This window comes from Desulfitobacterium elongatum (assembly GCF_055378975.1).
Genome location: NZ_AP038772.1, coordinates 1,614,238 through 1,671,908 on the forward strand (window position 1 = coordinate 1,614,238; position 57,671 = coordinate 1,671,908).

The 57,671-nt window shown below is 38.9% G+C and carries 67 protein-coding genes and 1 pseudogene; 65 read left to right on the top strand and 3 right to left on the bottom strand.

Features of this window, described 5'->3' with window-relative positions:
• The first annotated feature begins 175 nt into the window (after positions 1-175).
• The 8 genes from ACZ42W_RS07530 (at position 176) to ACZ42W_RS07565 (ending at position 5,980) form a co-directional block, all read left to right on the top strand.
• Positions 176-892, top strand: coding sequence for a hypothetical protein (locus ACZ42W_RS07530; protein ID WP_464169664.1), 717 nt, complete (start codon positions 176-178; stop codon positions 890-892).
• A 127-nt stretch (positions 893-1,019) separates the two neighbouring features.
• Positions 1,020-1,652: an NADAR family protein gene (locus ACZ42W_RS07535; RefSeq protein ID WP_464169666.1), complete on the top strand. Its 633-nt coding sequence runs from the start codon at positions 1,020-1,022 to the stop codon at positions 1,650-1,652.
• A gap of 193 nt (positions 1,653-1,845) precedes the next feature.
• On the top strand, positions 1,846-2,364 hold the full coding sequence (locus tag ACZ42W_RS07540; protein ID WP_464169667.1) for a methyltransferase family protein: 519 nt from the start codon (positions 1,846-1,848) through the stop codon (positions 2,362-2,364).
• A 324-nt stretch (positions 2,365-2,688) separates the two neighbouring features.
• Positions 2,689-3,132, top strand: coding sequence for an NUDIX domain-containing protein (locus ACZ42W_RS07545; RefSeq protein WP_464169669.1), 444 nt, complete (start codon positions 2,689-2,691; stop codon positions 3,130-3,132).
• A 239-nt stretch (positions 3,133-3,371) separates the two neighbouring features.
• On the top strand, positions 3,372-3,917 hold the full coding sequence (locus tag ACZ42W_RS07550; protein ID WP_464169671.1) for a GNAT family N-acetyltransferase: 546 nt from the start codon (positions 3,372-3,374) through the stop codon (positions 3,915-3,917).
• Positions 3,918-4,146: 229 nt separating this feature from the next.
• On the top strand, positions 4,147-4,608 hold the full coding sequence (locus tag ACZ42W_RS07555; RefSeq protein ID WP_464169673.1) for a hypothetical protein: 462 nt from the start codon (positions 4,147-4,149) through the stop codon (positions 4,606-4,608).
• Between the two features lie 131 nt (positions 4,609-4,739).
• Positions 4,740-5,369: a LolA family protein gene (locus ACZ42W_RS07560; RefSeq protein ID WP_464169675.1), complete on the top strand. Its 630-nt coding sequence runs from the start codon at positions 4,740-4,742 to the stop codon at positions 5,367-5,369.
• A gap of 206 nt (positions 5,370-5,575) precedes the next feature.
• Positions 5,576-5,980, top strand: a complete 405-nt coding sequence (locus ACZ42W_RS07565) for a GNAT family N-acetyltransferase (RefSeq protein ID WP_464169676.1) — start codon at positions 5,576-5,578, stop codon at positions 5,978-5,980.
• Positions 5,981-6,116: 136 nt separating this feature from the next.
• On the opposite strand, the pseudogene ACZ42W_RS07570 reads toward ACZ42W_RS07565, so the two are convergent.
• A pseudogene (locus tag ACZ42W_RS07570) lies at positions 6,117-7,281 on the bottom strand (IS3 family transposase).
• Positions 7,282-7,996: 715 nt separating this feature from the next.
• Here ACZ42W_RS07570 and ACZ42W_RS07575 point away from each other — a divergent pair.
• Together ACZ42W_RS07575 and ACZ42W_RS07580 are read left to right on the top strand one after the other, a co-directional pair.
• On the top strand, positions 7,997-8,356 hold the full coding sequence (locus ACZ42W_RS07575) for a hypothetical protein (RefSeq protein WP_464169678.1): 360 nt from the start codon (positions 7,997-7,999) through the stop codon (positions 8,354-8,356).
• Positions 8,357-8,598: 242 nt separating this feature from the next.
• Positions 8,599-9,678 (top strand): hypothetical protein, encoded by a 1,080-nt coding sequence (locus ACZ42W_RS07580; protein WP_464169680.1) that lies wholly within the window; start codon positions 8,599-8,601, stop codon positions 9,676-9,678.
• Between the two features lie 163 nt (positions 9,679-9,841).
• Here the strand turns inward: ACZ42W_RS07580 and ACZ42W_RS07585 are convergent, their stop codons facing one another.
• Entirely contained in the window at positions 9,842-11,056 is a 1,215-nt protein-coding gene (locus ACZ42W_RS07585) for an IS110 family RNA-guided transposase (protein ID WP_464169682.1), read from the bottom strand.
• Between the two features lie 389 nt (positions 11,057-11,445).
• Here ACZ42W_RS07585 and ACZ42W_RS07590 point away from each other — a divergent pair, with 389 nt between their 5' ends.
• From ACZ42W_RS07590 to ACZ42W_RS07630, 9 genes are all read left to right on the top strand, one after another.
• Entirely contained in the window at positions 11,446-12,159 is a 714-nt protein-coding gene (locus ACZ42W_RS07590) for a sulfite exporter TauE/SafE family protein (RefSeq protein WP_464169684.1), read from the top strand.
• Positions 12,160-12,348: 189 nt separating this feature from the next.
• A complete protein-coding gene (locus ACZ42W_RS07595) occupies positions 12,349-12,861 on the top strand; it encodes a hypothetical protein (RefSeq protein WP_464169685.1) in 513 nt (170 codons plus the stop codon).
• Entirely contained in the window at positions 12,858-13,556 is a 699-nt protein-coding gene (locus tag ACZ42W_RS07600) for a hypothetical protein (RefSeq protein ID WP_464169686.1), read from the top strand. The genes ACZ42W_RS07595 and ACZ42W_RS07600 overlap by 4 nt, the downstream gene beginning before the upstream one ends.
• Positions 13,557-13,783: 227 nt before the next feature.
• Entirely contained in the window at positions 13,784-14,284 is a 501-nt protein-coding gene (locus ACZ42W_RS07605) for a hypothetical protein (RefSeq protein WP_464169687.1), read from the top strand.
• Positions 14,285-14,367: 83 nt separating this feature from the next.
• Positions 14,368-14,532, top strand: coding sequence for a hypothetical protein (locus ACZ42W_RS07610; protein ID WP_464169688.1), 165 nt, complete (start codon positions 14,368-14,370; stop codon positions 14,530-14,532).
• A 250-nt stretch (positions 14,533-14,782) separates the two neighbouring features.
• Positions 14,783-15,331, top strand: coding sequence for a hypothetical protein (locus ACZ42W_RS07615; protein WP_464169689.1), 549 nt, complete (start codon positions 14,783-14,785; stop codon positions 15,329-15,331).
• 170 nt (positions 15,332-15,501) lie between these two features.
• On the top strand, positions 15,502-16,434 hold the full coding sequence (locus ACZ42W_RS07620; RefSeq protein ID WP_464169690.1) for a DUF4830 domain-containing protein: 933 nt from the start codon (positions 15,502-15,504) through the stop codon (positions 16,432-16,434).
• Between the two features lie 240 nt (positions 16,435-16,674).
• Positions 16,675-17,235: a DUF2238 domain-containing protein gene (locus ACZ42W_RS07625; RefSeq protein WP_464170904.1), complete on the top strand. Its 561-nt coding sequence runs from the start codon at positions 16,675-16,677 to the stop codon at positions 17,233-17,235.
• Positions 17,236-17,345: 110 nt separating this feature from the next.
• Positions 17,346-18,077, top strand: a complete 732-nt coding sequence (locus ACZ42W_RS07630) for a DUF4241 domain-containing protein (protein WP_464169692.1) — start codon at positions 17,346-17,348, stop codon at positions 18,075-18,077.
• A 272-nt stretch (positions 18,078-18,349) separates the two neighbouring features.
• On the opposite strand, the gene ACZ42W_RS07635 is transcribed toward ACZ42W_RS07630, so the two are convergent.
• Positions 18,350-19,543: an IS256-like element ISDha1 family transposase gene (locus ACZ42W_RS07635; protein ID WP_011459365.1), complete on the bottom strand. Its 1,194-nt coding sequence runs from the start codon at positions 19,541-19,543 to the stop codon at positions 18,350-18,352.
• A 404-nt stretch (positions 19,544-19,947) separates the two neighbouring features.
• On the opposite strand from ACZ42W_RS07635, the gene ACZ42W_RS07640 reads away from it, so the two are divergent.
• From ACZ42W_RS07640 to ACZ42W_RS07865, 46 genes are all read left to right on the top strand, one after another.
• Positions 19,948-21,231 carry an IS110 family RNA-guided transposase gene (locus ACZ42W_RS07640; RefSeq protein ID WP_464165940.1) on the top strand — a complete coding sequence of 428 codons (1,284 nt, stop codon included), beginning with the start codon at positions 19,948-19,950 and terminating at the stop codon, positions 21,229-21,231.
• A 439-nt stretch (positions 21,232-21,670) separates the two neighbouring features.
• Positions 21,671-22,267 (top strand): hypothetical protein, encoded by a 597-nt coding sequence (locus ACZ42W_RS07645; RefSeq protein WP_464169694.1) that lies wholly within the window; start codon positions 21,671-21,673, stop codon positions 22,265-22,267.
• Positions 22,268-22,522: 255 nt separating this feature from the next.
• Positions 22,523-22,654 carry a hypothetical protein gene (locus ACZ42W_RS07650; protein WP_464168455.1) on the top strand — a complete coding sequence of 44 codons (132 nt, stop codon included), beginning with the start codon at positions 22,523-22,525 and terminating at the stop codon, positions 22,652-22,654.
• Positions 22,655-22,833: 179 nt separating this feature from the next.
• Complete coding sequence (gene ltrA, locus ACZ42W_RS07655) at positions 22,834-24,243, top strand: group II intron reverse transcriptase/maturase (RefSeq protein WP_464168457.1); 1,410 nt, start codon at positions 22,834-22,836, stop codon at positions 24,241-24,243.
• Positions 24,244-24,525: 282 nt separating this feature from the next.
• The gene (locus ACZ42W_RS07660) at positions 24,526-25,107 is read left to right on the top strand and encodes a hypothetical protein (protein WP_464169696.1); all 582 of its coding nucleotides are present in this window, start codon (positions 24,526-24,528) and stop codon (positions 25,105-25,107) included.
• A gap of 205 nt (positions 25,108-25,312) precedes the next feature.
• On the top strand, positions 25,313-25,708 hold the full coding sequence (locus tag ACZ42W_RS07665; protein WP_464169697.1) for a PaaI family thioesterase: 396 nt from the start codon (positions 25,313-25,315) through the stop codon (positions 25,706-25,708).
• Positions 25,709-25,912: 204 nt separating this feature from the next.
• Positions 25,913-26,527: a class I SAM-dependent methyltransferase gene (locus tag ACZ42W_RS07670; RefSeq protein WP_464169699.1), complete on the top strand. Its 615-nt coding sequence runs from the start codon at positions 25,913-25,915 to the stop codon at positions 26,525-26,527.
• Positions 26,528-26,723: 196 nt separating this feature from the next.
• Complete coding sequence (locus ACZ42W_RS07675) at positions 26,724-27,077, top strand: hypothetical protein (RefSeq protein ID WP_464169701.1); 354 nt, start codon at positions 26,724-26,726, stop codon at positions 27,075-27,077.
• A gap of 249 nt (positions 27,078-27,326) precedes the next feature.
• Complete coding sequence (locus tag ACZ42W_RS07680) at positions 27,327-27,857, top strand: DUF5680 domain-containing protein (protein WP_464169703.1); 531 nt, start codon at positions 27,327-27,329, stop codon at positions 27,855-27,857.
• Positions 27,858-27,988: 131 nt separating this feature from the next.
• On the top strand, positions 27,989-28,405 hold the full coding sequence (locus ACZ42W_RS07685) for a deoxycytidylate deaminase (RefSeq protein WP_464169704.1): 417 nt from the start codon (positions 27,989-27,991) through the stop codon (positions 28,403-28,405).
• Positions 28,406-28,724: 319 nt separating this feature from the next.
• Positions 28,725-29,342, top strand: a complete 618-nt coding sequence (locus tag ACZ42W_RS07690; protein WP_464169706.1) for a DUF2975 domain-containing protein — start codon at positions 28,725-28,727, stop codon at positions 29,340-29,342.
• 866 nt (positions 29,343-30,208) lie between these two features.
• The gene (gene istA, locus ACZ42W_RS07695; protein WP_464167118.1) at positions 30,209-31,753 is read left to right on the top strand and encodes an IS21 family transposase; all 1,545 of its coding nucleotides are present in this window, start codon (positions 30,209-30,211) and stop codon (positions 31,751-31,753) included.
• A 12-nt stretch (positions 31,754-31,765) separates the two neighbouring features.
• A complete protein-coding gene (gene istB / locus ACZ42W_RS07700; protein ID WP_464169708.1) occupies positions 31,766-32,524 on the top strand; it encodes an IS21-like element helper ATPase IstB in 759 nt (252 codons plus the stop codon).
• 296 nt (positions 32,525-32,820) lie between these two features.
• Positions 32,821-33,354, top strand: coding sequence for a cysteine hydrolase family protein (locus tag ACZ42W_RS07705; RefSeq protein ID WP_464169710.1), 534 nt, complete (start codon positions 32,821-32,823; stop codon positions 33,352-33,354).
• Between the two features lie 215 nt (positions 33,355-33,569).
• A complete protein-coding gene (locus ACZ42W_RS07710) occupies positions 33,570-34,190 on the top strand; it encodes a hypothetical protein (protein ID WP_464169712.1) in 621 nt (206 codons plus the stop codon).
• A gap of 278 nt (positions 34,191-34,468) precedes the next feature.
• Positions 34,469-34,873 carry a hypothetical protein gene (locus ACZ42W_RS07715; RefSeq protein WP_464169714.1) on the top strand — a complete coding sequence of 135 codons (405 nt, stop codon included), beginning with the start codon at positions 34,469-34,471 and terminating at the stop codon, positions 34,871-34,873.
• Positions 34,874-35,134: 261 nt separating this feature from the next.
• Positions 35,135-35,599: a hypothetical protein gene (locus tag ACZ42W_RS07720; protein WP_464169716.1), complete on the top strand. Its 465-nt coding sequence runs from the start codon at positions 35,135-35,137 to the stop codon at positions 35,597-35,599.
• 261 nt (positions 35,600-35,860) lie between these two features.
• Complete coding sequence (locus tag ACZ42W_RS07725; RefSeq protein WP_464169717.1) at positions 35,861-36,433, top strand: hypothetical protein; 573 nt, start codon at positions 35,861-35,863, stop codon at positions 36,431-36,433.
• Between the two features lie 273 nt (positions 36,434-36,706).
• Positions 36,707-37,267: a hypothetical protein gene (locus ACZ42W_RS07730; RefSeq protein ID WP_464169719.1), complete on the top strand. Its 561-nt coding sequence runs from the start codon at positions 36,707-36,709 to the stop codon at positions 37,265-37,267.
• A 582-nt stretch (positions 37,268-37,849) separates the two neighbouring features.
• The gene (locus tag ACZ42W_RS07735; protein ID WP_464169721.1) at positions 37,850-38,221 is read left to right on the top strand and encodes an MmcQ/YjbR family DNA-binding protein; all 372 of its coding nucleotides are present in this window, start codon (positions 37,850-37,852) and stop codon (positions 38,219-38,221) included.
• Positions 38,214-38,474 (top strand): DUF3795 domain-containing protein, encoded by a 261-nt coding sequence (locus ACZ42W_RS07740; protein WP_464170906.1) that lies wholly within the window; start codon positions 38,214-38,216, stop codon positions 38,472-38,474. Before ACZ42W_RS07735 ends, ACZ42W_RS07740 begins: the two co-directional genes overlap by 8 nt.
• Positions 38,475-38,771: 297 nt before the next feature.
• Entirely contained in the window at positions 38,772-39,566 is a 795-nt protein-coding gene (locus ACZ42W_RS07745) for a hypothetical protein (RefSeq protein ID WP_464169723.1), read from the top strand.
• Positions 39,567-39,805: 239 nt separating this feature from the next.
• Entirely contained in the window at positions 39,806-40,183 is a 378-nt protein-coding gene (locus ACZ42W_RS07750; protein WP_464169724.1) for a hypothetical protein, read from the top strand.
• 329 nt (positions 40,184-40,512) lie between these two features.
• Entirely contained in the window at positions 40,513-41,172 is a 660-nt protein-coding gene (locus tag ACZ42W_RS07755; protein WP_464169725.1) for an epoxyqueuosine reductase, read from the top strand.
• A gap of 230 nt (positions 41,173-41,402) precedes the next feature.
• Positions 41,403-41,909 carry an NUDIX hydrolase gene (locus tag ACZ42W_RS07760; protein WP_464169727.1) on the top strand — a complete coding sequence of 169 codons (507 nt, stop codon included), beginning with the start codon at positions 41,403-41,405 and terminating at the stop codon, positions 41,907-41,909.
• A 113-nt stretch (positions 41,910-42,022) separates the two neighbouring features.
• The gene (locus tag ACZ42W_RS07765; RefSeq protein WP_464169729.1) at positions 42,023-42,874 is read left to right on the top strand and encodes a hypothetical protein; all 852 of its coding nucleotides are present in this window, start codon (positions 42,023-42,025) and stop codon (positions 42,872-42,874) included.
• 71 nt (positions 42,875-42,945) lie between these two features.
• Positions 42,946-43,536, top strand: a complete 591-nt coding sequence (locus ACZ42W_RS07770) for a GNAT family N-acetyltransferase (protein WP_464169730.1) — start codon at positions 42,946-42,948, stop codon at positions 43,534-43,536.
• Between the two features lie 124 nt (positions 43,537-43,660).
• The gene (locus ACZ42W_RS07775; protein ID WP_464169731.1) at positions 43,661-44,518 is read left to right on the top strand and encodes an SDR family oxidoreductase; all 858 of its coding nucleotides are present in this window, start codon (positions 43,661-43,663) and stop codon (positions 44,516-44,518) included.
• A gap of 118 nt (positions 44,519-44,636) precedes the next feature.
• Complete coding sequence (lepB, locus tag ACZ42W_RS07780; RefSeq protein WP_464169732.1) at positions 44,637-45,173, top strand: signal peptidase I; 537 nt, start codon at positions 44,637-44,639, stop codon at positions 45,171-45,173.
• A 147-nt stretch (positions 45,174-45,320) separates the two neighbouring features.
• Positions 45,321-45,857: a hypothetical protein gene (locus ACZ42W_RS07785; protein WP_464169734.1), complete on the top strand. Its 537-nt coding sequence runs from the start codon at positions 45,321-45,323 to the stop codon at positions 45,855-45,857.
• A 286-nt stretch (positions 45,858-46,143) separates the two neighbouring features.
• Positions 46,144-46,692, top strand: a complete 549-nt coding sequence (locus ACZ42W_RS07790) for a hydrolase (RefSeq protein WP_464169735.1) — start codon at positions 46,144-46,146, stop codon at positions 46,690-46,692.
• 216 nt (positions 46,693-46,908) lie between these two features.
• Entirely contained in the window at positions 46,909-47,337 is a 429-nt protein-coding gene (locus ACZ42W_RS07795) for a hypothetical protein (RefSeq protein WP_464169736.1), read from the top strand.
• 118 nt (positions 47,338-47,455) lie between these two features.
• Positions 47,456-48,379, top strand: coding sequence for a TIGR01777 family oxidoreductase (locus tag ACZ42W_RS07800; protein WP_464169737.1), 924 nt, complete (start codon positions 47,456-47,458; stop codon positions 48,377-48,379).
• A 112-nt stretch (positions 48,380-48,491) separates the two neighbouring features.
• The gene (locus ACZ42W_RS07805) at positions 48,492-49,232 is read left to right on the top strand and encodes a DUF4386 family protein (protein WP_464169739.1); all 741 of its coding nucleotides are present in this window, start codon (positions 48,492-48,494) and stop codon (positions 49,230-49,232) included.
• A gap of 192 nt (positions 49,233-49,424) precedes the next feature.
• Positions 49,425-49,856, top strand: a complete 432-nt coding sequence (locus ACZ42W_RS07810) for a GNAT family N-acetyltransferase (RefSeq protein ID WP_464169740.1) — start codon at positions 49,425-49,427, stop codon at positions 49,854-49,856.
• A gap of 62 nt (positions 49,857-49,918) precedes the next feature.
• Entirely contained in the window at positions 49,919-50,395 is a 477-nt protein-coding gene (locus ACZ42W_RS07815) for an HXXEE domain-containing protein (RefSeq protein ID WP_464169742.1), read from the top strand.
• A 183-nt stretch (positions 50,396-50,578) separates the two neighbouring features.
• Positions 50,579-51,040, top strand: coding sequence for a signal peptidase I (gene lepB, locus ACZ42W_RS07820; RefSeq protein WP_464169744.1), 462 nt, complete (start codon positions 50,579-50,581; stop codon positions 51,038-51,040).
• Between the two features lie 242 nt (positions 51,041-51,282).
• Complete coding sequence (locus ACZ42W_RS07825; RefSeq protein WP_464169746.1) at positions 51,283-51,798, top strand: GNAT family N-acetyltransferase; 516 nt, start codon at positions 51,283-51,285, stop codon at positions 51,796-51,798.
• 307 nt (positions 51,799-52,105) lie between these two features.
• Entirely contained in the window at positions 52,106-52,294 is a 189-nt protein-coding gene (locus tag ACZ42W_RS07830) for a DUF4083 family protein (RefSeq protein ID WP_464169748.1), read from the top strand.
• Positions 52,295-52,306: 12 nt separating this feature from the next.
• Positions 52,307-52,726 (top strand): hypothetical protein, encoded by a 420-nt coding sequence (locus tag ACZ42W_RS07835; RefSeq protein WP_464169750.1) that lies wholly within the window; start codon positions 52,307-52,309, stop codon positions 52,724-52,726.
• Between the two features lie 270 nt (positions 52,727-52,996).
• Positions 52,997-53,437, top strand: a complete 441-nt coding sequence (locus ACZ42W_RS07840) for a GNAT family N-acetyltransferase (RefSeq protein ID WP_464170908.1) — start codon at positions 52,997-52,999, stop codon at positions 53,435-53,437.
• A gap of 173 nt (positions 53,438-53,610) precedes the next feature.
• Positions 53,611-54,201 (top strand): GNAT family N-acetyltransferase, encoded by a 591-nt coding sequence (locus ACZ42W_RS07845; RefSeq protein WP_464169751.1) that lies wholly within the window; start codon positions 53,611-53,613, stop codon positions 54,199-54,201.
• 95 nt (positions 54,202-54,296) lie between these two features.
• On the top strand, positions 54,297-54,608 hold the full coding sequence (locus ACZ42W_RS07850; protein WP_464169753.1) for a hypothetical protein: 312 nt from the start codon (positions 54,297-54,299) through the stop codon (positions 54,606-54,608).
• 154 nt (positions 54,609-54,762) lie between these two features.
• Positions 54,763-55,431 (top strand): hypothetical protein, encoded by a 669-nt coding sequence (locus ACZ42W_RS07855; RefSeq protein ID WP_464169754.1) that lies wholly within the window; start codon positions 54,763-54,765, stop codon positions 55,429-55,431.
• Between the two features lie 130 nt (positions 55,432-55,561).
• Positions 55,562-56,320, top strand: a complete 759-nt coding sequence (locus tag ACZ42W_RS07860; protein ID WP_464169756.1) for a DUF429 domain-containing protein — start codon at positions 55,562-55,564, stop codon at positions 56,318-56,320.
• A 782-nt stretch (positions 56,321-57,102) separates the two neighbouring features.
• On the top strand, positions 57,103-57,576 hold the full coding sequence (locus ACZ42W_RS07865) for a hypothetical protein (protein ID WP_464169758.1): 474 nt from the start codon (positions 57,103-57,105) through the stop codon (positions 57,574-57,576).
• Positions 57,577-57,671: the final 95 nt, after the last annotated feature.

Genomic DNA, 57,671 nt, shown 5'->3' on the forward strand with positions numbered 1-57,671 from the left:
GCAAGGGTGCCAGATGTAAAAGCTTCGGGTAGATTCAGGCACCACATCCCCCCGCCTAAGATAAGAGCTATCTAAGGCGGGGGGACGCGTCGGGAATCCCTAAACGTTATGTGAAATAACCGTCTTGTGTATTCCTTTGAGGTTCTTTATTGTTTCAAGGAAGGGGAAATAAGGAATGTATGAAAATCGTGTGGTAGTTTTTATCGATATACTTGGCTTTAAAGAGTTGATATATCAATCAAAGGATAATATAGACCGACTTGAAGGAATCATCAAAGTATTAAAGAAATTGCACGATCTATGTGGCGAAACCGGCATGGAAGATGAGCCCGAATATGGATTTGAATACGATAGGCAAGTATCCGTTTTTTCCGATAGTATTGTGATTTCATACAGAGAAGTTGGCCCTGCTGAGTATTATTTGGCACGTGAAGTAATAGTAATTCAGACGATGCTTCAATACCTAGGTGTTTTTCTGCGGGGTGGACTTACGATTGGAAAGTTATATCATAATGGAAACACTGTTATTGGACCGGCCTTAATTAAGGCGTATGAATTGGAATCCAAAACCGCAATATTTCCTAGAATAGTTATGGATGAAACTACACAAGGGGACTGGTGCATGCTGGCTAAAGACTTCGACGGAATCTGTTTCCTAGATTATTTAGGGAATGCTTCAGAATGGGCATATTATTTAGAACATGCCGAAGGAATTACAGTTGAGGAATGCCTTAAAAAGATTTATTTATCTTCTCTAACAGAGAATCACGAGCTTGACTTAAGAATCAAGGCCAAACATGATTGGGTGAGAAAATACGTTTCAGAAAGTATTAGACGGACAGATAGTCAATATGAAGTGAAAAGACTAAATCGATCCTTATATTACAGATAACTTAAGGGAAACGGTTACTTCACATAACAGCGTATTGCCGACACTTGTAAAGATGCATGTGGTTCGGGCGCGTCGGCAATACGCGAAACGTTATGTGTAATAGTCCGAAATATGAGGAGAAGAGTATATGTCAGTGATAAAATTCTATAGAGTGAATGATCCATATGGATGTTTTTCGAACTTTGCCCGTTATCCCATCACGCTTAACGACAAGGTGTGGCCGACAAATGAACACTTTTTCCAGGCTCAAAAGTTCGTAGGTACTCAATATGAAGAAGAAATAAGGCTAGCTCCCAGCCCAATGGAAGCTGCAAAGATGGGGAGAGAGCGTCGGCGACCACTAAGAGATGACTGGGATCTGGTTAAGGATGAGATCATGAGACAGGTCGTGAAAGCCAAGGTCGAACAACACAAAGAGGTTAGAGACATTTTACTTTCTACCGGTAACTGTGTTCTTATCGAACATACATCGAACGATTCTTATTGGGCTGACAACGGAGATGGTAACGGCAAGAATATGCTCGGAATTATTTTGGCGGAAGTTCGTAATAGTTTGCCGGAGTACACCGATATTTACTATTTACCTCAATGGAAAGCATTCCCGGAGGTGCATCCATATGACATGTTTTGGAGAATGGGTTCTGGAGAAGACTACGTCATGAATCTTGGACAGTGGTTTTATAGTCTTTCTGAAGAAGCCAAAAGGGAATACAATCGTTACTACAAACCACCTAAGGATTGGGAAGGAATCGAGAACTAGGTTTTTTACGGTATTCCTAATAAGCGGACTACTACACATAACAAGGCATTCACGAAACTTGCCAAGATGAATGTTGTAAGGACGCTTCGTGAATGCCAAAACGTTCTACGACATATCGTGCAAAGGCCGCGCCATCCTTGGCGCGGGTGAAAAAACTTAAGCTTTAAACCAAAGATCTAGAAAGTGGGATAAAATGAATGCGTTTTTGACGGTGATACCAATTATACTTCTTAGGTATGGGCTTTTAAATGTGATAAACAAAGAAGCACTTAAACGTGCAAGTTTCTTTGCTCCATTAATCGGAAGAGAAAAGGTAGCATTCTGGGTTTATCAAATTGCAACCGCCTTTATCTTGCTATATTTATTACTACTCAAAATCAAAACTGACTCTGAGTGGTTTTACATAGGTCTGATAATATATAGTTTAGGACTTATTTTATATGCTGTATCTATAATTAATTACGCTAAGCCTAAAATGACCGGAATAAATTTAAATGGGTTATATCGAGTATCACGTAATCCTATGTACGTCGCATACTTTATTTGTTTCTTAGGGTGTGTATTTTTAACTCGTTCATGGATATTACTTGCGTTATTAATAAGTTTTCAAATATCAGTACACTGGATTATTCTTTCAGAAGAAAGATGGTGTATTAGGGAATTCGGAGAAGAGTATTTAAAATATATGAATAAAGTGAGACGTTATATTTGATAGGTATGATATAACTTTATTATTCAAGCGATAGTTTAAATTTTTATATTTTCTTGACTAGTGGTTTATCGGTGAATATTTAGGGCAGCGCCGTCCGTGGCGCTGTCTGAGTCACGGGGCACGATACGTCGTAGAACAGAGTATTCCCGACACTTTGCCAATATGGAAGCGGTTGGGACGCATCGGGAATACTCGAGACGTTCTACGATATATCGTGCAAATGCCGCGCCATCCTTAGCACGGGAGAATGATAGTGGTTTTTCTACGAATAAGTGTATTGTTTATGTAATTGATCAATAAATGACAGGAGATGTTAAACAAAATATGAATAAACTTCCTGAACCAACTGTGAGTGCTATTATTTTTAATCCCGATGGAAAAATACTCTTATGTAAATCTCATAAATGGGAGAATAAATATGTAATTCCTGGAGGGCATATTGAATTTGGTGAAAAGATGGAAGAAGCTTTAAAAAGGGAAATATTGGAGGAAACTGGGCTTGCTATCTATGACATAGAATTGATTAGTTTGAAAGAGAGTATATGTACCGATAAGTTCCATGAGGAAAAGCACTTTATTTTCATTGACTACGTGTGTAAGACAGACTCAAGCAAAGTCACCTTAAATGATGAAGCAGAAGAATATAAGTGGGCCGATATTGAGCAAATTGATTATTATGATTTAGGTGGCTTTACAAAGGAATTATTAATAAGATTAAGAAATATGGATGAATCTCAAGACTCCGTAAAGATATTTTATAACTACTAGACCCATTTTCATCATATAGTATGGAAGTTTAGGATGGTTTTAAGGCAGCGCCGTCCGTGTCGCTGCTTAGTCTGGGGGCACGATACGTCGCAGAACAGCAAATTTGCAAAATCTGAGAGGATATGAATGTAATAACCAGACTTCGCAAATTCGCGGGACGTTAGATGAAACGACCGCGAACATGGTATATCTATATTAATATGTTTAACTTTAGAGGATTAACAAAATGGGGTAAAAACATGAGCGATTTGCCGGATTTACAAGGAAATAAAGTTTTGTTACGAAAGCCTAGGAGAGAAGATATTGACGATCGTATCTTATTTGGCTCACCCAGTGAACTTGTTAGGATGTGTGGTGCTGATACGAAAAAGTCATATGAATTTACTCGCAATGATGGTGCCTTGTGGTACCAAAGAATAATTGAACACCCATGCAAATGGGTCATAGAGTATGAAGGTAAGTGTATAGGTATAGCCGGGTTAACTCCATACAAAGGCGATAACAAAGCGAGATATTCCATTGAAATTTATGATACTACTAAATATGGTTTGGGGATAGGAACCGAAGTTACAAGGATGGTAATAGACTATGCTTTTAATACATTTAGATATCATAAGATTTATCTTAGGGTATTGGAATATAACAGAAGAGCTATAAGATGTTATGAAAAATGTGGTTTTATTAAAGAGGGTTTGGATCGAGAGGGTGCCCTAATAGAAGGAAGATATGAAACGGATATCTATATGGGTATATTGGAAAATGAATACCATAACTTGACCAAATGAGGCTTGATTCAAACCGTGACAAATATAAAAAAGATTAATTTCTGATCCAGTCTGGGGGCGGTCGCATCATCTAACACGGGATTCCCGACACTTAGAGGATGATGAATGTGGTTAGGACGCGTCGGGAATCCCTGAACGTTATGTGTAATGGCAATTTCGGAGTATTTCTTTGGGGTATTAGGTTTAGTGTTGGATAATATTTTTAAGAACATTTATTTGGAGGTCTATCATGAGAAAGAGAAAAATAACCTCAGTCCTTATAGCTTTAATTATTGGTTTGAGTACAGTGATAATTGGTTGTTCAAATATTAATAGTAACCAACTACCTGAAGAAATGGATAAGATAAAATTAGAGGTTGTTTCCAAAAGTGAACTGCCAGAGGGAATTAACTATGCTATTAAACTGAAAAATGGCAGCTCGTTTATGATTAAACAAAATACCGTGTATATTAGTTACCCGGTGAGAAATGGAAGTAGTGGGTATATATCTAATAAAGCCAAAGTCGAGGCAGAAGGGAATAAGTTAGATATTCGTCCCGGTGAAGAAATTACTTTGAGTGCATTTATTCCTAATGTTTTTGATAGTGAAAAAGTGGATCAACATCGACTTCAATATGAAATAGAGGGTTATATCAACGAAGTGAAAGATTTAAATCATTTTGGACAGTCAGGCGGCGACTTATTTCATTAGAAGCATTTGAGGGAGTTGCCACTACACATAACAGTGAATTCCCAAAACTGAGAGAATATGCAAGTAATAACCAGACTTCGGGAATTCACGGCACGTTATGTGCAATAGCGACGAATGAGGAGGAGAATGATTTGAGGGGAAAATTGTTTTGGGTAATTCTTATATGCATCTCTTTTTTTACAACAGGGTGTGCTAAGGCAACTGACTTGGATAGCCTAATTGATATGAGCAGAGATATAAAAGAGTTTTATTATGAAGAACGTAATACTGGAGAGATAATCTTTGATGGTAAGGTTTGGGTTAAGGATAATAAATATAAACACGAAGTAACTACATTCAGAGGTAAGGTAAAGCTAGACACACTTGGTACTATAAGCGATGGCCCAAGTAAGGTTACAAAATATAGGATTCAAAACAAAAATGAATCGGCTGCTGAAGTGACAGGAATGGTCGGAAAATTTCAGGGAATAAGAGAGGACTCGTTTTTAAGATATATTGATATGATAGATCCGAAAAAAGCAGAAATAATTGGGATGGAGGAAATAGAAGGAAGGCAAAGTGTAATTGTAAAGACAAACATAGCTAATGGGGTGGATCCTTCTAGAATATGGATAGATAAGAAAACAGGAGTTCCAACAAAAATTGAAATTGCAGATGATGAGAAGGTTTATATCTCATATACTTATAAGAATGTAAAAATAGGTCATGGTTCGGTTTCTGATAAAGAATTTTCTATTCCGGAGTCAGCAATCTTAGAGTAAAGAAGGAAGGCTACTGCACATAACAGCGAATTCCCGACACTTAGAGGATGATGCATGTGGGTTGGGACGCGTCGGGAATACTCGGGACGTTATATGACATTTCCTGCAGGACCGCCCGCCGTCCATGGCGGGATTAAGACGAGAGGAGCTAAAAACCTATTTCAAACAGTTGGATTTTGCGACCTGTTTTGTAAGGGGAGATTAAAGTGAAATTTGAAGAAATAACTTTATTTGATATTGGTGAGCTGGCAAAGATGTATGTTGATACATTTAATGCACCACCATGGAATGATGAATGGTCTATAGTTACAGCATCGAAAAGATTGCACCAGTTTGTTAATTGTGAAGATTTTTATGGACTTAAGGTATATCAAGAAAAAGTATTGTGCGGCATGATTTTAGGTAGCCAGGAACAATTTTATAATGGCATAATGTTCAACATTAAGGAATTTTGCGTAAAGAACGAGATGCGAAGTAGGGGAATAGGAAGCAGAATACTTGATGAATTTGAAAAAAGGTTGAAAGATAAAGGAGTTAAAGAAATCGTTTTATTTACATCTAGAGATGATGAAACAAAAGGATTTTATGAAAAGAGAGGATTAAAGCTATGAGCTGTCCCCGATAAAATAGACACACAAAACTGTGACTTTTGAGTTGGTTCTTAGGTTCCTTACTTTTTGGGGCTCTGCCCCAACCCCCGGGGGAATTTATGGAATCCAGGTCCCGAGGTAGGTTAAATAGCTGGTTTTAAGCTGCAGTACGACTCATCAACTGTTTTCTAAATTCGTATGGCGACTTGTACCCTAAGCTAGAATGTGATCTCGTTCTGTTGTAGTAAATCTCGATATACTCAAAAATTGCTATCCTGGCTTGTTCACGAGTCTTGAAATGCATCAGATGAATTAGCTCATTCTTCAATGTGCTAAAAAATGATTCCGTGCATGCATTATCGTAACAATTTCCTTTACGACTCATGCTTCCGACAAGTCCGTATCTGTTTATTAAGGCTTGATAAGCATGGCTTGCATATTGACTCCCTCGATCCGAATGATGCATGACCCCCCTAGGCGATTTCGTTCTTTTCAACGCCAAATCTAAAGCATTCATCACTAATTCTTTGCTCATCGTGCTGTCCATTGACCATCCAACCACTTCTCTGTTACATAAATCAAGAACTGCGGCTAGGTAAAGCCAGCCTTCATCCGTTGGGATATAGGTAATATCCGCAGTCCACACCTGATTGAGTTCATCTACCTTGAAGTTTTGATTCAGAAGGTTTTCGGCAACTGGGTAGTTATGCTTAGAATTCGTTGTCGCTTTAAACTTTCGTGGTCTAATGGATTTAATGTCATTTTCCTTCATCAACCTGTGAACTCGATTCTTCCCACAACAAATTTTGGCTTTGTGGAGGTCTTGGATAATTCGTCTTACACCGTATAACTCTCTAGATTTCTTATGCATCTTCTTGATTTTCTTGAGTAATTCTTCATTCCTTTTTGACGTTTACTTTTCGGTCTTTTGCGCCATGCATAATACCCGCTTCTCGAAACCTTAAGTATCTGGCACATCTTCTCTACACGGAACTTGAAGCGGTGTTCATCAATGAACTGAAATCTTATTTCCGGTGATTTATGAAGATGGCCGCTGCTTTTTTTAGGATGGCATTTTCCTCTTCAAGATCAGCAATACGGCGCTTCATCTGACGCATTTCCTCATCAGAAGGCTTAAGTTTTCCACTACCAGGGAAAGCATTCGGTGTATCCTTTCGATACTGATTAACCCATCGGTACAACGTTTGGTCTGTTATCCCCATATCTGCTGCAACACTGGGGACGCTTCGCCCCTTATCTACAATCAGTTTAGCCGTTTCAAACTTGAATTCTCGATTATACCGTTTACCCTTGTCACTCAAAAATGGACACCTCCAAGAAATATTATCTCAGTTTTATGTGTCCTTCAAACCGGGTACGGTTCACTATACGAAAGTATGGTTATGATGGGTAAACAGTTGTAATTAAATATATTGTGTTACTTGCGTTGTTCTTAAAATGTAAGTTGCTGGAATTGTCTAGGGGCGCGCCGTCCATGGCGCTCTGGCTTCATGGGGCAGGAAACGTCACATAACACAAGATTCCCGCAACTAGAGGATGATGAATGTGGTGAAGACGCTGCGGGAATCCCCGTCCGTTCTACGACATATCGTGCAAGGCCGCGCCGTCCATGGCGCGGGTGAAAACTATGGGGTATTGCTTCGCAGTTGTAAGAAAATCTTCATTATAAGGAGGGTGACAAATTAAATTATGATAATGTTTTGGAATCAAAGAGAGATTTTTGTTGGAAACTCCTTGCAAAAGTTTAATGAAGTACGTCAAACACTTGTAGCAAACAATATAAAATATAAGCATAAATTAGTTAACAACAACAATACATATCTTTTTAGTTCAAGAAGAGCTAGAACAGGTACCTTTGGCGAGAATATGGAGTATTCAATTATGTATTACATTTATGTACATATGAATGACTACGATAATGCATGTGCCGTCTTAAAAAATTAGGGGTAGTGATTATTTAATGGTTGAGTGTATCTTGCGTATTTTTCCTATTTTATGACGCAGATGTCTCAGGTTATGTTTAAGGCAGCGCCGTCCATGGCGCGGGTAAAAATTTTGGTGTATTGCTTCGCAGCAGTAGGAAAATGTGAAGTAAATAGCGGGGGAATGAGTTTGAAAAACAAAGAGAAGTTTATCAAAAGGTGGGAAAAAGATAGGCGAAAAGGTAAGCGTAAATATGTGCTATATAGTATATCTAAATTTACTATTGGATTTTGGGTAATTGCTATCATCTTTAACTTGATTGAAGGAAATCGCTTTATTCAAGTAATTGAATACTGGCCTGGGTTTAGTGGGGGATTTATTGTATTTTTTATTAGTTTGTTTTTAACATGGAATATGAATGAAGAAAAATATAATAATTCAGATTTTAGGTAATTTACATTTTTCTTATTTTATGACGCAGAAGTCTCAGGTTGTGGTCAAGGCAGCGCCGTCCATGGCGCTGTCTGAATCTGGGGGCACAATACGTCGTAGAACAGCAGGTTCCCTCCACTTAGAGGATGATGAATGCGGTTAGGGCGCAGCGGGAACCTGCGAAACGTTAAGTGAAATTGGTCTATCGAAGATGGTTTATCACGTTATTAGAAATAGTATTAGATTAACGAGGAGGATATAGATTGCTCGACCATGTAGAAATGTTCAATCTGGGTTTTTCCAAAATTGATCGTGAAATATATGAAAAAGATAAAGTCCAATATAACAAGCAAATAAGAGAGTTTCTCAAGAAGAGTAGGGAAGAATCAAGGAAGCCGAATTGCTATTATTGTGGTACCCCTTGTACCAGCTTTTGCAATTCTCATTCCGTTCCGAAATTTACTTTAAGAAATATTTCAGTAGATGGACACCTGTACTATTCAAATACACTAATAGATATGCCATTGCTCGATACTGAAAAGGGTCTTAATGAAGCTGGAACATTTAGGCTAATTTGTAGAGAATGTGATAAAACAATATTTAGCGATTATGAGAATCCAGATAATTATTCAGTAAAGCCGACCGGAAAAATGTTAGCACAAATAGCACTAAAGAATTATCTTAAGAGTATAAGCAAAAGAGAAATGGAAATAGCACTTTACAATAATATAGCAGAGATGACGGGTAATGATCTAAGCCATCAACAAACAATTAACAACCTTGACTTGAATGAATATATTGATGGCTTCAACTATGCAAAAAAGGCTTTAGAAAAGAAATGGGACGATTATTTTTACTTAGCTTATTATGAAAATCTTAATTATGTAGTTCCTCTAGCATTTCAGAATAGTGTTACCTTAATTTCGGATTTTGAAGGAAATATTATTAATAATATTTATGAATCCTCACCAAGTTATCGCATGCAAGATATTCATATTTGCGTGTTTCCCTTAGAAAATCATAGTGTTATTTTAATATTTCTAAGAAATCAAGAGAGAAGGTATAGTAGCTTTTTAAAGCAATTTAGGAGATTATCCACCGAGGAGAAATTAAAGTCCTTAAACTATATAATTTTTAGCTATTCGGAAGATGTTTTCTTTTATAAAGGCATAGATAATAAATTGCTTAATGATGAGAATCTCAAAGAAGTAACACAACAAACACCAATAGCACTATTAACTAGTCCATTAGTTAATCCATTGGAGAAAGCTGCTAATACATTTAATCTTAGTAAAAGAGATAGTATTCCAAACTTTTTAGATGAAGCGTATAAAGTAAGATAATATGGGACGGACCAACTTCACTTAAACCAGCTAATTGCTGTCAAGAAAAAGTTTCATAAGACTAACACTAAGAGAAATAGAGTATAGCAAAGCTGGCGTACGTGTTGTAAGCTTGAAAAAAGAGTATGTAAATAAAAGGTATCTCTAAGTCCGCAGAGAATTATTAGTTTGAAGTGGAAAAGGGTTGTTGTGAGGAAAGGATCCCGTAGATCATCCTTATCATTTTGTTGGCCGTGGCTATAATAGCAACTTTAACCGGCTTACCTTCGTTTATTTTCCTTAGGTAAAAGTCTCTGAGAATTGAGTTTAAGGGGCCGCCAGATCTATTACTAATCCCAGCCACTGTGGCTTGATATATTGCTTTTCTAAGATAAGGTGACCCTCTCTTAGATATCTTATTATGACTCGATTTAAATTTTCCCGATTCAAAGACAGATGGGTCAATGCCTGCGAAAGCGACCAGCTGTTTTGCGCTCGGGAATCTCTTTATATCACCAATCTCTGCAAGAATGGTGGTGGCTGTTGCATCTCCTACGCCTGGGATAGAACGGAGGAGAGGGTAATCAGAGGAGAAGTTTGCCCAGTAGACCATTTGAGCCCGTATGTCAGTCAGAATATCCTGTTGGGATAAAAGGAGTTCAATGTACATCCTTAAAACCTGTATATTTGACTGTTGGACCCGGTTAAAAGGCAAACTTTCCTTGGCAGCCGAGATGAGATCATCTGTTTTAAGTTCATTCCAGTCTCTTGATTTCTTCGCAGGCTTAAGACACTCAATAATCTGATTCCGGTTGGCCGATAGAATGGCTGCTGGTGAAGGAAAAGAAGAAAGAACCCTTAATGAAGTAGGACTACAGAGATGAGCAAATACCGACTCAAACTTCGGGAAGATCAGGTCTAACACTGAGCGAAATCGAAGTTGAGTTTCCGTATATAGCGTATTAAACCTATCATATTGCCGGCAAAGGTTCTGTAACTCCAGGATATGTTCATCAAGGGGTTTGGCCTCGACAAACTCATTTAAATAGTAAACCTGAGCAATCCGATTCGCATCAATAGGGTCAGTCTTAACCTTGCGGACGGATTTTTTCTTCTCGGCATGAGTCTGGAGAGGGTTAAGAATAGTAACCTTATAACCAGCGTCTTGAAAGTAGGCTGAAATCGGTTTGGAGTAGTTCCCCGTAGCTTCCATTACCACATGAGGACGTTTACCCGTTTCGCTCTCGATTTTGATGAGCTTATCGGTTAACTTAGACATATCACTTGGAGAATGTAAGAAGGAAAAGGGTTTGGAAAGTGACTCTTGATACCCCTTAAACAAAGCAGCCACGCTCTTAGACTTAGAAACATCAATACTTAACACAGGAACATCAATCATGAAAAACCTCCTCTTTTACCGGGTTCCATCTTTAACAACCACCCTTAGGTTCGCATTGTGATACGGGCTCAAGGCCCAACCAGCTCAATCAAAGTATTGGTGTCAAAGAGGGCGTGAACAGTTTATGCGACGGAATCCAGGTCCCAACAGCGAATACGTTCTTACCCAGTTTTCTTCAGTATAAAGGAACACAAAAGAAAAAGATCCATACCCAGATTGAACTGGTTATGAACCTATAATACGAACAGCGAATTCCCGACACTTAGAGGATGATGCATGTGGGTAGGGACGCGTCGGGAATTCACGGGACGTTATGTGAAAGATGGCAGAGATATTGAGAGATGTTGAATTAAGTAGTAAGCACGAACTTATATTTAAAAGGGGATTTTATGGATACATTCGGTTTAATTATTATAGTTTTAGTTGCATCAATTTTACAAGCCGGAACTGGATTTGGATTTTCAATTATGGCCACTCCGTTTCTATTACTACTTTTTGAATCACACGATGCAATACAGTTAAATATCATACTCTCTCTTTTGATATCTCTTATAATGACTTACAAAATACGAAAAGAAGTCAACAAAGATAGCTTGATACGATTGATAAAGGGGAGCCTAATAGGAATCTTACCTGGTCTTTTGCTTTTTATCTTTCTTGATGTGCGCCCTCTAAAAATTTTCTTGAGTATACTGATCCTTGCATCAACTGGATTATTAGTTGTTAAAGTTAATATCAGACAAAGCAATTTAAAAGAATTACTAACAGGGGCATTATCGGGCTTACTCACAACAAGTTTAGGTATGCCAGGACCTCCATTATTGATCTATTTTGCCGGGGCTAAAGATGATAAGTCGACTCTTCGTAGTACCACGTTAGCTTACTTTGTGTTCGTTTATTTAATTAGTCTTTTACTTCAGTTTTCAATGTATAGCCTTTCAAAGGGTGTATGGATGTCAACCCTTTGGGCCTTACCGTTTACTTTACTGGGAATTTATTTAGGCCAATGGGTATTTGCGCAACTTAATCAGCAACTCTTTCAAAAGATAATCTATATCTTGCTATTCTTTACAGGTATGTATTTGTTACTTACAACTTTGTAAAACCCAATTTGACACATAAGCAGTTCAAAATAGTATTGCTAAAGATAATTGTAAAAGTTAAATATGGGGTCGCCATCCTTCACATAACAGTGGGTTTGCAACATCGGAGAAGAAATTTTGGGTAGTAACCCGACGTCGCAAACCCCCGGGACGTTATACGACACTACTAGGTCTTATAGGAGTGATTGCGTGAGTAAAAGGTTTTTAGGAATAATCTCAGTGATATTAGGAATATCCACTGTTGCCTTGATAATTGCATTAACAGTAAGTATAAAATTATACACTCATACGATTGATTACAATTTTAAGAAAGCGGATGTTCAATTCGATAACGTTATTTTAACCAAGACGTTTGGTCAAGAAGTTTTGTTTTTTGTGAAGGGTCAAAATAAAATTATTGGCGTTTTAAGTTTATTAAAAGGGAATAAAGGGTGGGAGTTTACAGGGTACCATGGAAGCAACTTGTCGGTTAATACTCAGTTTAGCCATACTGAACCATTTAATCTTGGACTTTATTTTGGAATAATAAACAATCCAGAAATAACTAAAGTCGAAGTTATTAAAAACGAAAAAGAACATGATTATGCAGAAATTATTCAGGCAAATAATGGCGAAAGAATATGGCTATATCAGTTTGAGGCAAAAGGAGACGGTTACAAGTTTAAGGGGTATAACGAAAAAGGGGATCAATTTGACTTGTGAATAACTTAAGGGTTATGAATGTACAATCTGCCGTAGCGTCGTATAACACAGAGTTCCCGCAACTAGAGGATGATGCATATGGTCAGGACGCTGCGGGAACTCCTAAACGTTATACGACAGATGTGCAAACAAGATTTTGTTTAGGAGTGGTATGTCTGGGCTCTAAAAAAATCCTGAAGAATCCACACTTTATTCTAGGAATTATTATCTTATTTCTTATTGCTGGTAGTGTAGGTTTAGGAGTCTTGGATAAGACAATAAATGAGTCTATTGGGAATGGTCCACATACAGAAAAAATGTTATGGGAATCACCTGGGTATTCAATTAATCCTCAATTATTTTTCTTGGAAACAGAGGTCCATCCAAGTCCCGAAAAAATAATTATAAACTACAAAATTAAAAATAAATCCGATGAATCAATTACTATTGGAAAAAGCTCAATAGATGTAGGTGTTGTTAAAGCGGACTTAAATACCATTGGTGACCCAGGTACATTGATTTGGCGTTGGTCACAGAAGCATAACGAGAATGAAACAAAAGAGAGTATAGAATTAGCCAGAGGGGAGATATATCAACAAGATATTCTAATCGATAGGAAAGACCTCGATATAGGATTTCAATATTACATAAATATTTACTACAATGGACAACTCGTTGCTCGATATAAAATAATCGAGGGGATATACAATAAGTAACTTAGGCTTGTATCTGGGGGCACATCCATCGCATAACACAGAATTCCCGCAACTTAGAGGATGATGCATGTGGTTTGGACGCTGCGGGAATTCCTAAACGTTCTACGACATATCGTACAAGGCCGCGCCGTCCATGGCGCGGGTGAAAATTATGGGGTATTGCTTCGCAGTTGTAGGAAAATGCGTATCAAATTTATCGTGAAATACAGACTGTTAACCATGGAAAGATGGTGAAAATTATAAAAAACAATTTTCTTTTTATTTTCTTGATATCAATCTTGGCAATTCTGTTTGGCTACAAGTCCAATTTGGCAGTTTACGTAGGGGAATGGGGTACAGTTCCAGATAAGTTTGAAGGTTTGTTGGTAACAATAGTCTTTTTAGTAGCTTTGCTATTATACGGAATAGTTATGGGCTATACGAAGAAGAAGAGTTTTGTGAAATTCATCTCACTATATTGGGGAATTGGTGGCTTAATAGGGCTAAACTCTGTTTTAATGGCTCCTATCGGTGGCTTTGCAATTATAGTAATTCCTGTAGAAATATTCACCATTGTTCCGACTTTAGGACTTAGATATTTTTACACGGTTAGAACAGGTGGAAACACTCATTATCTGGTACAAATATTAGTTAGTATGATTTCATCATGGTCAGTCGGTACTATTGGATACTTGATTGGGTATCTGTTAAAGAAATTGAGAGTAACACGTTCTGGGATAAATGCTTAAGTTACATTTTTCTTATATAGTGACGCATTCGTAAGGATAATGTGTAACAAATAATATTAGACTTGAATAAAGGAGGAATTGATATGATAGAAAATATGGGAGGTTTTGTAGGAAGCCTTAGTTATTTAAGTATTAGTTTAGGATTTATTAAATCAATATTAGAAGTTCTACTTTATATGTCAGCGATTAATGTATCATTTAAAGCAGTACAAGCTTTAAATATATATATCAATAAAAATTCTAGATAATATAATGCACAATTTTCTTATTTTATGACGCAGAAGTCTCAGGTCATGCTTAAGGCAGCGCCGTCCATGGCGCTGTCTGAATCTGGGGGCACAATACGTCGTAGAACAGCACGTTCCCGCCACTTGGAGGATGATGAATGCGGTTAAAGCGCAGCGGGAACCTGCGAAACGTTATGTGAAACGCCAATATCGGGGCAGCTTTTTCTGGGGAATATTATAATGAATGTTCTTTGGTTAGGAGTTGATTAAAATGAAGGACTTAATTAGATTTAGGTATTTTTGTTTATCACTTGTATTTATTTTGGCCATTGGAGGTTGTGCTGGAAACCCTAGCAGTAGCATGAGTAATAGTAAAGTTTCTACTCATTTTGCAATTGTTTTAGTTAAAGGGGTTAAAACCAATGATGCAATAAAGTCTAAGATTGAAGAATTACCTTTAGAGTCTCAACCGATATTTACGGATAAGGATTTAATATCATATAAATGGAATCAACATGAATTAGAGCTCAGACAGGACTTTAGATTTAATGAGTCGTTTGACAAAATACCACTGGATGGATTGCCTTTTGTAATAATTGCAGATAATGAAAGAGTATATTTAGGCGCATTATGGACGCCTATTTCGTCATTAGCGGCAAGTATACCAACTATCATGATTTTTCCACCTGCCACCCAAAAGAATGTAATAAGAATTGCGGCTGGATATCCTAGTGAAGAAACAATCAATATCAAATCTGATCCAAGAAGTAATCAACTTATCTACAATGCTTTAAAAAGTGTCGGAAAGTTAAAGGATTAAAAATGTAGAAAGCAGTACTTTTGAGATTGGCGCTTCACATAACACAGAGTTCCCGCAACTAGAGGATGATGCATGTGGTTGGGACGCTGCGGGAACTCCTAAACGTTATCCGAAACCCCTAAGTTGATGAAACGATAATTAGGGGAAAGAGATTTGGAGGAGGAGAAAGTATGGTTTATAAGTTTTTTTTAAGCTGGATAATGATACTTATTCTTGGGCTAACAGGTTGTAGCCAAAGTTCCAACACTTCTCTTTCTGGCGAAATGGACTTTTTAAAACGGTATAAGTTAGATGTTAAAGAAAATCCAACTATAGTTAAAGTACAGGTGCCTTCGGACTGGCGGGTTAGGCTAGGCGAATATCCAATTGGAATGTATTGGGGCTTAGCGAATGAGTATTCAAAGGATGTAGGATTAGACCTCACTAGCTTAAAGGGGAAGAGTGTAGAAGCACATGTTTATGAATTGAAAGATGGATTGCCAGGTTCAGATACACAATCGAGTTTTAATTACCCATCTAATGCTATTTTGATTGTAGAAAGTGGGCAAGTTGTTGGAGCATGGCTAGCCTTCAATATCCAAAGTATTGGCCCATCAGTAAAAAAGCGTACATTAACTGAGATAACGGGACTTGGTTTTGAAGAATGGGTTAAACAAGAACATTATTTTGCTACTTCTGGGACTAATGCTGATTTGGCAAGTCTTGGACCAACTGAAGTAATTGATACCTTTTTTGATTCAATCAATAAAGGGGACAAAGTTAGAGCGCATGCTTGTCTTTCCCCTCAATCTTTACTAGAATCTCTAACATTGAATCTGGAACCAGGGCATCTCTATAATGATGGTTTTAGTCAAAATAATTCATTAGCTGAGAGCATAGTCAAAGGTAAGCCTATTGAATATCTACGGCCATATGATCCAGAAAACCATACTATTGAGATCAAAGATTTAAGCCAAAGGAAAATAGTTGGCATTCAGGTTAATCTTGAAATTGAGTGGAAGCATCCCGCTTTTAATACTCCTAACGGGAAGAGTACTCGATTTGCGATACTAAAAAAATATGATAATGGATGGAAAATTCAAGGGCTTGGTACAGGACCATGAATTAGAGTATAACTTGCTATCGTAAATTTGGGGCTAAATTAACCGGGGCATCGGATAACAACATGTTCCCAAAATCTGAGAATATATGAAGGTAGTAACCAGACTTCGGGAATCCTCGGGAAGTTATGCGTAACAGCAATGTCGGAGATGGATTATGGGAGGATTAGAGTGAACAATAGGCTAATTTCTAAGAAAGTTGAACCATTACATACCGGCTTATTATTAGTCTTCTTTGGCGTAATGATTTGGTCAGTTATAAATCCAAAGGATTTGTTTACGTGGTTTTTAGAAGTTTTTCCTTCTCTCATCGGGCTGGTGGTTATAACGTTAGCATATAATCGATTTAGGTTGACCAATTTAGTTTATTTCTTGATATTAGTACACGCGATTATTCTAATAGTAGGTGGACACTACACATATGCAGAAATGCCGATATTTAATTGGATAAGAGATGCATTTCATCTTGCTAGGAACTATTACGATCGGTTGGGGCATTTTGCTCAAGGTTTTATACCCGCCATTATTGTCAGGGAAATATTATTGCGGAAATCAGGGTTAAAGAGAGGTAAATTGTTATCTTTCATTATCATTAGTATTTGTCTTGCCATTAGTTCCTTGTATGAATTAATAGAATGGGGAGTGGCAGAGGCTACTGGTAGCGCAGCTGATGCATTTTTAGGTACTCAAGGCGATGTTTGGGATACACAATGGGATATGTTTATGGCACTTTTGGGAGCAACAATATCAATAGTATCGATGAGCAATCTACATGACAGGTTTTTAAGGAAAATTAATTGTTAAGTGAGAAAGAGATGTTGCTACTACGCATAACAGAGAATTCCCGACACTTTGCTAGGATGAATGTGATTGGGGCGCGTCGGGAATTCTCGGGACGTTATGCGCCATAGCCGATGAAAGAAAGGATTTTAGAGATGAGTTTTTGGGGGAAGTTGTTTAATAAGTCCAAATACATTCCAGATAATAAATTTCTCTACTCAGCAGTTGATTATTCCTTGTTTTTCACGCGTACTCAATATGATGGAATAGATCTTGAGTTATTAGAATTAGGGGAGCTATATTTGTCTACGGGCAGAGTTGTTGCTTGCGATCCATTAGTTTTTCTTGGCGATTGGAAGACATTTGCTAAAAGCGTAAAGCCGGGCAATTATCCTGTGACCGTTTGCATTGCAAAAACAGTAGATTCTGGCGATAGGTATGCAATTGTTCGGGTGAAGTTCTCTGATAATAAACCAATTAAATGGGAAATGGCACTAACAGAGGAGCAGAACCCGAGTGAGCTCAAAAATGATGGAGATTACTTTGGTTATCCAGTTGATGCAGGATTAGGGTGTTTTTGTGATGAAGGAAGTCAAACATTATATAGGGAATTTCATAAGAATTTCTACAACTCAAATCCAGACGGTAACATATACGATGATTTTTTCGCTGACGAGTTTAAGAAGAATGCAGTTAATCCAGATGATCCAAGGGACATAGGTGATTGGCTAAACTTCAATATGCCAGGCTCTGTAGATAGGAATGTTATTATGTTTCATTCGGGATATGGAGATGGCTACTATCCGTGTTATTGGGGAGTTGATAATTCAAATCAGATATGTTCCCTGATAGTCGATTTCAGATAGTGTCAAGAAATGTTCGCAAAAACCATCAGAACCCCTTAAGGCTAAATGTTTTATGTAAAAGCGTAAGTTGGGAAGAGTGTCAAGGGTGATGCGAGGGATACCGGAGGCCGTCAGGCCGAGGATATGCTCGGCATCATCCCATTGACACGTGCACCCTACCAAAACGCTTGAAGACGGCAAAGTCTCTTTCACCCCAAAGAGTAACCCTAAATCAAAGAGAGTTTGCTTGGCTAGCGCCGAGCGTCATGCTTTTCTGAATTAATGATTAAGGCTTACGCAGCTTTTGAACGTTCCTGCTCAATCGAAGTGATGATTTTTGGATTGATATAGGATCGGCCACTGCACCAGTCTTCGCTATACTCAATAAGGTAGCTGGTTACTAGCCGAATATAGGAATCCATACTTGGGAATATCCCAACCACCCGGGTTCTTCTACGTACTTCTCGGTTGAGTCTTTCCAGCAGGTTGGTTGACGCGATCTTTCTTGAATCAATCTCTGCAAAGCTGAAAAACTGTAGTGAGTCTTCCAACCCTTCTTCCAGAGTTTTAATGGCTTCAGGATATTTGGCCTCAAACTCATCCATCAGAGAATTAGCGTATTTCTTTGCACTGCTATAGTCTGGTTGAAGCCAGATTTGCTTTAGTTTATTAGCAAACGCTTGCTTATCTCGACCGGATATATGAGCGAGGATGTTCCGCATAAAATGCACTTTACAGCGTTGCCAGGAACACCCGATAAAGGACTCTTGAACAGCTTTAACTAACCCTTTATGGGCATCTGAGACAACCAGCCAGACTTTCTCTAGTCCTCGTGACTTTAACTTTTCGAAGAGACTGGTGTAGGTTGCTGTGGACTCTTCTGGCATGGGCTCTACGGCCAGAATATCTCGTTTGCCTTCTAGATCAATACCCGTTACAATCAGCACTGCCATATTTTTGACCCTTCGATCATCTCGGATTTTCTCATAGAGAGCATCCACCCAGAGTACGGGATAGACTTTATCGAGACTTCGATTACGAAAGGCTTCAACCTGTTCGTTCAGTTCTTTAGCGATGCTTGATACCTGACTTCGTGACATGGAGTCAATGCCTAAGGACTTAGTGAGTTTCTCTATTTTACGGGTGGATACGCCATTAACATAGGCTTCTTGAATCACATTCATCAAGGCCAATTCAGAACGTTTCTTACCTTCCACAAAGAAAGGGATATAGCCGCCATTTCGCAGTTTGGGTACCATTAAATACAGTGTCCCCATCCGGGTATCGAAACGGCGAACGCGATAGCCTGATCGATACCCTTGACGTTCAGTAGACCGTTCTGATTTTTCAGCACCTAGCTTTGCATCCACTTCTGCTTCCATCAGCCTTTCGCAGAGCCATTTTAACATAGCCTGCATGGGATCTTCTTCGGTTACAAATTTCATTAGCATTTTTTCAAAAGGTACGGTAGAATTTGGGTAAGCCATCGGTTAACAACTCCTTTTTGGTTTGCTTCAGCACTTACCTTTTCGGAGTTACCGATGGCTTTTCCTTTTTTACTTTTGCGAACTTAATTGTACTCTATCCGATTTCATGGTTTTCGATTTTGAGTAGGATGCATGCCGGCTACAGCGCATAACACAGAATTCCCGCAACTTAGAGGATGATGCATGTGGTTGGGACGCAGCGGGAATACAAAACGTTATCCGAAACCGAACGCAGGGCCGCGCGTCCATGCGCTGATTAAGGATTAGTGGGGGATAATGCACACTTGTAGCATTCCTGTAAGAAACAAAAATGAACTTTGAAAAAAAGATGACCTCACGTTAAACTTTGAGAGGACGGACTGTTGGCCAACAGATCCAATCAAAAAATAACGGAGGTCATCCAGGTGAATTTTACACAAAATGAGAAACTAAATCAACTATCTGAAAATAGTATCGTCATCGGCGTGGACATAGCCAGCGAACTTCATTATGCCAGAGCTTTCGACTGGCGAGGAGTAGAGTTAGGCAAAGTCTTCAAGTTTACAAACAGTGCAGAGGGATTCAAGGACTTCAATGCTTGGATTGAACGGCTAAAAAAGAAGACACGAAAGGACTTCATATTGGTAGGTGCAGAGCCAACCGGCCATTACTGGTTTGGTCTAGCATCATACCTAAAAGAACAAAGCATCAAACTAGTCCTGGTAAACCCATTCCACGTAAAGCGTAGTAAAGAACTTGATGACAATCACCCGAGTAAAACTGATGCCAAAGATCCCAAAACTATCGCAAAGCTGGTAATTGAGGGTAGATACAATGAGCCTTACATTCCGGAAGGGGTATTCGCAGAACTGCGAATAGCGACGGCTTGCAGAATGCGTATACAAAAAGACATGAACAGCATAAAAAATCGCATTCAGCGGTGGCTTAAAATATACTTTCCCGAGCATGAAACGGTGTTTGGAAAGTTTGATACCACAAGTAGCATGCTGGTACTACAAGAAGCCCCGCTACCCAGCGATATTGAAAAACTTGGAGCAGAAGGAATAAACCGAATTTGGAGAGACAACAAACTGAGGGCAGTGGGTATGAAAAGGGCTAAGAGCCTGTATGAAGCTGCTCAAGAGAGTATTGGCTGCACCGAAGGAGAGTCTTGTTCCCGAATGGAAATCAAGCTATTACTCCAAGACTATCACAATAAAGCGGCACAATATCAATCTGTCACAGAGGTCATCGATGAGTTGTGCAGGCAAATACCAGAAGTAGCAAAGCTGCTTGAAATTAAAGGTGTGGGTCTTGTTACAGTCGCTGGATTTCTCTCTGAGGTTGGAGACATTAGACGCTTTAATTCTCCAAAGCAGATCCAAAAACTTGCAGGCTTAGCCTTGCGAGAAAGTAGCTCGGGCAAGCACAAAGGACAGACCACGATCAGCAAACGGGGGCGAGCGCGACTGCGGGCAATTCTATTTCAAGCGGTGATGCCCCTAGTCGCTAACAACACAGAGTTTGCAGAGATACACAACTATTACACGACCAGGAAAAAGAATCCTCTAAAGAAGAAACAATCGCTAATCGCCTTAAGCTGTAAACTGATTCGGGTATTCTATGCAATATTAACGAAAGGCATAGACTACGACCCGCAAAAACTAATTAATGACATTCATCGTCCCGTTGAGTATTTAGCAGCATAACAGAAAACGCAAAAGTAAACAGTTCTGTTGGTAGGCGTCACCACAGAATGTACTCAGATCATAATCTAGCAAGACAAAAGAGCTGGTAGTCAGTCAACATATTATCCATTAGAGCAAAGACTCGGTCTTGTAGCATTACTGACACCCAATCATGGATAGGTGGAACGAAGGAATTTAGGGCAGATGTAATAATCTTGACCCTGTTAGACATGGGAGGTTTACCACCGTGAGTATAGTGGGTTTACAACGGCCAACATATAAAAAACAGCAGACGTTGGCTTTGCCATACTCAGTTTCTCTGAATTATGCATTCTATGCGAATTCTATCCATGGTGAGTTATTTTGGCAAGTTAGAAATTCTATGAAAACAAGAGAAAACTGAAGAAAATCACAAGATATTATAGGGAGGATATTACGAAATAAGAGTGAGAGGGAAAAAATGAGTAGAATACAGAAAGTTCTTCTAATCAGTATCTCAGTGGTACTCGTACTTATTTTAACATGGTTATTATACACCATGAATATGAGGTCTGAGTTCAAAACACATTTGGGGAATAAGTACCCTGAGCAAAAATTCACTGTTGGCATTGTAAAGTATGATCCACTCTATGGTAACTACTTTGCTGATGTAACCTGCTTAGATGACTCGATACACTTCCGTGTCGGCAAGAATTCCCATACAAAAGAGGTTTCTGACTATTATGGAGGCATGAAAAGAACGGCTCAATCGAGCTCCAAAGTCGCAGCTTTATTTAACCAAAGTGACATAAAAAGCTCTATCGAAAAAGTCTCAAGTTGGGGCATATCTCCAAGTGGAGGAGAATTTGGTGGAATTAGTCTTATTTTAACTGGGGACGCCGATATGGCATCGGTCGCGGTTCAAACTATAGTAACCTTGAGAGAAAATAATATATCATCCCAAACTGTTGATCTGTTACAGGAGAAGGATAAAAAGGTTTATGAACTCCGTCTATCTCCAGCTGACTATGCTCTGTCTAAAAGTGAACTCCAAGCTAAGATCGAAAGAAGAAAGTAAAATAGTCAACTTCAAAATGCAATCGGTGCTACTATCAAATCCGTAAATCCATGGTGACTAAGGGATGATGTAAGAAGCTATGTTAATACGCAATCTTCTTTTAATGCTAAACAAATCTGATGAAGGTCTCAAAAGGGGCCACCGTCCATGGTGGCCTCTGAATCGTGCGCCACGCATGACGATTAACTAGACGGTGAAAGTCCGTTATGGGGGTATGTAGCGACCAACCATTAGCTTAAGGCAAGGGTGTCCATCGTGAGGTGGAATCTGAAGGAAGCCGGCGGCAAAGTTCCGACCCGAGGAACACGAACAATATCAGGCGCAAAACGTGGGGCAAGACTGCGATCCAAGCCGAAGCCCAAAAGCTACACGGACACGTTAGCGTAAATGTTGCGGGTACATGGAATGAAAGTGAATCGTCTTACCGTGGGAGACCTCACAGACAGGCGGAAACAGAGTAAGAAACCTGGTTGAAACAAGATTTATCGTGAGGAGTCAGCAGAAGCCATAGTACAGAGGTGCTCTAGACACCGACGGAAGGGCCGAACCAAAGGAGGTGTGGGTCAATGAAAGTTACTGAAAGTGGTAATTTAAAACACAGACAACTTCGTTTTGAAGACTATCTGCAAAAGGTATCTGCGGAACAGAAAGAATATGTAGAAGTGTGCGCGCCACCAAAGATGACCGAAACCGACAGCACTAACACCAACGAGCAAACAGAGAAACTGGTGGAGGAAATCCTTAATGCCGAGAACTTGAATCGAGCCTACAAGCAAGTGAAGAGGAACAAAGGTGCAGGTGGAATCGACGGTATGCAGGTGGATGAACTTCTGCCCTTCCTGAGAGAACACAAGGATGAACTTCTACAATCTCTCTGGGACGGGAAATACCGTCCAAAACCCGTACGGAGAGTAGAAATACTCAAAGAGAACGGGAAAATGAGAAAACTGGGAATCCCCACCGTCGTGGACAGGCTCATCCAACAAGCCGTAACCCAAGAGCTCTCGCCAATCTTCGAGAAGCAATTCTCAGACAACAGCTATGGATTTCGACCTAACCGAAGTGCCCATGATGCACTAAGAGAGTGTCAAAGACACATTGCTGATGGTTATGTCTACGTAGTAGACATGGACCTAGAGAAATACTTTGACACGGTCAACCAAAGCAAACTCATCCAAATCCTATCGGAAACGATAAAAGATGGAAGAGTTATATCCTTAATCTATAAATTCCTCAGAGCAGGAGTCATGGTCGATGGATTATTCGAAGAAAGTCCAGAGGGCGTCCCACAAGGGGGTCCACTGAGTCCATTACTTGGAAACATCATGCTGAACGTCTGTGACCACGAGCTAGAAAGACGTGGACACCGCTTTGTGCGCTATGCAGATGATATGATGATTTTCTGCAGGAGCAAGAAAGCGGCGCAGCGGACCCTAGACCATATTCTTCCGTACATCGAAGGGAAGCTATTCCTCAGAGTAAACAGGGAGAAAACAAAAGTGGCACATGTCAAAGAGGTAAAGTTTCTAGGACATGGCTTTTATATGCACAAAGGAGAAGGACGTTTGAGAATCCACCCGAAAAGCATCCAAAAACTGAAGGATAAAATCCGAGAAATGACTGGACGAAGTAACGGAATGGGAATCGAAGAAAGGAAAATGAAACTCAATCAGATAGTGCGAGGCTGGACGAATTACTTTAAGCTAGCTGACGCAAAGAGCCTACTTAGAACACTAGATGAATGGCTGAGAAGCCGCATACGGATGGTCACATGGAAACGATGGAAGAGAATACGCACGCGCGGCGAAAACCTCAAGAAACTTGGGATTAGAGAAGAGCAAGCATGGATGTGGGCAAACACAAGAAAAGGCTATTGGCGAATAGCCCATAGCCAGATTTTACTGATAGCCCTATCCAACAAACGAATTGAGCGTGCCGGATATCTCAGTTTTAATCAAATATATTTTGCAAAGTAACGTGTAAACTTTGGAACCGCCGTATACCGAACGGTACGTACGGTGGTGTGGGAGGTCGGCTGATCAAATAATGGTCAGCCTCCTACCCGATTGTGGGCGTACGGCTCCGGATAACAGAGTATTCCCGACATAGCCTTTGGCACGGCATTTGCATCTGGGCAAAATATAAGGAGGCAAATGCCGTGCCAACCCTGAGGGGACGGCAACGTCAGGAATACTCGAGACGTTAGGCGACAGACATACTTCTGCATGGATACAAGAATTTTTTTGGGAAGTGAAAATATGAAAAGAATTGTTCTTGGGATATCTTTGGTCTTAGTAGCTTTTATAAGCGGTTTTTTACTTAAGTCATTTTCCACTCCTTCATTAGCTACAGCATCCATTGAAGATGCACTTAAAAACCAGTGGGGGATAATTGGTCAAACGATTCATGTTGAACCGATCGAAGATCAGGTGGTTCTTTTTTCGAAGAAAGGAACGGAAAACAGCTACACATTGCGATCAGATTTCGTCCGGAGAGGCCTTTTAGGGTGGAAGTGGGTCTGGGGTGGCGGATTTGGTGGTTTAACGGGACAATACATTGAACAGGTGTCAGGCATAAATTCTCCATTGATATGGGGAGAACTTCAAAATAATAAAATACAGAAAGTTAAAGTTACTAACGTAAGCAGAGGAAATTATTATGAGGCTAAAATTGTGAGTAACCTAGATACCCGAATTTGGTTTGTATTTCCAAGTCATAATGATAAAGTATTAAATATAGAGGGAAGTTCAGAAAAAGGCGAAGTTATAGATTCGCAGGAAATTGATCTTAGTAAAGACTTACATCCAGATATTATGTTCGGAGAAAAAAGTAGAAAATAATGAAGGTTTGAGATTGGGTCGTCCGTCGCCTAACACGGAGTTCCCGCAACTAGAGGATGATGAATGTGGTTGGGACGCTGCGGGAACTCCTAAACGTTAGCTGAAATCGGATGATAGGGTGCCTTCTATGGAGCGGATATATTAGCTGAAAAGTTGTATTATTGATAGGTATGAAGTTAGTTTACAAAAGATTGGTGGATGAAAGATGGATTACAAACAACAAGCAATTGAAAGATTTAGCAACGATCTATATGCAACTAAAACTACAGGAATAATCATTGAAGAAGTTCATGTGAATTACGCAAAGTGTAGTCTTTTGATTAGCGAAAACCATTTAAATGCTGCAGGGTTTGTTATGGGCGGTGCGATATTTACCTTAGCTGATTTTGTTTTTGCAATAGCAGCAAACTGTGATAATGAACTGACGGTGTCACTATCAAGTCAAATTAGCTATATCAATGCAACAAAAGGTCCTATTCTATTTGCAGAAGCTAAGTGTGTAAAAAACGCAAAGAGTATTTGCTTTTATGATATTACCGTCAACGATGACAAAGGAAATCTTGTGGCGAGTATATCCACAACGGGATATCGAAAAGCATAAGCGATATGATTTTAAGTAATTGAGATAAAAGATTTCTGTCCATGGAAGCCCCTGAATTGCGGGGGTCCGACATCAGCTAACACGGCATTACCTCAACTTTGCTAATATGCGTGTGGTTGGGACGCTGCGGTTATGCCTAAACGTTATATGACACCCCGCTTGTATGTAATTCTAATAGTTTATTTTAGTTAGAGGAGGCTTCAGATGTTAAGTAGTATAGGGTTTGATAATTGGGCTGGGGAATATGATGAGTCCATTTCAAGTTTAAGTGAAGGCTATCCGTTCGAGGGGTATTACGAAGTGCTTTCTTTCGTTAATCGTTGCGTCAATTTGTCCAAAGGCATTAGGATTTTAGATATTGGTGTTGGAACTGGCTTGCTCACTAGAGAGTTGTATAACAAGGGTGCAGAGATCTATGGAATTGACTTTTCACCCAAAATGTTGGAATTGGCAAGACGAAATATGCCTAAGGGCCAATTCTTATGTCATGACTTTACAAACGATCTCCCGATTGAATTACAGCAGATGAAATTTAACTACATAATTTCGTCATATGCGATTCATCATCTTGATGATAATAAGAAGATTGATTTTATTGCACAACTAAAAAACAGCTTGGAAGAGAATGGTAATATCATTATTGCAGACATAGCGTTTCAGACAAAGAACGAGATGAAACAATGTAGAGAGAATACCAAAGGCTGGGATGAAGATGAGATTTATATGGTAGCTGATGATATAACGGAAAAATTGAGAAAGAGAATGCTCAATTCAACTTATACCCAGGTTTCATCGTGCGCTGGGGTGTTAATTGTTTAAGCGCTATGAAAGAGAGGGGTATCATATAACACAGGATTCCCGAAACTGACGTTATATGAAACGACTGATCTTGAGCCCTGGAATCTATTTCGGCTAGGTGAACTAGTTTTGATACATTTCGTAAATGAGGATTACGTATAAATTAACGCAAATGTATTTGATTTTTCCTTTCCACGAGATTAAAGGAGGTTAGGTAATGGTTTTTATTTACGTAATTCTATTCTTCATACTCTTCATCATCATTTATTCAGCAGTAAGGTTAGCGATAAACCCATTGATATCTAAAACAATAGAACTAGAAAATGATGAAGATGATGTTGGATTGGTTAAGTTACGAGATATTGAAGTTTTAACTAATGTCGAACTTGAAGAAATAATTGAACTATACCATAGTAAAAGTGTTAAAAATAAAGATAGGCTACAATATAAGAAATATTCGAAAGTTCTTAATGAGTTGAAAGAAATTGGTTATTTTACGCATGAGGAGTATGCAGAGAGGATTGAAAAACTGAATGATCATTATCATAAACAAGTTCCACCAAAGGTATGATACGCTTTTTTCTTAAAAGAGTGTTATATTTTCAGGGTCGTCAGGTTGGGAAGGGCGCTGCGGCTGTCAGTTTGGGGTCTAATCGAGCCAAGGAAATAAACTGATACGGCGGTCGCTTCATATAACATGGCATTCCCGACACTTGGAGGATGATGGATGTGGTTAGGGCGCGTCGGGAATCCCTAAACGTTATATGTCATTCGCATATCGGAGTAGGTTTTAGCTGTCATTGTTTTTAGTTTAAATACAATGTTTAGAGTATATTGGCAGGTGGTTTTTGTGACTAGGTCTGAAATTTTTGACCTTCTCATTATCGGACGTACCGAGTGTTACATTAAGAAAAGTTCAACTTACAACCCGTACGTACCTGGTGACATTTATGATTGGGACTTTGAACTCGAACATGGTAATTATCTGTATACTGATTCATACCGCGGTTTTAATCCATATAGCGGAGTTGAGTACATCTACATTAATGATCAGAGTAAACCAATCTGGTCATGTGATTATGTAGGTTACGTCTTGGATAATGCTACTGTTTCTAAAAAGGAGATTTATGGATTCTTGAAGAAAGGTAGAGGTAAGCATTTATTCGATTGTGTAGGGAACTTGGTAGCGGATTATTCCTATAAAGATGGCAATTTTGATTATCAAAGTAGGTTTAGTGATAATCTCAATGCAATTTTGCAAATAGAGGAAATCTATTACCAAGGCACGTTAGTGGCGACCCAAGTATCAGCCGGCTATTTGAAAGAGCAAGAACGTGCAAACGACATATAACACAGAGTTCCCGCAACTAGAGGATGATGCATGTGGTTGGGATGCTGCGGGAACTCCTAAACGTTATCCGAAACCACTTGGTCCTATATAAAGAGAGTTTTTTTATTAAATTTTAAGGAGGGAAGTGTGCCATGCGAAAAGATTGGGATTTATACTTTTTAGATATTGCTTATCAAGTGGCCAGCAGAAGTACCTGCCCAAGACGTAGTGTGGGAGCCGTAATAGTTAAAGATAGAAGGATAAAAGGCACTGGTTATAACGGGAGTGCGGCAGGACTACCACATTGCACAGATGAAGGATGTTTAATCATTAATGAACACTGTGTACGGACAATTCATGCTGAAGTAAATGCGCTATTGGAATGTAGCCCTGAGGAGAGAAGTGATGCAACCATATATATTACGGATCGCCCATGTGCTGAATGCTCTAAGTTAATCATTTCATCAGGAATAAGAAGAGTGGTGTTTGCAAGGGACTATCATTTGGATTTCGACTGGTTCTCGCTCGCACCATGGGTTGAAGTCATTCATTTACCAACTGAACGATAAACAATAAAAAGTTATTTAGGTTTACAGTATAACCTTACAAGGTATAAAAGTGAGTTGATTCTTAATAATGCAAGGTGTAAGAGACGTGAGTGTAAGTATTTGCCGTGGCATCAGATAACACAGTGTTCCCGCAACTAGAGGATGATGGATGTGGTTGGGACGCTGCGGGAACACAAAAACGTTATACGCAAACGGGCTGGGTAATTATAATTTGAGTTTGAATTATTAGGTGTCTATTTCTAGCGGGAAGTTACCCAAACTCAAGCTGGTTATAATGAAAATCATTATATCTAGATTCATTTTTGGTGGAGGGGATATTATGAGTAAGGAAAATATAATTCTAATTAAGAAGAGGGCATATACGATTGAGAAGGTACTAAAACTTATTTTAAAATTAGCAATTATACTTTTCTTTACTGGACTTATAGTTCTAGTAATTATATTTTTTGCTTTACCAGAAAGATTTAATGCGGTTAGAGGAAATTTGAACTGGCATATAACTTATGACTTCATCAATGGTTCCTCTTTCTTCATTGATATTCCATTTAAGTTTATACAACCTTTAGATAGTAATGTGTTTAATGCTAAGCATGCTGTTTTAATTAGCGTAATTTCTATTCTCCTTAAAGAATCTCTTGTTTTATATGGATTAAACCAGGTTGTAAAAATTCTTTGCTCTATATCTAATGAGTTCCCCCCATTTACTATGGATAATGTGGAAAGACTTAAAAAACTTTCTTATTCAATAGTAATCTATTCTGTAGCGGCTGATATACTATCAAATGTTTTGTACTCGATTTTTGTTACTAAGATATTTGTTTTAGATTTATCAAATATTCATTTAAGTGGAGTATTAATTGGCGGTCTTATTCTTGTCATAGCTGATATATTCAAATATGGGGTTTACCTTCAAAATGAAATTGACACAAAAATGTAAGATGTGTTTACCTATCCATCGGATACGATTATGCAAGAATTTCTTTGCCGCCCGCTGCGTATAACACAGAATTCCTGCAACTTAGTGGATGATGCATGTGGTTGGGACGCTGCGGGAATTCATAAACGTTATACGCCATAGCTAGGTCTTATTTGAATGGGGGATGAAATAGATGGAATTTGTTCAGCTATACATGATTATATGGTCCATAATTTTGATCGCAACTCATGTTTGGTTAACTATTTTAGTCTATAAAGATTCACAGAATTTAAAAGATCCGTCACTGAGCATTTATCCTATTCTTTGGCTAGGAATTGCCTTTACACTTCCAGTAATAGGAATGTTTATCTACTGGATTATGAATTATTCCTCATTATCCAGACGTATAACCTGATGACTCCGCATTTCAATTGTAGAATAAAAGAATTCAGTCACAGCTCAAATAGCAATAAACGAAAGTTAACGTGAAAAACTTAGTCGGTTATGTCTGAGATAGCACGCCAAACTAATGAAATCTACGATTTGCAGTTTCGAATTTATATAGTAGAGCACTAGGAGTAGATGCTTTGGAACACTTCGATATAAAGGCTCTTTTAACAACTGACATATTCAGAACGCAAGCTATTAAGAAGCTTAACCCGCTACAGCGTATAACACGCGATTCCCACAACTGGCAAAGATGCATGTGGTTAAGACGCTGCGGGAATTGAGTATTCTTGCGCCATTCGTCCAGCAATCCTGTGACATCCGGCCAAAGTTCTTGTCACATGCGGCCACTTCTCTTGAACTATGCGGCCAATAAAATTGGTACCTCAGAAAAATGAACTCCTGTACAATATAGTCACTATGTGTACGGGAGGAAGAAGATGAGGTGCGAAGAACCAGTGAAAATCATAGAAATCTTGAGACTCACAGAGCAGGGTTATTCTCAACGAGATATTGCTCAAAGTGTAAAATGCGGCAAATCCACAGTAGGAGAAATTCAGAAACGCTGCCGGAATTGTAAACTTCAATACGATGTCGCAGCAAAAATGACCAATGATGAAATTAAGAGGTTGCTTTATCCAAACAGTTTCAGTCATCCCATAAAAGGAGATCCGGATTGGTCCAGTATCCACGAGCGTTTGCAAACCAATAAGCGACTTAACTTGCAATATCTATGGGAAGAATACAAAGCAGAAAATACCCATGGTCTAAGCTATAGCCGCTTTTGTCATCGTTATCTTGACTGGAAAAACGAGACCGGCAAAAACGTAATTATGGTTCAGAATCGTGAACCCGGTAAAGAACTATTTGTAGACTGGATGGGTGATACCCTAAGTTGTGTCGTCGACACTTCCACTGGAGAAATACTCAAAGCTCATTTCTTTGTGGCAACCCTGGGAGACAGTTCCTACCCCTATGTAGAAGCCTTTCCCGATGAAAAATTAGATAAATGGCTGCTTGCCCATGTAAATGCCCTGAGATATTTAGGCGGTGTTCCACGAGTCATTGTACCGGACAATTGCAAAACGGCCACGACAAAACCCAGTTACTATGATCCGGCCATCAATCGATCCTACTGGGAATTTGCAAAGCACTACGAAGTGGCCATATTACCGGCAAGAGTCCGTGAGCCTCAAGATAAGGCAGCTGTAGAAAGTAGTGTGGGTTGGCTGGAAACCTGGCTATTAGAATGGCTGCGCGGTAAACGGTTCTTTAGTTTTGAATCCCTTAATACCGAAATACAGTACCGTGTGAAAGAGTTGGTTAAACGACCTTTTCAAAAACGCAAGGGTAGTCGAGAAAGTGTTTTTGAAGCACTGGATAAACCTGCTCTTCGCCCCTTACCTTACACCCAGTTTGAGTATGCCGATTACATCGTGCGTAGAACACCGTCAAATTACCATGTCGAGTACGATGGTTTTCATTATTCGGTGCCCCATTGCTTAAGCAAACAAATGGTAACCCTTAGAGCCACTGCAACAACCATAGAAATCCTTAACGAGAATAGAGAGCGTGTGGCTCTCCATCAAAGGCGTCAAACGGGATCAAGATATGTAACGCATCTTAACCATATGCCACCCCATCACCGTCACCAATATGATACCAACCATTTTGATGGTGCCAAATACCGCATGTGGGCCAGGAACATCGGTGAGCAAACGTATGCCACAATTGATCATCTGTTGTCTTCACAAATTGCCGAAGAACAGGCATATCGCTCTTGTATGGGAATATTACAATGCTCAAAGAAATACGGCAACGAACGGCTGGAAGCTGCTTGCGTTAAAGCCATCGCTATGAAATCTTGCTCTTATACCACCATAACCACCATCCTTAAGAATGGTCAGGATAAAGTTTTCACCTCCTCGATGGGCAAGCCCACCCCTCTCCATGAAAATTTACGCGGTTCTAAAGCCTATGTTTAGGAGGTGGATGAGATGATTAACCAAACCCTCGATAAGCTGAACCGAATGAAACTACGAGCAATGGAGCAGGAATACCGAAGGCAGGTAGAGCTACCTGCAAATGCAGTCCTTCCCTTTGATGAGAGACTGGCTATGGTTGTCGATGCTGAATGGCTAGCTAGGACTAATAACCGATTACAGAGATTACTGCGGGAAGCCAATCTGCGAGAACCCTCTGCAAATCTTGAAAACATTAACTTTGACTCGAAAAGGAATCTGGATAAAGCAACCTTACTCCGGCTTGCTGATTGTGTCTGGATTAAAGAGGGCAGAAATCTCATCGTCACTGGAGCAACCGGAACGGGCAAAACTTACCTCATCAGTGCCTTTGGCAATGCTGCCTGCAGGAAAAGCCTAAAGGTTCGCTCTTACAGGGTAAACAGACTCTTAACTGATTTGGCAATTGGTAGAGGGGACGGTTCCTACAACCGGATACTTAATGACTTAAAAAAACCAGATTTACTCATCTTGGATGACTTTGGGATGGCCTCCCTTGATCCAGGTGCCTGCCGGGATCTCCTTGAAGTCGTTGATGATCGTCACGGTAAAAAATCCATTGCGATATCTTCTCAACTACCCGTGGCAAAGTGGCATAGCGTCTTTGAAGATGCAACCATTGCAGACGCAATATTGGATAGGTTGATTAACAATTCCCATCGAGTAGAGCTAAAAGGACCCAGTTTAAGACCTCATAATTCACAGAATGAAGGAGGTGATGGAACAACTAAATAATCTATGATACACTCCATGCAGAGGTACCGGCCTTTGGCCGGATAAAATAAGAATGATGGCCGGATACCGTAGGAACGGTGTCCGGATGTTTTGGCAATGAATGGCCGGATAACATAAGAACACCGGTCTGAATTAACGAGAATAACCAGGAATCGCAAGACGTTATACGATACCGTACGTAAAGGATCAGTTATGGGTCTATTTTCTAAAGAATAACTTTGTAGCGATTTCGCATTGGTAAGATATAGCGAAGCGTTCTATTAGTCTGCACTAAGTTTATATAAGGAGATGGGATAATGAAAAACAATGCTCTTCTGGTTGTCGATGTTCAAAATGCATTGGTATTAGCGAAACCTTTCGCAATAGAGGAAGTCATAAGTAATATAAAAAGATTAATTAAAACATCCAGAGAAAATGGCGTAGAAGTAATATATATTCAACATAATGATAAAATCGGTGGCGAATTGGAACCTTGTTCCCCCGGGTGGAAGATCTATAAAGATATAAGTCCAAATACGGGTGAAACGGTAATAACCAAAAATTATTGTTCTGCTTTCAAGGAGACTATTTTAAAAGAGTATCTGGATAGTAAAGGTATAAATCAATTAATAATTACAGGTATGCAAACAGAATATTGTATAGATACAACTTGTAGAGTTGCTTTTGAGTATGGGTTTAAGGTAATTATTCCAGAAAAGACAAACACAACATTTAATAATGGAAATATATTTGCAGAGGATTTATATGAGCATTATAACTTTAATATATTTAATAATAGATTTGCTACAGTAGAAAATATACAGAATGTCATTAAAAGATTAACCGTTTAACATATAGTTAAAAATTTAAGGGGTGCTCAAAGGGTGGCCGTCCATGTCAATCTCTGGGGGCGTACGGCATCGTATAACACGGCATTCACGAAACTAGCAAAAATGAAGGTATATGACGCTTCGTAAATGCCCTAACGTTATACGCCATTGACCGATGCATGTGTGTTTTGTAAAATCATTAAGTTCAGTAATCCAAGAAAGTGGGGAATGGATACTTGACGTACATAATTACCGGTGTAGTGTTAATTGTACTACTTATATACTTCTTACTCTATCGACCTTGGCAATTGAGGTGGGGCGCCACGGATGATGAAGTACAACGTTATATTCCAGGTGACGATGTTGTAAGCAATCCTCATTTCAATGCTACCCGTGCGGTTACCGTTGAAGCTCGACCCGAGGACATTTGGCCGTGGTTAGTACAGATTGGATGTAGGCGGGCCGGATGGTACAGTTATGATTGGGTTGACAACCTAGGGATTCCAAGTGCCGATAGAATTATTCCAGAATATCAACACTTCGAAATTGGTCAATTGATACCTTTCAGTCCAAACGGAAAAATGGGAATGTACGTAAAAGATTTCTCATCTCCTTATTGGATGTTGTGGGGAGATCTTAAAAATAATAGTACCTGGTGTTGGAGCCTTTATCCGGTCGGTACGAAACAAACTCGATTAATTACACGTGTCCGACTAAAATATAGTTGGTTTTCACCGACAATAATTTTTTCGGTGCTACTCGACATCGGTGATATTGTGATGATGCGAAAGTGTATGTTAGGAATTAAGAAACGGGCAGAGGAACTTGCTAATAGGGGACCAATAAGTCAGCCTTAGGGGCCGGTCAACAGCGTATAACAAGGCATTCACGAAACTTGTCAAGATGAATGCGGTTAGGACGCTTCGTGAATGCCTAGAACGTTATCCGAAACCGTACGCAATTGCCGCGCGTCCATGCGCGGATTACGGAATTAGTAGTGGAAAGTGCGCATTTGTAAGATGATGCGAAGTGAAGAGGTTTTAGGATTTGCATATTTACTAAATTGAAGGACTTCTAGGATGTTTAAGAATGTTATATTGATTATATAAATAAAAACGTGAAGGAGGTCAACTAGATGAGGATTAAACAGGTACGTTTAAAGAAAGTATTACTCGGGTTTGGCTTTGTAGTCGTTTTTATGGCAGGTATTTTTGCATTCGATGATATACCCGCAATAGCAAACATTCTTCACCCTTCAGTTGAACCTAAATTTCAAGTGAACCAAAACGGAGAGACATATGGAAGTTTGGTAGATGTCAACACTCCAGGTAAAGAGCCAGATTTGGTTTTAGCAAAAGGAGAAGATGTGACTGAAGGATATTTAAAATTAAAAGATATGTGGGGAGAACAACCTAATAATCCAGAAGAGGCAATAGCTTATATGAAAAAACAGGAAGAGGAAAAGGCAAGTGGTCATAAATATATATCACTGTATGCTTCTGACGGAAAGACTGTAATTGGTAAGTATAAAGTTTGGTGATTAAGTGTTTAAAGACTAATTCATCAAGGATTATCTGACGTTGGTTCGCTTTATTCATGTATTGCGTATTTAATGATACGAGGCTCAAGGGGCCGCCGTCCTGGCGGCCTCTGAATTTGGGGGCGTACGGCATCGGATAACACAGAGTTCCCGCAACTGGAGAATGATGAATGTGGTTGGGACGCTGCGGGAACTCTTGAACGTTATGTGACATTGCAACGAAAGTTCTTAGGATCAACAGGGATAGGGGTGTGTATGTTCATGAAGTCAAGTTATCGTTTTTTACTTACGGTTATTTTTTTGACCTTCATTCTTATGGGTTGTTCTAAGACGGGGAGTACATCCGACGTTCAAAGACCTGCAATCGAAATTTCTTCGATGAACTCAGGGTTAGGAGGGATAGTAGATAAAGAGGGTAATCATGACTTACAAAGATATTTTTACAACATAAACTTAGCTAATAATGATGAAGAAGAAGTACTTATCAACGAAATTCAGCTGGTTTTACCGAGTGAATTTGAAGTACGTCTTGTAAATAAGTCGTTACAAGTACCTGTTAATAAAAGCATATCTCCAAAATCATTTATTAGTGTGAGCGGTACGCTGGATTTTAATGCTGCAGGCTTATCCAAAGAAGATATTATAAAACTAAATCCTCACATAAAGTCCGTTAAAGTCATAACCGAGAAGACAATTAGTTTAGAAAAATGGTCCAGTAATCATTGAACCATTAAGGGCGACGTCACATAACAATATGTTCCCGTAACTTTGCCAATATGAATGTAGAATGGCGCTACGGGAACACAAAAACGTTATATGACATTTCATGCAGGATCGCCCGCCGTCCATGGCGGGATTTGGTCGAGAGGAGCAAGAAATCCGATTTCGCACTGTAGGAAAATGTGAAGCACTTAAAATGAGGGGGGTACATATGGTTTAGAAAGAAGGATTATAAACTTTCTTCTTAAATCTGCGGAGGAGGTAGTAATGAAGAAAAGGATTCTTCCTAAAACCGTTATAATATTACTCTTTGGGTTAGTGATTATTGCAATTGTTACACTAATTCAGTATTCAGACAAATATGTATTCGAGCAAAACAACATCAAATACTTACAACAATTAGTTGGCAAAGAATTAGCTGTACAAAAAGAGTTAAAGGTAACTTATGATAAAAAGAACTTTGTAATTATTTTGTGTACCCCAGTAATGGGTCCCAAAATTGAGACGCATGTTCAGGTTTTTGAAGAAAAAATAGGCGGATTGTTTTATAAACCAACTTACGAATCAAGTAAAAGTAAGAGCCGATCCCTTCATGGAATGATGACTAATTTTACTAGACCTAGCTCAAGTAATAACTTTATAGTTGTATACGGATACAATAAAGACTTTAAGGCCAATAGTTATGAGGTTAAAAAGGTAAATAGTGATGAAATTATAAAGGAAGATATTTCGGATCAAGAATATTTTTTACAGACATATCAAGACATCGTCTATCCTAAAGTAATTTTCAAAGATAAAGATAATAAAGACATTAGCGAATACTTTATTAATGGAGTGTAGGTTAAAGGCTTAAATGAATATATGGAATTTGAAACTATATATACCAACATTCCAGACACTTTTATATTTGCGATTGGGACGCGCCGTCCATGACGCTCTGGTTTTGTGGGGCAGGAAACGTCATATAACACAGTGTTCCCGTAACTTTGCCAATATGAATGTAGTATGGCGCTACGGGAACACCTAGAACGTTATATGACATGTCCTATTTAGGCTAAAGTTACGAAGTTAATCGCATAGATTTTAAGATTACTTAGCCGAAGGAGAAATGATATGCTTATTAAGGGGTTAGTAGTTGTAATTTTCACATTGCTTATTGTGCTATCTGTGTCGGTTGGATGCTCAACTAATAAGGCTAGCTATGATAATAGGGACTTGGCAACTAAAAGTGATGTTACGTTTGCAACCTCCGCAAGTTCGGAGAATGATAAACAACTGTCCGAATTGAAAAGGCAAATCGATATGTTGCAATTTTCATTATCACCACAGACTGCTAATGAGGCAGTAGAAAGTTGGGCACGAGGAGTAAAAACTAGGAATGGGGCGTTACAATTTGCCGTATTGTCTCCCGAATTACAAGTAAAGATGAGACAGGAATTCGCTGGAAATGGTTGGGTGACAGGGGCATCAAGCCCTTGGGTGAATGACTTTAATATTACAAACACAGGGTTTAGTGAAAATTTAGGTACATATGAAATACGTTTTAATTTGGCATCATCTACAGGTAATGCTGGGGATGATTTAGTAAAGGTATCTGTACAACAAAACAAAACAACTTGGTATATTACCAAGGTAACATCAGACACTAAAATGTTTAACCTAAATTTGAATTAATAGAACAGTCTGAGATGTCAATTAGGTCAATATTGCTTGCGTATTCCTTGTGGGCTGGACACGTCATATAACAAAGGTTTTGCGACACTTTACCAAGATGAAAGCGGTTGGGACGCGTCGCAAACCCTCGGGACGTTATACGCCATTGGGTCTGAACTTAAGAGCCTCCGTTGGGGTTGGTTTTTAGAAAGAAATCTGGAAAAGAGGTATATAAGACGTAGGCTAGAAGTCTTTTATATAGGGTCTCGAATTGAGTAACTATCATTAATTTGGGGATTTCATCTGGGGCGCAATAACTGGAGATTTCAATGAAAGAATAAGGAAGGCTAATATTGGAACGGGCGGGGCAGTCAGTTACTGGTATTCCATTGTGGTCGTCAGTATGGGGAATCTCCACGGCGTATAACACAAGATTCCCGCAACTAGAAGATGATGAATGTGGTCATGACGCTGCGGGAATCCCCGTCCGTTAGGCGACAGACCATGTGGGAGGCTGGGCATCCTTGCCCGGATTTGTAAGGGTTGTTATTGAAGTTTATTAATGAACAATTGTAGGGTAATGGAAAGCGAGGGAGGATTTCTATGAAATATGAATGGCTTGATGAATACTGCCTTACTAAAAAAGGATCAGAAAAAGACTTTAAGGTAGAATGGAACGCAACAAGATACCTCGTCGGAGGGAAAATGTTCGCCATGCAAGGTGGCGATAAAGCTAAAAAAGCGATTATTACCTTGAAATGCGATCCACTATTTACGCAATCCTTGCGAAAACAATATCAACATATAGTAGCTGGCTATTATATGAATAAAGAATACTGGAATTCTTTGTATTTAGATGGTGATGTACCTGATGCTGTTTTAAAGCAGATGATAGATATGTCATATGAATTGGTATTGGGAAAATTAAGTAAAAAGACAATTAAAGAAATTATTGGAGGAAATAATGATGATTGAGTCACGATGTGGAATTTTATGTAGTGAGTGCGAATATAGAGAGCCCATGAAATGCAACGGTTGTGTAAATATTGCAAAGCCTTTTTGGGGAGAGCAATGTCCTGTAAAATCTTGCTGTGAAAGCAAGACTTTAGAGTATTGCGGAAAGTGTGAAGTTTTTCCTTGCGATTTATTAACACAATTTTCCTATGATAAGGAGCAAGGCGATAATGGTAAAAGAATAGAACAATGCAAACAATGGGCATGTAAATAGTGTTTGCCATAAGAGCATTTTTGTGTTATATCAATTCACATTCTTCTTATTTAATGCATCAATACAGCTCGTGGGGACGTTCAAGGGACTCCCGTCCTTGGTCGTCTCTGAATCAAGGGGCATGGCCCGCCGCCTAACAGAGGGTTTGCGACATCGGAGAGAATATGAATGTAGTAACCCGACGTCGCAAACCCTCAGGACGTTATCTGAAATGCGGAGGAAAAGAACGCTCGCCCTCCATGGCTCGCCGTAAGGCCATCTGGGCTATAATTTTAAGAATTTGGGAGGGGGGTTACTGTGACTAGAAGAATTGTTCTTGTAGCAGTTTTTATATTGCTTTTGACAGGGTGTAGTCCGGCTAAGGAAACTAAATTACAGAATCAAAATCAAGAAACAGATACAGTTCGACAGGCCGAAATAGGTAATAAGGAAGAGACAGTCAAAGAAGAAAAACCAATTGTTACTTCTAACGCTTCTACAAACATTCAGAATCCTGCTAATGACAATAATCCTACACTTCCCAAGAATGGTAAGAATTTAGAAGGCTTTATTCCAGAGGGGTGGAAAATCAAAAATTCTGTTGAAGGCGATTTGAACAAGGATTTTTTGCCCGATATAGCAGCAGTAATTGAGAAAAAAGGAGATAAGGATAGTTCGTTTCCAAGAATACTCTTTGTTATTGTTCAAGACAAGGATAAATCGTATACATTATCTATTAAGACAGCTACGGCGATTATGAGAGCAAACGAAGGTGGAGTATGGGGAGATCCTTTCGAAAGCATTTCCGTTGATAGAGGATCAATTCTACTAAGTTTTTATGGTGGAAGTAATTGGAGATGGTACAAACTATATAGATTTAGATTTCAAGATGATGGTTGGTACTTAATTGGGGCTACACTTGGATCATACTTTACAGGTACAACTACAAAAGATAATGCTGATGAGGAAGACTATAACTTACTCACTGGAGATTACATAATTAAAAAAACAGATGAAACAGGCAATATGAGCAAAACAAAGGGCAATAGAGGAAAAAGAAAGCTTCTAAATCTGAATGAATTTATTGTGAATTCTGTAGAGAAGCAGTTTTAACCTGAGAAAACAGTTGTTTAAGGTGCGCCGTCCGTGGCGCTCTGGCTTCGCGGGCCCGCCGCACATCAGATAACAGCACGTTCCCGCCACTTGGAGGATGATGCATGTGGTTAGGGCGCAGCGGGAACCTGCGGGACGTTCTACGACATATCGTGCAAAGGCCGCGCTATCCTTGGCGCGGATGAAAAAATCTGGTGTATTCCTTCGCGTTTGTAGAAAAGAGTGAAGGGGAGGACTTTATGATAACAGCGTTTATAGGTAGTTTTTTATTGCTGTGGATAATGATTTTATATTTGTTATTGGTTTTTGGTTTTCCATTCGGTGAGTTAGCAATGGGTGGAAAATATCAAGTATTACCTACACAATATCGTATTGCCTGTGCAATATCCATCATACCGCTATTATTTGCCATTGTTGTGTTAATGCAGACGGGAGGTGTTTTTTCAACAGGATTACCTCAGAACATTACCAAAGGGATTGCCTACTTTTTTGCTTTTTACTTATGTGTCAATACTCTAATGAATGCATTTTCAAAAAGTAAAAAGGAACGCCTCATAATGACACCTTTTTCTGCTATTATTGCAGTATGCTTTTTTGTTACAATAATAAATTCATAAGATTATTAGCATAATTCATGGCATGAAATTAATGCTTATTTTTCTTATTTTGTGACTTAGAATCCTGCAGGTGAACGTCCAAGGCAGCGCCGTCCGTGGCGCTGTCTGAGTTAGGGGCACGATACGTCGTAGAACAGCAGGTTCCCGCCACTTAGAAGAGATGAATGCGGCTAGGACGCAGCGGGAACCTGCGAAACGTTATACGGAACCGTACGCAGGGCCGCGCGTCCATGCGCGGATTATCTTGAGAGTTGCATCGTAGAAGTTATACTGTGCATTAGTAGGATAATGCGAAGTACGGTAACATTGTATCAAAAAGGAGCAACATTATGATTGACCTATACAATGTTATTTTGGAAGTTTTTAAGAAGGATTCTCGCATTCTATTTGGAATTTCTAATTTGGATTTTAGTGAATTTAAATCAGATTATAAATGTGCATTAGTTTTTGCTGTTCCTCATAAGGAATTATTAAGTATAAACAATTACAAAGAAGAGAAGTTTGATAGTTTAATTTGTAAAGCACGAGAATATACCGATGTATTACTTGACGAGATTACCACTCTATTTAAAACATATAAAATACAGTATTATATACCACCAGTTTCACAAAAGAGTGAAGAAACACTCATTGCACCATTCTCATTTAAATTTGCAAGCGTCAATGCAGGTTTAGGGTGGATAGGTAAGAATGATGTTTTGATTACAGAAAAGTATGGGCCACGAGTAAGGTTATCTGCCATATTAATCAACAGTGATTTGCCGATAGGTAATCCTATTTCCGAGAGTAAATGTCCACCAGCCTGTAATATATGCGTTAATGCTTGTCCGCATAATGCATTATCTGGTCATCAATGGAATATAGGCACAAAACGTAGCAAATTAATTGACTTTAGGTTATGCAACCAGAAAAGAAGCCTTTATTTAAAAACACATCATAGAAAAAATTCTTGTGGATTGTGTATGGTATCATGTCCCTTTGGAATATGAAATTATATTAAATTGCTTCGCATTATTCTTATTAATGCACTAAGGTCTCGCAAGTGGTTCGAGGAGCCGCCGTCCGTGGCGGCCTCTGAATTCGGGGGCGTACGGCTTCGTATAACAGCACGTTCCCGCCACTTAGAATAGATGAATGCGGTAAGGGCGCAGCGGGAACCTGCGAGACGTTATACGACAGGCTAAGATAAACCTAGGATATTGAGATACGAGGGACGAATATGGAGATTTTCGCTAAACCTGCAGCGGCAGGAATAATAGAAAAAACAGTGGATGGACAAGAATATATTTTGATACAAAACCGTTCTAAGGAAGGTGCACCAAAAGAAGAAGGGCTAATTGAATTACCGGCTGGACGAGTGAGAGAATTCGAAAATATTTATGATTGCCTTAGGAGAGAAATCAAAGAAGAAACTGGCTTAGAAGTAGTTAGTGTGATTGGACAAAGTGAGGCAACAGTTTATGAGATGAATGGTCAAAGAATCATGAACTATACCCCATTTACTATTGTTCAATGTATTTATGGTAACTATCCAATAATCGTACATGCGTTCATTTGCAAAACTAAAGGTGTTCCATTTACCGAATCGGACGAATCAAAGAACATAAGGTGGATTTCTATTAATGAATTGGTCGAACTACTAACCAACAATCCAGAAAACTTTTTTCCATCACATGTACCAATACTAAAACGGTATTTAAAGATAGACCGTGTAAGCAATTCTTAACCGCCCATCGTATAACACGGCATTCACGAAACTGGGAAAGATGAATGTGGTTGCGACGCTTCGTGAATGCCCAGAACGTTATGCGAAACGCAGCTGAATGGATGTGAATTTTAATGAATAATCCTGAGACCAAATTTGTGAGACTTATGGATAAAATTGAAAAAGTAGCTGAGATTGAACTTGCGACTAAGCTTTCTATATACCTAGAGACTATCGATTGGATTTTGGAGTTTATCCCAAATATCGTTGAGCTATCGAAGACTAAAGAGAACACAAAAGCCTGTCTCTTACAACACATGCTACTGAAACAAGGCCTGAATTCTTTACGAGCTACATCATTACTTATACTTAAAGGATATACAAGTCAGGCAGCTACTGTTGCAAGTGGCCTATTTGAGATAAGACTTTACTCGAATTTCATACTAGATAACGAAGAGCGAGCCGAAACATTTCTCAATCATGACAATTCTCAAGAATTTGTGTGGCGACCTAAAAAGATGATTAAAGAAGAAGCAGTACTCAATCTAATTGGGAAAGAATTTAGTCAAGAGGAACTGTTGCATCATATCGAAACAATTAGTATATCCTATACTTTTTTGTGTAGTTTAAAACATAGTAATCCGATTCCCTTAAGGCATACAGTTGGAGCAAAAGATAAAATCCTAGGCTACGAATATAGTGATAGTGGTTACCCATTAATCTCTCTTCCAGATACGCGGGAGGAAGATCTTTCAACAAAAGCAACAATATTAACTATTTCTTTGAACTCTATCTTTTTCATTGCTAGAAACACTGCAATTACGATTTATTCCGATGAAGACCAGTATCAGAAATGGGCAGAGCAATTAATAAGCAAGTGGAATGATTTAAAAGATAAAGTTAGGTTGTCTGATTATGGTATTATTCCATTTCCTACGATTAAGAAAGCCGCTGCGCATCGCATAACACAGGATTCCCGCAACTAGAGGATGATGAATGTGGTTGGGACGCTGCGGGAATCCCTAAACGTTATGCGAAATTGGATTGGAGATGAGATATGATGCAGAGAGAGTGGGAATCAGTTGAGGGTATTAGGTTTTGTCCTCTTACGCCTGAACACTGGTCAGAATTTGAAAAACTATTTGGTGAACACGGTGCAGACGGCGGCTGCTGGTGTATGTGGTGGAGGTTACCGGAAGAGCAATTTGAGGAACAAACCGGTGAACTTAATAAGGCGGCAATGAAGGAACTTGTTGGGTCAGGACGGGCACCGGGTTTTTTAGCCTATATAGGCGGCGAGCCCATAGGATGGTGCTCGGTAGGTCCGAGAGAGTGTTATCAAGCCCTTCATAGGTATTGGCAACTTAATAGGGATGAAGATAAAAATACATGGTCTATTGTGTGTTTTTACGTGGAGGAAAAGTTTAGGCGTAAGGGTTTAATGAAAATACTTGTTGAGAAAGCAATGCAATATGCTCTTTCACAAGGAGCAAAAGTTATAGAGGGTTATCCCATTGAACCAGACAAAAAGTTAACTGGTTTTGCTGGCTTTACAGGGATCGTATCGGTTTACAAGTCCCTCGGCTTTACAGAAATTGATAGAAATTCGCGAAATGAGATATTGATGAGATTCGCATGTGAAGATTAAATGCAACATCGCATAACAGCGTTTTCCTGTAACTTTGCAAATATGCATGTTGTTGGGACGCTACAGGAAAACGCGGGACGTTATGTGTAATTCGCTTGCATGTTATGAATCGAGGTCCGATTAGATGAAGAAAATCATTGTCATTGGGGCTAGTGGATATTTAGGGACTGCTATTACAGATTTGGCCAGTCGAACTTACCCAGTGATTGCCACATATCGCACCACCCCATGTCCTATTAAGAATAGCAACACGAGTCATGTTCGCGTAGATTTTGACGATCAACAGAGCGTTATTGCCATACTACAGTTGATTCAAACAACGGATATAGTCATTGTTGCATCAAATGTTGAATATGGCTCACTGAACAAAATAATACTCAGCAATTACAATGGACTGCTTCACACTTTGCAGGGAAATCGAATCAAAACTATTTTTATATCATCTGATGCGGTTTTTGATGGAAAAGAGGATAAGTATCCAGAGGACAGTGTTCCTAATCCAATTACCGATTATGGAAAGCAGAAATTTAAGTCGGAGAGGATTATCCGCTCGGGACAGAATCTAATTATTCGTCCAAGTTATCTATACGGAAGTAACGGATACGTAGTAGACAAAAGGTTTAGGGAAATTATAAATGCCGCGGAAAATGACCGCACGATTTATAAGGCAACAAATCTAATTCGTAATCCAATTTACGTTGTAGATCTAGCAAAGGTTATTCTACTACTAAGAGAAAAGACTGGGATATTCCATGTTGCCGGACCAAGGATGGCAGCATATACGTTTTACCATTTTCTTGCGAAAGAGGTAGGGATTATCGTTAATATTAAGGAAGTAATGTTAAAACAAGAACAGGCAAACGAAATTCCTCTAAACACAAACTTAGTTTCCAATAAGATTCGTGATCTGGGAATCCACATACCGAGCATGGAAGAGAATAGTGGAAGAATTTATCCCGGGTCGAGGGCGAACTTCACATAACAGCTAATTCCCGACACTTAGAGTATGATGCATGTGGTTGAGACGCGTCGGGAATTCACGGGACGTTATGTGAAACTCCCGGTTGTAGGGAGATATTAAAAGCATATGGGAGGAAAGTATGTTTGATAGAAGAACAATCCTGAGGCAGATTACAGAAGCATTAAAGATTATAGTATTTGCATTCGTTATTTCATGGGGGTTAAGAGCAACAGTGGTCGATGCTAGAGTTGTACCAACACCCTCGATGCTACCAACGATTCAAGTTGGTGACAGATTGCTTATTGATAAGATATCCTACAGATTTACCGACATTAATAGAGGAGATGTTGTCGTATTTCAACCTCCTTTAAATGTAGATCAAAGAGGATTTGATTACGTTAAAAGGGTAATAGGTCTCCCAGGCGATAAAGTCGAGATAAGGGATGGAAAAGTCTTTATTAATGAGAGAGAACTTAATGAACCATATGAAAAAGAAAAGCCTGATTACACATATGGACCAATAATTGTTCCGGAAGAGACGTATTTTCTAATGGGTGATAATCGGAATCACAGTAATGATAGTCATTATTGGGGCGTTTTAGCCAAGAAGAACATTGTGGGGAAGGTATTCATTCGATATTGGCCATTAGATCGTTCTGGAAAGTTGGCAGAATGAATTTTGGGCCCGGGAGCATCACATAACACAGAGTTCCCGTAACTAGAGGATGATGAATGTGGTTGGGACGCTGCGGGAACTCCTAAACGTTATGTGACATTCCGGGAAAAAGTTGATTTGAAGAAGTTAGCTAGGGAGGAGATAGTTATGAAGTTAAGGCAGTTTGTGTTGATTTTTGTAATTCTGCTTTTTATAGCTTTACTTAGCTCTAGCGTTCTCGCATCATGGGTGGGGTTCACTCCACAACAGTTGGTTGAAAACTCAGAAGTCATTCTTATAGGGGAAATCATTGGTCCAGTTGACGAAAAAATGGGCATAAGAAATTCAGGAATTACTCTTTGGAAGGTCAATGTACGTTACTATTTGAAGGGGGATTACAAGTCAAAGGAGTTTATTGTAGCAACACCAGGGGCCCAGAGTAGTTTTGTTAAATCGTCAATTGATTATAGGTTGGATGAGTGGGGCAAGACAGTATTGCTATTTTTACGAAAAAGTGAAAATTTCTATCAACCTATAACACCAAAGGGTGTTGTGATCCTCAACGCCAAACAATATACTCGGCGACCGGACGAATGGCTAAATGGACAAGTGATCCTGAAAGAGTTTAGTATCAACGACAAGAGGAATTGCAACAAGAGCAATCGGAATTTGAAAGATTTATTTCAGAAAGTAACTTGGTTGTAGTTCCGTCAACTTCGGTGCAAGTTTCAGAAGGTAATTGGATGCAGAATTATTCCAGACAAATAATCATAATCATGACATTGATATTAATAGTAACGTTTTTCATCCTTTTCAGGAAACGCTTTGATAAGTAGAACTCTGGGGCCAGGAACATCACATAACACAGAGTTCCCGCAACTTGCCAATATGAAAGCAGAATGGCGCCGCGGGAATGCTTGAACGTTATGCGAAAGCCTTAGTCCTTTATTAAAGTTAGAATAGGTTAAGTTAAAGTCGAGGAGTGGTAATCTTGTACAAATTTACTTTAACCCAAGAAGAAGCGATTTTGATGGTGATTGATATTCAGGAGCGACTAGTACCAGCAATGCCGAATGGTCAAAAGGTTATTCGAAACACCAATACCTTGATTTCTGTTTCCACCAACTTAAAGATTCCGATAATTGTCACTGAACAATATCCAAAAGGTCTCGGGAAGACCGTTTCGGATGTAAACTACAATTTTGAAGGAGTGTCGGTTTGCGAAAAAATCACTTTCTCTGGCTGCACTGACGAAGTAATCACTACCCTAAAAGAATTAGGAAAGAAAAAGATCATTATTGCCGGAATGGAAACCCATGTTTGTGTTTTTCAAACTGTAAGGGACTTACTTGCACATGGTTACCAGGTGTTTGTGGCAGGAGACGCGGTCTGCTCTCGGACCAAAGAAAATTACCGAAACGGTCTATCTCAGATGTCAGCCATGGGAGCGGTTGTTACTAATACCGAAACAGTATTCTTCGATTTAATAAAGAAGGCAGGAACACCCTTGTTTAGGGAACTGTCGAAATTAATCAAATAGATCCATCCGACATATGTTCAATTTTAGGGTCCGTGAAGGTATTTTCGTCCGGCCTTCGCATAACACGGCATTCACGAAACTAGCCATGAAGTAGGTAGTATGGCGCTTCGTGAATTCCTAGAACGTTATGTAAAATCAGCCGAATAATTCTAACTACAGTGTTTTATAACTATGTCTGGCATATGAATTGATTAAGAGAGAAAGGTGGGGGCAAGATTGGTCAAAGGTAAACGATTTGCTCAATACTTATTCTTTATAATCGTAGTTTTACTATTTTTATATTGGGGCACTAAGTATGGTATCGGGCTAAAGCAACATTGGAAGGAAACATACAATTCTATTAATATTGATCCATATTTCATATTCTCAGCTGTATTCCCAATTCTGTTTGGGATAATATTAGGCATTCCAAATTTTATTAAGAAGTTTCACAAACAAGGAAAGTGGACGATTAAATGGATAAAGTTGTTGGTTATTGGTATACCAACACTTTTATTAAGCTTGAATCTACCTCCTTATTTACTAATTCCCCATTATTCTGTAGAAAATATTAAACTTTTCACTAATATTAATCCGTTTGGATTTATTTTTGGATATGTTCTAATTACTTCTTTGACTAAAGAGTTGCATCATGATCTGGATTAGATGGCCTTCGTAGCCGGCTGACTTTACATAACAAGGTGTTCCAGTAACTTAGTCAATATGCATGCATTATGGCGCTATGGGAACACGAAAAGTAGAAGCCATTCCGGAGGTGGGAAATATGAATGTTTTAATATTTGGTGGAACTGGTTTTGTAGGAAGAAATCTAACAAGGGAATTACTTGAGAATAGATACCAGGTATATATTGTAACGAGAAATCCTCAAAAAACTGCCAACTGCTTAGGAAATGAAATTCAGGTAATAGAATGGGACAATATTTCCCCTTTATCTTCGATTAAAAAGCTGGAGCCAATTGACGTAGTAATTAACCTAGCGGGTGAATCGATCGGTAATCGTCGATGGACCAGTTCAGTAAAAGAGGAGATTATAGCAAGTAGGATTAGAACAACTGATGCGATTGTTACTGCTATTAATAATGGCACGATTCAGCCAAAGGTTTTAATTAATGCTTCAGCAGTTGGATATTATGGCCCGCGTGAAGATGAAGAGATAACAGAGTCCGAAGAAGTAGGACAGGATTTTCTAGCACAAGTATGCCGAGATTGGGAAAATGAAGCATACAAGGTTCAAAGTAATTTTACAAGAGTAGTAACCATTCGGATTGGAGTGGTTCTGGGAAAAGAAGGCGCACTAAATAGAATGGTTTTGCCATTTAAATTCTACATAGGAGGCCCATTGGGTAAGGGGAATCAATGGCTCTCATGGATACATATCCAAGATTTATCGAGTATGATAAGGTTCATAATTGAACATGAAGAGCTAAATGGTCCTATAAATGCTGTTACACCGAATCCAGTAAGAATGAGGGATTTTAGCGAAATACTTGGCAAAGTTCTAAATAGACCATCATGGTTACCAGTTCCAGAGATATTATTAAAAATAGCCTTAGGTCAAATGGCGGAAATGTTATTTCATGGACAACGGGCTGTGCCAATGAAAATTCTGAATGCTAATTTTGAATATAGGTTTTCAAACTTAAAGGCAGCTTTAGAAAATGCTCTGGGGAACCGGAACGGCGTCTAACAGAGAATCCCGACACTTTGAAAAGATGAAAGTGGCATGGCGCTGCGGGAACCCCTGAACGTTATGTGCAATAACTTGGTCTTATAATAGAGATGTTGGGGTGGTTTATTTTATGAATGAGACTAACAAAAGCCTGTTTGATGAAGCTAATCCAGATAAATGGGGATACCTGTACAAAATCGCAGGCTATGCAACAATAATTATGCTTATAATTATTCCTACGCAGATTGCAATTTTTACAGTGTTTCCCTTCCCGGATTCTATTAAAGGCTGGTTCGAATTATTCCATAATAATGCGCTATTAGGTTTAATTCATCTTGATTTACTTTATATCATTAATAATGTAATTGTTGCAATCATGTACCTTGCTTTCTATTTTTCACTCAAGAAAAAGAATGAAAGCCTAATGATAATTGCACTTATACTTGGATTTCTGGGTATATCAGCTTATTTATCATCAAATAAAGCATTTGAAATGTTAGCCTTGAGCAATTTATATTACAACGCTGTTTCAGAAACGGCGAAAACTATATTTCTTTCTGCAGGTCAAACCATGCTTTCCACTTGGAAAGGAACTGCGTTTGACATTTACTATGTTTTAAACGATATTACTTTAATAATTATTTCATGTGTAATGTTCAAAAGTTCTATTTATAGTAAGAAGACCGCTGTAATTGGATTATCTTCAGGATTGCTTATGATGATTCCTTCGACAGCAGGAACTGTAGGACTCATTTTCTCACTTGCCTCACTTATTCCATGGATAGTTTTTTCTATATTAATATCAAGAAAATTTCTTCAGTTAGGTAATTTTGGCATATCAAATGGATCGAATCATAGCAAGAGTGAATGAATTCCTCTGCCGTTACTGCACATAACAGCAAATTCCCGACACTTAGAGGATGATGCATGCGATTGGGACGCGTCGGGAATTCTCAGAACGCTAGGCGACAGACCATGCAGGAGACCGGGCGTCATTGCCCGGATTACCATTAAGTATACTAATCCGAACATTCGTCAAGTATTGAGGGGTGGAGTAGGGAAAATGATCATACGTGAAATGATTAAAGGTGATATTCCTCAATTAGCACAATTATATAAACAATTTTGGAATGAGGAATCATGTATTGATACAATGTATATAAAGTTTGATAAGTTTAAAGAGAATGGGTCACACATATTACTCAGTGCTGTTGAAAACAATCAGATAATTGGCTCAGTAATGGGAGTAATTTGTGAGGAGCTATATGGAGATTGCAAATCGTTTATAGTTCTAGAAAATTTGATAGTTGATGAAAAATACAGGAATCAAGGAGTTGGCTCTGCACTGATTTCAGAGCTTGAAAGAAAAGCTGCAGATAAATGTACACAAATAATCCTCGTAACAGAAACTGATAGGATTGATGCCTGCAAGTTTTATGAATCTGTTGGATATAGTCCCCACACACATAAGGAATTCAAAAAGAAACTGGAATAATTAAAGGGCTCGGCGTCCTGTCTCGCGTTTGAAGTTATTCTATGTAATTGGGGAGAAAACAGATGTATGAATTATTATTTTTGATGTGCTTTACATTACATAATATTGAAGAAGGTATCTGGTTACCAAAGTGGTCAAAGTACGCAGGTAGATACCATCCGCAAGTTGCAAATAATGAATTTCACTTTGCAGTCATGGTCGTGACATTATTGGGATATGTTTTAACTTTTATTTACTTAGTATCAGGAAACTCAAATGATATAATAAAGTATTTGTATTTTGGTTTTATAATGATGATGTGTTTTAATGCAATTTTTCCTCACCTGATAGCAACAATAGCTCTTAAGAAGTATGCCCCAGGAACACTTACGGGTATATTTTTGAATTTGCCGATTGGATTATATTTGATATTTGGGAGATACGGAGCTCAGCTTGAGGCTTATAAATTGATAATTGGTTTTGTTGTAATCGCCGTAGTAACACTTACTTCACTACAACCGTTATTTAAACTTGGAAAGAGATTGATTGATGGGTATTAGTTGGGGTGTCCAAGGCGCCGCATCCGTGCGGCTCTGGCTTCGCGGGCCCGCGGTACTTCGCTTAACAGAGGGTTTAGCGACACTTTGCAAAGATGAATGTGGTTGGGACGCGTCGGCAATACTCGAGTCGTTATGTGAAACTCCCGGTTTTAGGGAGATCTTAAAAGCATATGGGAGGAAAGTATGTTTGATAGAAGAACAATCCTGAGGCAGATTACAGAAGCATTAAAGATTATAGTATTTGCATTCGTTATTTCATGGGGGTTAAGAGCAACAGTGGTCGATGCTAGAGTTGTACCAACACCCTCGATGCTACCAACGATTCAAGTTGGTGACAGATTGCTTATTGATAAGATATCCTACAGATTTACCGACATTAATAGAGGAGATGTTGTCGTATTTCAACCTCCTTTAAATGTAGATCAAAGAGGATTTGATTACGTTAAAAGGGTAATAGGTCTCCCAGGTGATAAAGTTGAGATAAGGGATGGAAAAGTCTTTATTAATGAGAGAGAACTTAATGAAACATATGAAAAAGAAAAGCCTGACTACACATATGGACCAATAATTGTTCCGGAAGAGACATATTTTGTAATGGGTGATAATCGGAATCACAGTAATGATAGTCATTATTGGGGCGTTTAGCCAAGAAGAACATTGTGGGGAAGGTATTCATTCGATATTGGCCATTAGATCGTTCTGGAAAGTTGGCAGAATGAATTTTGGGCCCGGGAGCATCACATAACAGAGTATTCCCGCCACTTCGCCAAGATGAATGTGGTTGGGACTCTGCGGGAACTCTTAAACGTTATACAACATTTTGGTCAAAATGATTTAAGCTGGGGTAGCATTTTGAGTATCAGGTTTGCTTTGAAAGAGGGTGGAATATGGACATTATTCAAGCTTCCGAAAGATATATAGAACAAGTAATGTATTTATGTAAACAATGCTCACTAAACATGTCCAATCACTTAATAGATCAATGGGATGAAGTATATCCAAATAGAGAGGTCTTATGGGAAGATATCATCAGCAAAACTATGTACATTGTACTTAATAATAACTCAGAGGAAATAATAGCCTGTATCGTATTAAATGAATATCAAGATCAAGAGTATAAAAAAATTAATTGGGAACATGAGGGGGAAAAGATTGCTGTCATTCATAGATTAATGGTTCATCCGGATTATGAAGGAAAAGGGATTGCAAAGAGGTTAGTTCAGTTTGTCGAAGAACATGCGAAAAATAGACAATATGAGTCAATTAGATTAGATGCTTTTGTCAATAATCCGAGAGCAGTAGGTTTATATCAGAAATTAGGATACAAGGTAGCCGGAAAAGTTATATTTAGAAAGGGAGAATTTTTTTGTTTGGAAAAACCCATGAATATGGTTTCTAGGTGAAATCTAGGCCTTATTAAGGACAGTTATTTAAGTTTATTATTGCATGTGATTCTTTGCCAACGTCGTATAACACAAGATTCCCGCAACTTGCCATGATGAATGCGGAAAGACGCTGCGGGAATCCGAAACGTTATACGACATATCGTGCAAAGGCTGCGCCATCCTTGGCGCAGGTGAAACGAATCTGGTATTCCGTTCACATTAGAAGGATTCTTTATAGTAAAGACTATTACATTAACTTTGTCGAATCGAACATATACATGACAGAATATCTGAATAATGGTGGCGATAGAAAGGAAGTGATTTTATGAACCTAATTGCATTTGACTTTACCTTAGTTGCACAAACGATATCATTTTTATTACTCACTGCTCTTATTTGTGTAGTAATATACATTTTCGTGTCCATTCCAAAGAAAAGGAAGAAAGACAAGGAAATTTTGGAGAAACTAGACCGCATAATCAACCTATTAGAAAACAGTAAGAAAAACTCATAGGAGAGGGATTATATGGTCCGTTCACAAATAAAAATTACAGTTATGTTTATTCTGTTGTTTACACTTTTACTTCAAGGTTGTTCACAAGCAAAACTTTTGATTACGGAGGTATCTGAAGTTCAAAAAATGACGATAAGTTCTGGAAATCGCATATCTGAGCTTACAACTGAAAAGAACAAAGACTTAATTACACAAATCTATGAACTAATCAATTCAACGAAAACTCGAACCGAAACTAAGCCTAATGGTTCAAATGAGCAAACGACCGAACCCTATTACACAATTACAATAGATTATTTAGACGGGTCAGAAGAAACGATATACTCAACCGAAAACGGTAAATTTATATATAAAAGACTATTAGACAACGGATGGGTTGGAGGAAACAATGAACGACTTAAAGAACTGCTGAGTATTAAGGTGATTTGGTGAAATTTCGCCAATGATAATCAACAGAAATATATCAACTGCAAATATGGCTAAGCCTTTTTAATTCATTAGGATTTTTTATTATTTTGTGAATTAAGGTTTTGCCGGTTAAATTTAAGGCAGCGCCGTCCGTGGCGCTGTCTGAGTCACGGGGCACGATACGTCGTATAACACTGCATTCACGAAACTAGCTAAGATGAATGTAGTAAGACGCTTCGTGAATGCCTGGAACGTTATGCGAAACGCCTGAAGGAGGTCATAGAAGAATTGAACGTGGAAATTCGAGAGGCCTTGGAAAAGGACTTGCCTGACATCCTTTCCTTGTGTTCTCAATTAGATAACGGCCAGTTATTAGACATGGATAAGGCAAAGGGAATTTATAATAGAATAAATCTTTACCCTAATTACAAGATCTATCTTACAATGGTTGGTGAAAGTGTTGTTGGAATGTTCGCTTTACTTGTTATGGAGAATTTGGGACATCTGGGAGCTTCATCGGGAGTTATCGAGGACGTAGTGGTTGATACTTCTTGGCAGAGAAAAGGTATAGGTAAACAAATGTTACGATTTGCCATTGAGCGTTGCAAGGAAGAAAATTGTTATAAACTTACATTATCGAGTAACATTAAACGAAAAGACGCACACTCTTTTTATGAATCTTTGGGTTTCGATATACATGGGTATAGTTTTAAAATAGAGATAAATGATATTTAATCTGTGGCAGTTCATCGGCGCATCGCATAACAATAGATTCCCGCAAGGGTGCCAGATGTAAAAATTTGGGGAAGGTTCAAGCGCCACATCCCTCCGCCTAAGATAAGAGCTATCTAAGGCGGGGGGACGTCGGGAATCCGAAACGTTATGCGAAATTGGATTGGAGATGAGATATGATGCAGAGAGAGTGGGAATCAGTTGAGGGTATTAGGTTTTGTCCTCTTACGCCTGAACACTGGTCAGAATTTGAAAAACTATTTGGTGAACACGGTGCAGACGGCGGCTGCTGGTGTATGTGGTGGAGGTTACCGGAAGAGCAATTCGAGGAACAAACCGGTGAACTTAATAAGGCGGCAATGAAGGAACTTGTTGGGTCAGGACGGGCACCGGGTTTTTTAGCCTATATAGGCGGCGAGCCCATAGGATGGTGCTCGGTAGGTCCGAGAGAGTGTTATCAAGCCCTTCATAGGTATTGGCAACTTAATAGGGATGAAGATAAAAATATATGGTCTATTGTGTGTTTTTACGTGGAGGAAAAGTTTAGGCGTAAGGGTTTAATGAAAATACTTGTTGAGAAAGCAATGCAATATGCTCTTTCACAAGGAGCAAAAGTTATAGAGGGTTATCCCATTGAACCAGACAAAAAGTTAACTGGTTTTGCTGGCTTTACAGGGATCGTATCGGTTTACAAGTCCCTCGGCTTTACAGAAATTGATAGAAATTCGCGAAATGAGATATTGATGAGATTCGCATGTGAAGATTAAATGCAACATCGCATAACAGCGTTTTCCTGTAACTTTGCAAATATGCATGTTGTTGGGACGCTACAGGAAAACGCGGGACGTTATATGACATTACTTTGAAAGCGGAACTTTTCACCTATTTAGGATTTGATTATCCATCGAAGAATGCACTTGGTTATTATCGAGCAAAGTTAGTTTCAGAGGAAATGATTAAAGGGAAACTTTTACCTGTAAAGGGATGTTCATTAATCGGTAGGATATGTTCTGACCTTGAATGGCCTGAAATTCTGTCTGATTTCGGATTGATAAACCATGAGTTAACGGGTCATGAAAATTTAGGAATAACTGAAGATGGATTGACAAAGGACATTATCTCTTGTGCATATAAATTAATAGACAATGTTAATGCGCATCTGAATCTTGAATGAGTTTAGCTTCAATATGAGGGCGTATCGTCATATAACACAGGATTCCCGAAACTAGAGATGATGCATGTGGTTAGGACGCCTCGGGAATCCCTAAAGTTATGTGACATTCCGGGAAAAAGTTGATTTGAAGAAGTTAGCTAGGGAGGAGATAGTTATGAAGTTAAGGCAGTTTGTGTTGATTTTTGTAATTCTGCTTTTTATAGCATTACTTAGCTCTAGCGTTCTCGCATCATGGGTAGGGTTTACTCCACAACAGTTGGTTGAAAACTCAGAAGTCATTCTTATAGGGGAAATCATTGGTCCAGTTGACGAAAAAATGGGCATACGAAATTCAGGATTTACTCTTTGGAAGGTCAATGTACGTTACTATTTGAAGGGGGATTACAAGTCAAAGGAGTTTATTGTAGCAACACCAGGGTCCCAGAGTAGTTTTGTTAAATCGTCAATTGATTATAGGTTGGATGAGTGGGGCAAGACAGTATTGCTATTTTTACGAAAAAGTGAAAATTTCTATCAACCTATAACACCAAAGGGTGTTGTGATCCTCAACGCCAAACAATATACTCGGCAACCAGACGAATGGCCAAATGGACAAGTGATCCTGAAAGAGTTAAGTATCAACGACATGAGGATATTGCAACAAGAGCAATCGGAATTTGAAAGATTTATTTCAGAAAGTAACTTGGTTGTAGTTCCGTCAACTTCGGTGCAAGTTTCAGAAGGTAATTGGATGCAGAATTATTCCAGACAAATAATCATAATCATGACATTGATATTAATAGTAACGTATTTCATCCTTTTCAGGAAACGCTTTGATAAGTAGAGGTCTGGGGCACGGAACATCACATAACACAGAGTTCCCGTAACTGGAGGATGATGAATGTGGTTGGGACGCTGCGGGAACACAAAAACGTTATACGACAGTGGGCAGCCAGGGAAAGGATACATAAGTAATGAGTAGAGTTTTAGGAATCGGATGGGATGTTGGCGGCTGGATGGGTGGAAAACATGGGGTAGCTGTTACCCAATGGACAGACGGAACTGACACAATACAATGGCTAGGTTCGACTGCTTGCTCAATCCCAGCAGGTACGATGTTTTCACCACGTTCACTAGTTGAATCCGCAGTTAAAAACATAAATATTGATATGCATGAAAATACCAAAATAGTAATAGGTATAGATGCTCCTTTAGGCTATCCCACTGATTTCATTAAACTGGTTTCAGGTGACGAGGTGTTATTCGAAAGACCAGCAAAAGAGATAGAGAATCGTTTAGCTTATCGTGATACAGAGAGGTATATTTACCAAACATTTGGTAAGAAGCCTTTATCCGCCGCGTTTGATAAGTTAGGAAATAATGCTACTGTAGCGCTTTATCATATTCGGACATGGTGTAGAGATCTAGGTTATTCGGTACATCCAATGACGGAAAAGCCACAGGATAAAAAGATAATTATTGAAGTTTACCCAGCACTCATAAAAGATGAAAAGGGAAAAGCACATAATCCAGTTAAAGAGCTACTTCCATCTGGTATTATTGAAGGAACTGACCAAAGTGATGCAGCCATTTGTGCAGTTTTAGCGATAGCATATGGAGCAAACGGGAGGTTTGAAAAACTACCGAAGTTAATCGGCCCAACAAATGAATGGTGTGAACCTTCAAAGAAGGAGGGTTGGATATACCATTTGCCGAGAGAAGTCATAGTTTGAGTATTCCTATGGGGAGGATCACCATCGTATAACACAGGATTCCCAAAACTTGAGGATGATGCATGTGGTTTTGGACGCTTCGGGAATCCATAAACGTTATATCATACGACAATATCGGAGTAATCTAATCCTGCTTTGAAAGTTGCGGGAATACATTATATAAAGTTGTTCATAACAAAGAGGGGAGGGGTTCCCAGTGAGAAGTATTATAGAGTCATTTCAAAAAATGAATATGATAGGCTGAATCGGAGCATTTGTTGGAATTGTAGCTTCTGTAAGCGGGATTATATTATGGGCAATTCCAAATATATTCAATGAAGCGATACCAATAACTTTTGTAGGCCTTGGACTACCGGCGATTCTCGGATTTATTGCTTCATTGTATGGAACAAGTTGGTTAATGTATGTTGTGTTTATTGGTTCCCTACCACTCAGTTTATACGTAGCAATGACACCTAGCATCTTTAGATTTTTTTTATTGGTTTCACTGGGCTACTTAACTTCGGCCATTTTATTTATAATGGATAAGAGAAATCAAAATAAAGGATAACCTGAGAAACGGAGATTTCGATTTAATAATTTTCAAGTTAAAGCATTCTTAAAAGTTGTCGCATCATATAACACAAGATTCCCGCAACTAGAAGATGATGAATGTGGTCGTGACGCTGCGGGAATCCCCGTTCGTTATACGCCATGCAATGCAAAAGCCCGCCATTCATGGCGGGTGTTGAATATATCTTTCTCAGGATTATTGTAAAAATATTTTTATAGGATGTGGTTCTTTGAGTAGATATATATTTATCGCTTCTGATTATGAATTACCAGAAATTGATTTGTCAGGTATTATGAAGCTGACAGTTAAGGACTTAAAGGAGATGAATCCTAGGCCTGAATCTTTTTGGGATCTTGATAAACTTCCAGATGATTGTAAAACATTATTTATTCCGGATGGTGCTGATACTACTGGATTACAAATATCGATATGTACTAATCCTCCTTATGGAATAGAAGAATGTATCAAGAAGAAATATATATATTGGCTTGGTGGTAAATTTAACTTAAGGTGCAAAAGGCAATTTCAAGAATATTTACAGGTTAATTTCGATAAAGGTGCCAATATTGAGCTTTGGTCTCTCTGGTTTGGGAACGACAAAATGGATGAAATATTACAAAAGGAATGTAGCTTCTCGGGAATTCCTAGGTTTGATTTTGAAATACTGTGGAATACAGATTGTTGTATAACTATCATTACATAGAATTGGCTATATTGAGCGGGAAACTTTTTTAAATGGCCCGCCGTCCGTGGCGGGTTCTGAATCTGGGGGCATTGCACAGCGTATAACAAGGCATT

What these genes read in the sequence shown, in the direction of transcription:
- ACZ42W_RS07540 (WP_464169667.1), top strand. Translation starts at nt 1,846, where the DNA reads ATGAATGCGTTTTTGACGGTGATACCAATTATACTTCTTAGGTATGGG.
- ACZ42W_RS07535 (WP_464169666.1), top strand. Translation starts at nt 1,020, where the DNA reads ATGTCAGTGATAAAATTCTATAGAGTGAATGATCCATATGGATGTTTT.
- ACZ42W_RS07670 (WP_464169699.1), top strand. Translation starts at nt 25,913, where the DNA reads ATGTTAAGTAGTATAGGGTTTGATAATTGGGCTGGGGAATATGATGAG.
- ACZ42W_RS07625 (WP_464170904.1), top strand. Translation starts at nt 16,675, where the DNA reads ATGATTTGGTCAGTTATAAATCCAAAGGATTTGTTTACGTGGTTTTTA.
- ACZ42W_RS07725 (WP_464169717.1), top strand. Translation starts at nt 35,861, where the DNA reads ATGAAGAAAAGGATTCTTCCTAAAACCGTTATAATATTACTCTTTGGG.
- ACZ42W_RS07665 (WP_464169697.1), top strand. Translation starts at nt 25,313, where the DNA reads ATGGATTACAAACAACAAGCAATTGAAAGATTTAGCAACGATCTATAT.
- ACZ42W_RS07575 (WP_464169678.1), top strand. Translation starts at nt 7,997, where the DNA reads ATGTTTAAGGCAGCGCCGTCCATGGCGCGGGTAAAAATTTTGGTGTAT.
- ACZ42W_RS07775 (WP_464169731.1), top strand. Translation starts at nt 43,661, where the DNA reads ATGAAGAAAATCATTGTCATTGGGGCTAGTGGATATTTAGGGACTGCT.
- ACZ42W_RS07715 (WP_464169714.1), top strand. Translation starts at nt 34,469, where the DNA reads ATGAGGATTAAACAGGTACGTTTAAAGAAAGTATTACTCGGGTTTGGC.
- ACZ42W_RS07635 (WP_011459365.1), bottom strand. Translation starts at nt 19,543, where the DNA reads ATGGCTTACCCAAATTCTACCGTACCTTTTGAAAAAATGCTAATGAAA.
- ACZ42W_RS07615 (WP_464169689.1), top strand. Translation starts at nt 14,783, where the DNA reads ATGAAGGACTTAATTAGATTTAGGTATTTTTGTTTATCACTTGTATTT.
- ACZ42W_RS07785 (WP_464169734.1), top strand. Translation starts at nt 45,321, where the DNA reads ATGAAGTTAAGGCAGTTTGTGTTGATTTTTGTAATTCTGCTTTTTATA.
- ACZ42W_RS07815 (WP_464169742.1), top strand. Translation starts at nt 49,919, where the DNA reads ATGTATGAATTATTATTTTTGATGTGCTTTACATTACATAATATTGAA.
- ACZ42W_RS07685 (WP_464169704.1), top strand. Translation starts at nt 27,989, where the DNA reads ATGCGAAAAGATTGGGATTTATACTTTTTAGATATTGCTTATCAAGTG.
- ACZ42W_RS07835 (WP_464169750.1), top strand. Translation starts at nt 52,307, where the DNA reads ATGGTCCGTTCACAAATAAAAATTACAGTTATGTTTATTCTGTTGTTT.
- ACZ42W_RS07860 (WP_464169756.1), top strand. Translation starts at nt 55,562, where the DNA reads ATGAGTAGAGTTTTAGGAATCGGATGGGATGTTGGCGGCTGGATGGGT.
- ACZ42W_RS07740 (WP_464170906.1), top strand. Translation starts at nt 38,214, where the DNA reads ATGATTGAGTCACGATGTGGAATTTTATGTAGTGAGTGCGAATATAGA.
- ACZ42W_RS07610 (WP_464169688.1), top strand. Translation starts at nt 14,368, where the DNA reads ATGATAGAAAATATGGGAGGTTTTGTAGGAAGCCTTAGTTATTTAAGT.
- ACZ42W_RS07855 (WP_464169754.1), top strand. Translation starts at nt 54,763, where the DNA reads ATGAAGTTAAGGCAGTTTGTGTTGATTTTTGTAATTCTGCTTTTTATA.
- ACZ42W_RS07680 (WP_464169703.1), top strand. Translation starts at nt 27,327, where the DNA reads ATGTTTAGAGTATATTGGCAGGTGGTTTTTGTGACTAGGTCTGAAATT.
- ACZ42W_RS07550 (WP_464169671.1), top strand. Translation starts at nt 3,372, where the DNA reads ATGAGCGATTTGCCGGATTTACAAGGAAATAAAGTTTTGTTACGAAAG.
- ACZ42W_RS07620 (WP_464169690.1), top strand. Translation starts at nt 15,502, where the DNA reads ATGGTTTATAAGTTTTTTTTAAGCTGGATAATGATACTTATTCTTGGG.
- ACZ42W_RS07690 (WP_464169706.1), top strand. Translation starts at nt 28,725, where the DNA reads ATGAGTAAGGAAAATATAATTCTAATTAAGAAGAGGGCATATACGATT.
- ACZ42W_RS07530 (WP_464169664.1), top strand. Translation starts at nt 176, where the DNA reads ATGTATGAAAATCGTGTGGTAGTTTTTATCGATATACTTGGCTTTAAA.
- istA (WP_464167118.1), top strand. Translation starts at nt 30,209, where the DNA reads ATGAGGTGCGAAGAACCAGTGAAAATCATAGAAATCTTGAGACTCACA.
- istB (WP_464169708.1), top strand. Translation starts at nt 31,766, where the DNA reads ATGATTAACCAAACCCTCGATAAGCTGAACCGAATGAAACTACGAGCA.
- lepB (WP_464169732.1), top strand. Translation starts at nt 44,637, where the DNA reads ATGTTTGATAGAAGAACAATCCTGAGGCAGATTACAGAAGCATTAAAG.
- ACZ42W_RS07805 (WP_464169739.1), top strand. Translation starts at nt 48,492, where the DNA reads ATGAATGAGACTAACAAAAGCCTGTTTGATGAAGCTAATCCAGATAAA.
- ACZ42W_RS07735 (WP_464169721.1), top strand. Translation starts at nt 37,850, where the DNA reads ATGAAATATGAATGGCTTGATGAATACTGCCTTACTAAAAAAGGATCA.
- ACZ42W_RS07800 (WP_464169737.1), top strand. Translation starts at nt 47,456, where the DNA reads ATGAATGTTTTAATATTTGGTGGAACTGGTTTTGTAGGAAGAAATCTA.
- ACZ42W_RS07720 (WP_464169716.1), top strand. Translation starts at nt 35,135, where the DNA reads ATGAAGTCAAGTTATCGTTTTTTACTTACGGTTATTTTTTTGACCTTC.
- ltrA (WP_464168457.1), top strand. Translation starts at nt 22,834, where the DNA reads ATGAAAGTTACTGAAAGTGGTAATTTAAAACACAGACAACTTCGTTTT.
- ACZ42W_RS07770 (WP_464169730.1), top strand. Translation starts at nt 42,946, where the DNA reads ATGATGCAGAGAGAGTGGGAATCAGTTGAGGGTATTAGGTTTTGTCCT.
- ACZ42W_RS07585 (WP_464169682.1), bottom strand. Translation starts at nt 11,056, where the DNA reads ATGATTGATGTTCCTGTGTTAAGTATTGATGTTTCTAAGTCTAAGAGC.
- lepB (WP_464169744.1), top strand. Translation starts at nt 50,579, where the DNA reads ATGTTTGATAGAAGAACAATCCTGAGGCAGATTACAGAAGCATTAAAG.
- ACZ42W_RS07605 (WP_464169687.1), top strand. Translation starts at nt 13,784, where the DNA reads ATGGTGAAAATTATAAAAAACAATTTTCTTTTTATTTTCTTGATATCA.
- ACZ42W_RS07730 (WP_464169719.1), top strand. Translation starts at nt 36,707, where the DNA reads ATGCTTATTAAGGGGTTAGTAGTTGTAATTTTCACATTGCTTATTGTG.
- ACZ42W_RS07555 (WP_464169673.1), top strand. Translation starts at nt 4,147, where the DNA reads ATGAGAAAGAGAAAAATAACCTCAGTCCTTATAGCTTTAATTATTGGT.
- ACZ42W_RS07760 (WP_464169727.1), top strand. Translation starts at nt 41,403, where the DNA reads ATGGAGATTTTCGCTAAACCTGCAGCGGCAGGAATAATAGAAAAAACA.
- ACZ42W_RS07645 (WP_464169694.1), top strand. Translation starts at nt 21,671, where the DNA reads ATGAGTAGAATACAGAAAGTTCTTCTAATCAGTATCTCAGTGGTACTC.
- ACZ42W_RS07675 (WP_464169701.1), top strand. Translation starts at nt 26,724, where the DNA reads ATGGTTTTTATTTACGTAATTCTATTCTTCATACTCTTCATCATCATT.
- ACZ42W_RS07755 (WP_464169725.1), top strand. Translation starts at nt 40,513, where the DNA reads ATGATTGACCTATACAATGTTATTTTGGAAGTTTTTAAGAAGGATTCT.
- ACZ42W_RS07545 (WP_464169669.1), top strand. Translation starts at nt 2,689, where the DNA reads ATGAATAAACTTCCTGAACCAACTGTGAGTGCTATTATTTTTAATCCC.
- ACZ42W_RS07810 (WP_464169740.1), top strand. Translation starts at nt 49,425, where the DNA reads ATGATCATACGTGAAATGATTAAAGGTGATATTCCTCAATTAGCACAA.
- ACZ42W_RS07845 (WP_464169751.1), top strand. Translation starts at nt 53,611, where the DNA reads ATGATGCAGAGAGAGTGGGAATCAGTTGAGGGTATTAGGTTTTGTCCT.
- ACZ42W_RS07705 (WP_464169710.1), top strand. Translation starts at nt 32,821, where the DNA reads ATGAAAAACAATGCTCTTCTGGTTGTCGATGTTCAAAATGCATTGGTA.
- ACZ42W_RS07830 (WP_464169748.1), top strand. Translation starts at nt 52,106, where the DNA reads ATGAACCTAATTGCATTTGACTTTACCTTAGTTGCACAAACGATATCA.
- ACZ42W_RS07660 (WP_464169696.1), top strand. Translation starts at nt 24,526, where the DNA reads ATGAAAAGAATTGTTCTTGGGATATCTTTGGTCTTAGTAGCTTTTATA.
- ACZ42W_RS07825 (WP_464169746.1), top strand. Translation starts at nt 51,283, where the DNA reads ATGGACATTATTCAAGCTTCCGAAAGATATATAGAACAAGTAATGTAT.
- ACZ42W_RS07765 (WP_464169729.1), top strand. Translation starts at nt 42,023, where the DNA reads ATGAATAATCCTGAGACCAAATTTGTGAGACTTATGGATAAAATTGAA.
- ACZ42W_RS07630 (WP_464169692.1), top strand. Translation starts at nt 17,346, where the DNA reads ATGAAAGAAAGGATTTTAGAGATGAGTTTTTGGGGGAAGTTGTTTAAT.
- ACZ42W_RS07590 (WP_464169684.1), top strand. Translation starts at nt 11,446, where the DNA reads ATGGATACATTCGGTTTAATTATTATAGTTTTAGTTGCATCAATTTTA.
- ACZ42W_RS07750 (WP_464169724.1), top strand. Translation starts at nt 39,806, where the DNA reads ATGATAACAGCGTTTATAGGTAGTTTTTTATTGCTGTGGATAATGATT.